Origin of the sequence: Streptomyces sp. NPDC001410, from assembly GCF_042895235.1 — a bacterium.
Lineage (GTDB): Bacteria > Actinomycetota > Actinomycetes > Streptomycetales > Streptomycetaceae > Streptomyces.
The window spans coordinates 115,344-169,453 of record NZ_JBIAWE010000012.1 but is presented as its reverse complement, the minus strand read 5'-3'; the positions used below and the strand labels follow the sequence as shown (position 1 = coordinate 169,453).

General features: G+C 70.2%; 61 protein-coding genes and 3 tRNA genes (2 of these 64 cut by a window edge). 27 read left to right on the top strand and 37 right to left on the bottom strand.

Annotated elements, in window-relative coordinates:
* Positions 1–380, bottom strand: the beginning of a protein-coding gene (locus tag ACFY3C_RS26670) for a PAS domain-containing protein (RefSeq protein WP_390772523.1). 4,273 nt of this gene lie to the left of the window's left edge; the window shows 380 of its 4,653 coding nt (coding positions 1–380); it begins with the start codon at positions 378–380; its stop codon lies off the left edge, out of view.
* A gap of 264 nt (positions 381–644) precedes the next feature.
* A complete protein-coding gene (locus ACFY3C_RS26665) occupies positions 645–1,205 on the bottom strand; it encodes an SSI family serine proteinase inhibitor (protein WP_390772522.1) in 561 nt (186 codons plus the stop codon).
* A 183-nt stretch (positions 1,206–1,388) separates the two neighbouring features.
* Here ACFY3C_RS26665 and ACFY3C_RS26660 point away from each other — a divergent pair.
* Positions 1,389–1,479 (top strand) — tRNA-Ser (locus ACFY3C_RS26660).
* Positions 1,480–1,715: 236 nt separating this feature from the next.
* Positions 1,716–1,788 (top strand) — tRNA-Arg (locus ACFY3C_RS26655).
* A gap of 901 nt (positions 1,789–2,689) precedes the next feature.
* On the opposite strand, the gene ACFY3C_RS26650 is transcribed toward ACFY3C_RS26655, so the two are convergent.
* From ACFY3C_RS26650 to ACFY3C_RS26625, 6 genes are all read right to left on the bottom strand, one after another.
* Positions 2,690–3,085 carry a hypothetical protein gene (locus ACFY3C_RS26650; protein ID WP_390772521.1) on the bottom strand — a complete coding sequence of 132 codons (396 nt, stop codon included), beginning with the start codon at positions 3,083–3,085 and terminating at the stop codon, positions 2,690–2,692.
* A 137-nt stretch (positions 3,086–3,222) separates the two neighbouring features.
* Complete coding sequence (locus tag ACFY3C_RS26645) at positions 3,223–3,576, bottom strand: hypothetical protein (RefSeq protein ID WP_390772598.1); 354 nt, start codon at positions 3,574–3,576, stop codon at positions 3,223–3,225.
* Positions 3,577–3,687: 111 nt separating this feature from the next.
* Positions 3,688–4,107: a hypothetical protein gene (locus ACFY3C_RS26640; RefSeq protein ID WP_390772520.1), complete on the bottom strand. Its 420-nt coding sequence runs from the start codon at positions 4,105–4,107 to the stop codon at positions 3,688–3,690.
* A 138-nt stretch (positions 4,108–4,245) separates the two neighbouring features.
* Positions 4,246–5,259: a helix-turn-helix domain-containing protein gene (locus tag ACFY3C_RS26635; RefSeq protein WP_390772519.1), complete on the bottom strand. Its 1,014-nt coding sequence runs from the start codon at positions 5,257–5,259 to the stop codon at positions 4,246–4,248.
* Between the two features lie 302 nt (positions 5,260–5,561).
* Positions 5,562–6,143, bottom strand: a complete 582-nt coding sequence (locus ACFY3C_RS26630; protein WP_390772518.1) for a hypothetical protein — start codon at positions 6,141–6,143, stop codon at positions 5,562–5,564.
* A 93-nt stretch (positions 6,144–6,236) separates the two neighbouring features.
* Positions 6,237–6,728, bottom strand: coding sequence for a MarR family transcriptional regulator (locus ACFY3C_RS26625; protein ID WP_390772517.1), 492 nt, complete (start codon positions 6,726–6,728; stop codon positions 6,237–6,239).
* Between the two features lie 80 nt (positions 6,729–6,808).
* Here ACFY3C_RS26625 and ACFY3C_RS26620 point away from each other — a divergent pair, with 80 nt between their 5' ends.
* The 9 genes from ACFY3C_RS26620 to ACFY3C_RS26580 all read left to right on the top strand — a co-directional run bounded on the left by ACFY3C_RS26620 (position 6,809) and on the right by ACFY3C_RS26580 (position 16,788).
* Positions 6,809–7,174, top strand: a complete 366-nt coding sequence (locus ACFY3C_RS26620) for an HGxxPAAW family protein (protein ID WP_390772516.1) — start codon at positions 6,809–6,811, stop codon at positions 7,172–7,174.
* Positions 7,175–7,240: 66 nt separating this feature from the next.
* The gene (locus tag ACFY3C_RS26615; RefSeq protein ID WP_390772515.1) at positions 7,241–8,239 is read left to right on the top strand and encodes a BRO family protein; all 999 of its coding nucleotides are present in this window, start codon (positions 7,241–7,243) and stop codon (positions 8,237–8,239) included.
* 136 nt (positions 8,240–8,375) lie between these two features.
* Complete coding sequence (locus ACFY3C_RS26610) at positions 8,376–9,248, top strand: DUF2797 domain-containing protein (RefSeq protein WP_390772514.1); 873 nt, start codon at positions 8,376–8,378, stop codon at positions 9,246–9,248.
* 94 nt (positions 9,249–9,342) lie between these two features.
* Positions 9,343–9,729 carry an antibiotic biosynthesis monooxygenase family protein gene (locus tag ACFY3C_RS26605; RefSeq protein ID WP_390772513.1) on the top strand — a complete coding sequence of 129 codons (387 nt, stop codon included), beginning with the start codon at positions 9,343–9,345 and terminating at the stop codon, positions 9,727–9,729.
* Positions 9,730–9,829: 100 nt separating this feature from the next.
* Positions 9,830–10,570 (top strand): response regulator transcription factor, encoded by a 741-nt coding sequence (locus ACFY3C_RS26600; RefSeq protein ID WP_351802716.1) that lies wholly within the window; start codon positions 9,830–9,832, stop codon positions 10,568–10,570.
* Positions 10,567–12,213 carry an ATP-binding protein gene (locus ACFY3C_RS26595; RefSeq protein WP_390772512.1) on the top strand — a complete coding sequence of 549 codons (1,647 nt, stop codon included), beginning with the start codon at positions 10,567–10,569 and terminating at the stop codon, positions 12,211–12,213. Before ACFY3C_RS26600 ends, ACFY3C_RS26595 begins: the two co-directional genes overlap by 4 nt.
* A 14-nt stretch (positions 12,214–12,227) precedes the next feature.
* Complete coding sequence (locus ACFY3C_RS26590; RefSeq protein ID WP_390772511.1) at positions 12,228–13,694, top strand: glycosyltransferase; 1,467 nt, start codon at positions 12,228–12,230, stop codon at positions 13,692–13,694.
* Positions 13,691–15,910, top strand: a complete 2,220-nt coding sequence (locus tag ACFY3C_RS26585) for an ArnT family glycosyltransferase (RefSeq protein ID WP_390772510.1) — start codon at positions 13,691–13,693, stop codon at positions 15,908–15,910. Before ACFY3C_RS26590 ends, ACFY3C_RS26585 begins: the two co-directional genes overlap by 4 nt.
* A 122-nt stretch (positions 15,911–16,032) precedes the next feature.
* A complete protein-coding gene (locus tag ACFY3C_RS26580) occupies positions 16,033–16,788 on the top strand; it encodes a TetR/AcrR family transcriptional regulator (protein ID WP_390772509.1) in 756 nt (251 codons plus the stop codon).
* On the opposite strand, the gene ACFY3C_RS26575 is transcribed toward ACFY3C_RS26580, so the two are convergent.
* From ACFY3C_RS26575 to ACFY3C_RS26565, 3 genes are all read right to left on the bottom strand, one after another.
* The gene (locus tag ACFY3C_RS26575) at positions 16,789–17,256 is read right to left on the bottom strand and encodes a PPOX class F420-dependent oxidoreductase (protein WP_390772508.1); all 468 of its coding nucleotides are present in this window, start codon (positions 17,254–17,256) and stop codon (positions 16,789–16,791) included. It abuts the gene before it with no gap.
* A 281-nt stretch (positions 17,257–17,537) separates the two neighbouring features.
* Positions 17,538–18,554 carry a hypothetical protein gene (locus ACFY3C_RS26570; RefSeq protein WP_390772507.1) on the bottom strand — a complete coding sequence of 339 codons (1,017 nt, stop codon included), beginning with the start codon at positions 18,552–18,554 and terminating at the stop codon, positions 17,538–17,540.
* Positions 18,555–18,701: 147 nt separating this feature from the next.
* Positions 18,702–18,959 (bottom strand): hypothetical protein, encoded by a 258-nt coding sequence (locus ACFY3C_RS26565; protein ID WP_390772506.1) that lies wholly within the window; start codon positions 18,957–18,959, stop codon positions 18,702–18,704.
* Between the two features lie 366 nt (positions 18,960–19,325).
* Here ACFY3C_RS26565 and ACFY3C_RS26560 point away from each other — a divergent pair, with 366 nt between their 5' ends.
* From ACFY3C_RS26560 to ACFY3C_RS26540, 5 genes are all read left to right on the top strand, one after another.
* Positions 19,326–20,900 (top strand): CocE/NonD family hydrolase, encoded by a 1,575-nt coding sequence (locus ACFY3C_RS26560; RefSeq protein WP_390772505.1) that lies wholly within the window; start codon positions 19,326–19,328, stop codon positions 20,898–20,900.
* A 143-nt stretch (positions 20,901–21,043) separates the two neighbouring features.
* Complete coding sequence (locus ACFY3C_RS26555; protein ID WP_390772504.1) at positions 21,044–22,240, top strand: macrolide family glycosyltransferase; 1,197 nt, start codon at positions 21,044–21,046, stop codon at positions 22,238–22,240.
* A 158-nt stretch (positions 22,241–22,398) separates the two neighbouring features.
* Positions 22,399–22,803 (top strand): acyl-CoA thioesterase, encoded by a 405-nt coding sequence (locus ACFY3C_RS26550; RefSeq protein ID WP_390772503.1) that lies wholly within the window; start codon positions 22,399–22,401, stop codon positions 22,801–22,803.
* 313 nt (positions 22,804–23,116) lie between these two features.
* On the top strand, positions 23,117–23,971 hold the full coding sequence (locus ACFY3C_RS26545; protein ID WP_390772502.1) for an IS5 family transposase: 855 nt from the start codon (positions 23,117–23,119) through the stop codon (positions 23,969–23,971).
* On the top strand, positions 23,968–24,366 hold the full coding sequence (locus ACFY3C_RS26540) for a type IV toxin-antitoxin system AbiEi family antitoxin domain-containing protein (protein ID WP_390772501.1): 399 nt from the start codon (positions 23,968–23,970) through the stop codon (positions 24,364–24,366). Before ACFY3C_RS26545 ends, ACFY3C_RS26540 begins: the two co-directional genes overlap by 4 nt.
* Before the next feature lie 179 nt (positions 24,367–24,545).
* Here the strand turns inward: ACFY3C_RS26540 and ACFY3C_RS26535 are convergent, their stop codons facing one another.
* The 5 genes from ACFY3C_RS26535 to ACFY3C_RS26515 all read right to left on the bottom strand — a co-directional run bounded on the left by ACFY3C_RS26535 (position 24,546) and on the right by ACFY3C_RS26515 (position 28,190).
* Positions 24,546–25,721, bottom strand: a complete 1,176-nt coding sequence (locus ACFY3C_RS26535; RefSeq protein ID WP_390772500.1) for a protein-L-isoaspartate(D-aspartate) O-methyltransferase — start codon at positions 25,719–25,721, stop codon at positions 24,546–24,548.
* Entirely contained in the window at positions 25,718–26,686 is a 969-nt protein-coding gene (gene tgmB / locus ACFY3C_RS26530; RefSeq protein ID WP_390772499.1) for an ATP-grasp ribosomal peptide maturase, read from the bottom strand. The genes ACFY3C_RS26535 and tgmB overlap by 4 nt, the downstream gene beginning before the upstream one ends.
* A complete protein-coding gene (locus ACFY3C_RS26525) occupies positions 26,686–27,063 on the bottom strand; it encodes a hypothetical protein (RefSeq protein ID WP_390772498.1) in 378 nt (125 codons plus the stop codon). The genes tgmB and ACFY3C_RS26525 overlap by 1 nt, the downstream gene beginning before the upstream one ends.
* 237 nt (positions 27,064–27,300) lie before the next feature.
* Entirely contained in the window at positions 27,301–27,642 is a 342-nt protein-coding gene (locus ACFY3C_RS26520) for a hypothetical protein (RefSeq protein WP_390772497.1), read from the bottom strand.
* 179 nt (positions 27,643–27,821) lie between these two features.
* Positions 27,822–28,190, bottom strand: a complete 369-nt coding sequence (locus ACFY3C_RS26515; RefSeq protein WP_390772496.1) for an ATP-binding protein — start codon at positions 28,188–28,190, stop codon at positions 27,822–27,824.
* A 267-nt stretch (positions 28,191–28,457) separates the two neighbouring features.
* Between ACFY3C_RS26515 and ACFY3C_RS26510 the strand changes: the two genes are divergently transcribed.
* The 3 genes from ACFY3C_RS26510 to ACFY3C_RS26500 all read left to right on the top strand — a co-directional run bounded on the left by ACFY3C_RS26510 (position 28,458) and on the right by ACFY3C_RS26500 (position 30,389).
* Positions 28,458–29,342 (top strand): helix-turn-helix transcriptional regulator, encoded by an 885-nt coding sequence (locus tag ACFY3C_RS26510; RefSeq protein WP_390772495.1) that lies wholly within the window; start codon positions 28,458–28,460, stop codon positions 29,340–29,342.
* Positions 29,343–29,446: 104 nt separating this feature from the next.
* Positions 29,447–29,620, top strand: coding sequence for a hypothetical protein (locus ACFY3C_RS26505; RefSeq protein ID WP_390772494.1), 174 nt, complete (start codon positions 29,447–29,449; stop codon positions 29,618–29,620).
* Between the two features lie 7 nt (positions 29,621–29,627).
* On the top strand, positions 29,628–30,389 hold the full coding sequence (locus tag ACFY3C_RS26500; protein WP_390772493.1) for a 5-formyltetrahydrofolate cyclo-ligase: 762 nt from the start codon (positions 29,628–29,630) through the stop codon (positions 30,387–30,389).
* Between the two features lie 9 nt (positions 30,390–30,398).
* Here the strand turns inward: ACFY3C_RS26500 and ACFY3C_RS26495 are convergent, their stop codons facing one another.
* The 3 genes from ACFY3C_RS26495 to ACFY3C_RS26485 form a co-directional block, all read right to left on the bottom strand.
* Positions 30,399–31,214 carry a YceI family protein gene (locus ACFY3C_RS26495; RefSeq protein WP_390772492.1) on the bottom strand — a complete coding sequence of 272 codons (816 nt, stop codon included), beginning with the start codon at positions 31,212–31,214 and terminating at the stop codon, positions 30,399–30,401.
* 102 nt (positions 31,215–31,316) lie between these two features.
* Positions 31,317–33,851 carry an MFS transporter gene (locus tag ACFY3C_RS26490; protein ID WP_390772491.1) on the bottom strand — a complete coding sequence of 845 codons (2,535 nt, stop codon included), beginning with the start codon at positions 33,849–33,851 and terminating at the stop codon, positions 31,317–31,319.
* 13 nt (positions 33,852–33,864) lie between these two features.
* Positions 33,865–34,359, bottom strand: a complete 495-nt coding sequence (locus ACFY3C_RS26485) for a MarR family winged helix-turn-helix transcriptional regulator (RefSeq protein ID WP_390772490.1) — start codon at positions 34,357–34,359, stop codon at positions 33,865–33,867.
* A 204-nt stretch (positions 34,360–34,563) separates the two neighbouring features.
* On the opposite strand from ACFY3C_RS26485, the gene ACFY3C_RS26480 reads away from it, so the two are divergent.
* Entirely contained in the window at positions 34,564–34,761 is a 198-nt protein-coding gene (locus tag ACFY3C_RS26480) for a hypothetical protein (RefSeq protein WP_386580333.1), read from the top strand.
* 21 nt (positions 34,762–34,782) lie between these two features.
* On the opposite strand, the gene ACFY3C_RS26475 is transcribed toward ACFY3C_RS26480, so the two are convergent.
* The 9 genes from ACFY3C_RS26475 to ACFY3C_RS26435 form a co-directional block, all read right to left on the bottom strand.
* Positions 34,783–35,319: a hypothetical protein gene (locus tag ACFY3C_RS26475; protein WP_390772489.1), complete on the bottom strand. Its 537-nt coding sequence runs from the start codon at positions 35,317–35,319 to the stop codon at positions 34,783–34,785.
* Positions 35,320–35,570: 251 nt separating this feature from the next.
* On the bottom strand, positions 35,571–36,497 hold the full coding sequence (locus tag ACFY3C_RS26470) for an RNA polymerase sigma factor SigF (protein WP_386580337.1): 927 nt from the start codon (positions 36,495–36,497) through the stop codon (positions 35,571–35,573).
* 312 nt (positions 36,498–36,809) lie between these two features.
* Positions 36,810–37,679 carry an RNA polymerase sigma factor SigF gene (locus tag ACFY3C_RS26465; protein WP_386580520.1) on the bottom strand — a complete coding sequence of 290 codons (870 nt, stop codon included), beginning with the start codon at positions 37,677–37,679 and terminating at the stop codon, positions 36,810–36,812.
* Positions 37,680–37,854: 175 nt separating this feature from the next.
* On the bottom strand, positions 37,855–38,148 hold the full coding sequence (locus tag ACFY3C_RS26460) for a Dabb family protein (protein ID WP_386580338.1): 294 nt from the start codon (positions 38,146–38,148) through the stop codon (positions 37,855–37,857).
* A gap of 31 nt (positions 38,149–38,179) precedes the next feature.
* Entirely contained in the window at positions 38,180–38,359 is a 180-nt protein-coding gene (locus tag ACFY3C_RS26455) for a hypothetical protein (protein WP_386580340.1), read from the bottom strand.
* Positions 38,360–38,525: 166 nt separating this feature from the next.
* Positions 38,526–38,610: transfer RNA gene (locus ACFY3C_RS26450), tRNA-Ser, on the bottom strand.
* Positions 38,611–38,655: 45 nt separating this feature from the next.
* On the bottom strand, positions 38,656–39,087 hold the full coding sequence (gene tadA, locus ACFY3C_RS26445) for a tRNA adenosine(34) deaminase TadA (protein ID WP_390772488.1): 432 nt from the start codon (positions 39,085–39,087) through the stop codon (positions 38,656–38,658).
* A 56-nt stretch (positions 39,088–39,143) separates the two neighbouring features.
* The gene (locus tag ACFY3C_RS26440) at positions 39,144–39,680 is read right to left on the bottom strand and encodes a hypothetical protein (RefSeq protein WP_386580522.1); all 537 of its coding nucleotides are present in this window, start codon (positions 39,678–39,680) and stop codon (positions 39,144–39,146) included.
* Between the two features lie 334 nt (positions 39,681–40,014).
* Positions 40,015–40,215 carry a hypothetical protein gene (locus tag ACFY3C_RS26435; protein WP_386580524.1) on the bottom strand — a complete coding sequence of 67 codons (201 nt, stop codon included), beginning with the start codon at positions 40,213–40,215 and terminating at the stop codon, positions 40,015–40,017.
* A 105-nt stretch (positions 40,216–40,320) separates the two neighbouring features.
* On the opposite strand from ACFY3C_RS26435, the gene upp reads away from it, so the two are divergent.
* Positions 40,321–40,956 carry a uracil phosphoribosyltransferase gene (gene upp, locus ACFY3C_RS26430; RefSeq protein WP_386580343.1) on the top strand — a complete coding sequence of 212 codons (636 nt, stop codon included), beginning with the start codon at positions 40,321–40,323 and terminating at the stop codon, positions 40,954–40,956.
* A gap of 36 nt (positions 40,957–40,992) precedes the next feature.
* Here upp and ACFY3C_RS26425 read toward each other — a convergent pair whose 3' ends face one another.
* The 7 genes from ACFY3C_RS26425 to ACFY3C_RS26395 all read right to left on the bottom strand — a co-directional run bounded on the left by ACFY3C_RS26425 (position 40,993) and on the right by ACFY3C_RS26395 (position 44,942).
* Positions 40,993–41,628 (bottom strand): LytR C-terminal domain-containing protein, encoded by a 636-nt coding sequence (locus ACFY3C_RS26425; protein WP_390772487.1) that lies wholly within the window; start codon positions 41,626–41,628, stop codon positions 40,993–40,995.
* A gap of 98 nt (positions 41,629–41,726) precedes the next feature.
* Positions 41,727–42,023 carry a type II toxin-antitoxin system VapB family antitoxin gene (locus ACFY3C_RS26420; RefSeq protein WP_003999914.1) on the bottom strand — a complete coding sequence of 99 codons (297 nt, stop codon included), beginning with the start codon at positions 42,021–42,023 and terminating at the stop codon, positions 41,727–41,729.
* Positions 42,024–42,272: 249 nt separating this feature from the next.
* A complete protein-coding gene (locus tag ACFY3C_RS26415) occupies positions 42,273–42,401 on the bottom strand; it encodes a hypothetical protein (protein ID WP_390772486.1) in 129 nt (42 codons plus the stop codon).
* Positions 42,402–42,447: 46 nt separating this feature from the next.
* Entirely contained in the window at positions 42,448–42,771 is a 324-nt protein-coding gene (locus tag ACFY3C_RS26410; RefSeq protein WP_390772485.1) for a hypothetical protein, read from the bottom strand.
* Positions 42,772–42,872: 101 nt separating this feature from the next.
* Complete coding sequence (locus ACFY3C_RS26405) at positions 42,873–43,541, bottom strand: HdeD family acid-resistance protein (RefSeq protein WP_390772484.1); 669 nt, start codon at positions 43,539–43,541, stop codon at positions 42,873–42,875.
* 60 nt (positions 43,542–43,601) lie between these two features.
* Positions 43,602–44,195, bottom strand: coding sequence for an HhH-GPD-type base excision DNA repair protein (locus ACFY3C_RS26400; protein ID WP_390772483.1), 594 nt, complete (start codon positions 44,193–44,195; stop codon positions 43,602–43,604).
* A gap of 24 nt (positions 44,196–44,219) precedes the next feature.
* Positions 44,220–44,942 (bottom strand): siderophore-interacting protein, encoded by a 723-nt coding sequence (locus ACFY3C_RS26395; protein WP_386580352.1) that lies wholly within the window; start codon positions 44,940–44,942, stop codon positions 44,220–44,222.
* A gap of 84 nt (positions 44,943–45,026) precedes the next feature.
* On the opposite strand from ACFY3C_RS26395, the gene ACFY3C_RS26390 reads away from it, so the two are divergent.
* The 6 genes from ACFY3C_RS26390 to ACFY3C_RS26365 are packed head-to-tail and all read left to right on the top strand — an operon-like array spanning position 45,027 to position 51,581.
* Entirely contained in the window at positions 45,027–47,288 is a 2,262-nt protein-coding gene (locus ACFY3C_RS26390) for a penicillin acylase family protein (protein WP_390772482.1), read from the top strand.
* Positions 47,281–47,883: a GNAT family N-acetyltransferase gene (locus tag ACFY3C_RS26385; RefSeq protein WP_390772481.1), complete on the top strand. Its 603-nt coding sequence runs from the start codon at positions 47,281–47,283 to the stop codon at positions 47,881–47,883. The genes ACFY3C_RS26390 and ACFY3C_RS26385 overlap by 8 nt, the downstream gene beginning before the upstream one ends.
* Positions 47,870–48,346: a cupin domain-containing protein gene (locus ACFY3C_RS26380; protein WP_390772480.1), complete on the top strand. Its 477-nt coding sequence runs from the start codon at positions 47,870–47,872 to the stop codon at positions 48,344–48,346. The genes ACFY3C_RS26385 and ACFY3C_RS26380 overlap by 14 nt, the downstream gene beginning before the upstream one ends.
* Positions 48,343–49,104, top strand: coding sequence for an SDR family NAD(P)-dependent oxidoreductase (locus tag ACFY3C_RS26375; protein WP_390772479.1), 762 nt, complete (start codon positions 48,343–48,345; stop codon positions 49,102–49,104). The genes ACFY3C_RS26380 and ACFY3C_RS26375 overlap by 4 nt, the downstream gene beginning before the upstream one ends.
* A 57-nt stretch (positions 49,105–49,161) precedes the next feature.
* A complete protein-coding gene (locus ACFY3C_RS26370; RefSeq protein WP_390772478.1) occupies positions 49,162–50,958 on the top strand; it encodes a copper resistance CopC/CopD family protein in 1,797 nt (598 codons plus the stop codon).
* 5 nt (positions 50,959–50,963) lie between these two features.
* On the top strand, positions 50,964–51,581 hold the full coding sequence (locus ACFY3C_RS26365) for a poly-gamma-glutamate hydrolase family protein (RefSeq protein ID WP_390772477.1): 618 nt from the start codon (positions 50,964–50,966) through the stop codon (positions 51,579–51,581).
* Here ACFY3C_RS26365 and ACFY3C_RS26360 read toward each other — a convergent pair.
* Positions 51,520–52,818: an MFS transporter gene (locus tag ACFY3C_RS26360; RefSeq protein ID WP_390772476.1), complete on the bottom strand. Its 1,299-nt coding sequence runs from the start codon at positions 52,816–52,818 to the stop codon at positions 51,520–51,522. The two genes, ACFY3C_RS26365 and ACFY3C_RS26360, sit on opposite strands and share 62 nt — an antisense overlap.
* Positions 52,815–54,110, bottom strand: partial view of a rhodanese-like domain-containing protein gene (locus ACFY3C_RS26355; RefSeq protein WP_390772475.1) — the 3' portion only. It continues 75 nt past the right edge of the window; 1,296 of the gene's 1,371 nt are visible here — the last part of the coding sequence; its start codon lies beyond the right edge, outside the window — the gene reads right to left on this strand; the stop codon is at positions 52,815–52,817. Before ACFY3C_RS26355 ends, ACFY3C_RS26360 begins: the two co-directional genes overlap by 4 nt.

Genomic DNA, 54,110 nt, shown 5'->3' with positions numbered 1-54,110 from the left:
ATCATGAGCAGCTCGTCGCCGGTGTAGCCGTAACCGTCGTACGCCTGCTGCCCGTTCTCCAGGTTCGCGCTCGTGACCTCGACCGGGAACTCGGTTCCGTCGGTCCGTCGCGCGATCATCCGGGTGGGCTTGGTCCGCCCCTGCGGATCCATGTGATCGGGGCGCCGCATGGAGCCGGGGATGAGCCGGGAGTCGAACTGCGGCAGCAGATCGAGCAGCCCGCGCCCGACGAGGGCGGTGCCCGGGGCCTCGAAGGCCTCCAGGGCGATGGTGTTGGCGTTGACGACGGTTCCGTTGGCGTTGACCAGTACCAACGCGTCGGGCAGCGCGTCGAGTATGGCTGCGAGGCGAGCAGCGCCTCGGGATGGCCTGCTGCTCACGAGACGCTTCCTCCCTGTTACCGCTTTCCGACCGCTCGGGCCATCTTGCCAACCGGCCCGCAGCGTGTCACGCGAGGGAGTCTAAGGGCACGGGTTGCGCTCGCGACGCCGGATGAGAGGGAGGTCGCACGAGGAAGTGACGGCGAACATGTGACCGTATGCCCGGCGGGCGCCCCGGTTCCGGCCCCGGCTCCCCAGGACCTTCGCGGGACCTTTACGAGGCCGGTGATTCCGCCAAGAAACACATGAGAAGCACCGAAGCCCCTACTGAAGCGAATCCGAGGGCGGACCCGAAGCGGAACCCGAAGCCGAACCGACCCTCGGCAGCAGGGGCACCATCCGGTCCCACCGCCCGATCTCGCACCCGTTGCTGCGGTCGTACGAGGCGTCCACCGGGCGTCCGGCCCAGGTGCCGGTGACGTGGGCGGTGGCCGGGCCGCCGTAGAGCATGGTGCAGCTGCCGCCGGAGGCCACCGGGGCGAAGGTGTCCCGCCCCCAGCGCGTGTTCGAGTCGAGCACCCGGCAGGCCCCCGCCACGTCCGGGTGATTCCCGGCCCCGGGGTGACAGGACACCTCGTACGTCCCGTCCAGCCCCGCGCCGGCGTGCTCCACGACGACGGTGAGGTGATCACCGCCCCGGTCCTCGGGCCGCACGGGCGGGGGCAGGGCGGGGGTGGCGGGCGCGGCAGCGGCGGCGGGTACGGCGGCCAGGCCGATCAGGCCGACCGATCCGACCAGTGACAGGACCGAGAGCGAGACCGAGGCGGCGGCAGTGCGGGGCACCGCCAGTGCGCCCCGCGGGACGACCGACAGGACAGAGACCATGCCCTGCCCAACGCTCACGCGCCCCGGACGTTGCGCCAGGCCCCGGACCTGCCGCCCCGCCGGGCGAAGCCCTTTGCCCTGCGGCCCCCGCGCCTAGTACCGTGGGAGCCGATTGGTGACACCCCGCTCGACTGTGTCATCATCTGCACGCACCAATCGCGCGCTCGCGCGAGTGGTTGTGCTGGAGGCGTCGCCTAGTCCGGTCTATGGCGCCGCACTGCTAATGCGGTTTGGGACTTACATCCCATCGAGGGTTCAAATCCCTCCGCCTCCGCACCGATCCCGAAGCCCCGGTCCCCAGGACCGGGGCTTCGGCGTTCCCGGGGTGTTCCTCGGCTGCTCCCCAACCACCCGAGGATCTTCCTCATCCCTGCCATCCCCGCCAGATCCGCGTTTCCGCAGGTCACAAGGGGTATTCGAATCGGATTTCACATGACGGCGGCAGTCATGTAATGTTCTTCCTGTCGCCGCGAGCGGGCCGAAAGGGCCGGGAGCGAAGACGAAAAACAAGCACTCGTAGCTTAACGGATAGAGCATCTGACTACGGATCAGAAGGTTGCAGGTTCGAATCCTGCCGAGTGCACACAGGTAAGAGGCCCCGGAGAGATCCGGGGCCTCTTGCGTTTGGGGTCGAGGCATTCGTGCGGCGCGGGAGGGGCACTCATGAAGATCAAGACCGGCAGAGCGGGACTCAGCGCCGTAGTGCTGCTTGCGCTGGTGGGATGTGGGGCCAGAGCGTCCGAGGGGTCAGAAGACGCGGCAGAGACGGAGCAGACGTCAGCTCCTGCTTCTGCGGTGCAGTCGTCGACCCAACCCCGACTCTCTTCTGAGGTGCTGCAGAGCCGGTGGTGGACATGGGCATTGTCGGAGCCTGAAGGCACAAACCCGGTCGCTGACGAGGATGGCAGTGAGTGCGGGCGCAACCAGCCGCAGGATGTGTGGTTCCTGGCGGGCACCTTCGGTACTCAGGCCAGGCGCAGTTGCAGCGTCCCTGACGGGGTACCTCTCGCGTTCCCTCTCGTGAACCTGATCGATGGCCCGGCGGACTGCACAGACTTCATGAGCGCGGCCAAGGGGTCCGCGGTCCTGGACGGTAAGCGGGTCGACTCGGAAACCATCCGAGGAGAGACAATCACTGCGCGGGGCGTCGCCGGGAATCCCGTCACAGGTACAGACGGGCGCATCAGGGCTACGGGGTGTGGGCTCTGGGTCCAGTTGCCTCCACTGCAACCCGGAAAGCACACGCTGACGATTCGGGGTCAGTCCGAGGATTTCGCGGTTGGTGTGGATTACTCCCTGACGGTTGGTGCCGCGTAGAGGAGCAGGGGTGAGTGTCCAACTGCGTGACAACGCCGACGGACAACGGCGGACGGGTGCGGACGTCTGCGGACCGTCGGCGCAGGTGAGGAGCGCACCGGCCCAAGGCCGGACACCCACTCAAGTTGCTTCGCAATGCTGTCTGCGCGAGTCCAACACTCCTGCAATCAGGCCAGCGCAGGCATGAAGCCACCACGCGCGGCGCCTGAGGACAGCAAGGCAGACCAGTCGAGTGCCTCGGGTAGCTGGTCCAACGACATAACGACTGCTCCGCCGGCCTGCTCTGCATCCGCGCACCAGTCGCCCATGCCGCTCGATGCCGTGCCACCGTCCGCCCCACCGACTACCGGCGCAGCGAGGGCGGGGACGACGAGTCCATGTTCGCCAGGCCCGTCTACGACGCACAGGGTGAGTCGAGGGACGATGCTCCATCCCTCACACAAGGGCACCGCTCCGTCCGGCGCGATCAAGGGCGGCAGGACATCGTGGACGGTCGCGCCAGCCAGCAGGAGCACGGGCGTGGCACCACGAATGAACAGAGTGTTCTCAGGATCCAGCAGCACGGGACCACTCTCGCAGGCTGGAGTATCGGGGCCGCAGGCGGGTGCCGAGAAGGGCCACGAGCACGACCCGGCCAGAGTCACCAACGCCTGACATCCATCGTTGACATCAACAGCCTTGTACAGGTCGGATCGAACTCCTAAAGCGGTGATCGCTCGACCCACCGCTGCAGGCGGGCGCAGGCCACCAGTGCGCTGCCGTCCTCGGTGAAGTAGAACAGGAAGGTCCATTTCTGATCGGCAGAATCGATCAGCCCTCCGCGCACCGGCCGGCGATGCTCGCGGAGGAGCTGCACCATTCGTTCCAGCCCGAGAGGTTCGACTCCGCGCAGCCGCATGCGCCGAAGGCGGTGTGCAAAGACCCCGGCATGCTGCTCTGCGGGATGCGCCGTATCCCACACGCTGTAGGTGGCGCCGCTGCGGAGGGCGGCCAGAGCAGCCACGGACGCCTCGTCGTCACCGGCCAACAGCTTCTCCAGCACATGCCGTTCCATGGTCACCCCCACCGGGATCCTGCGGTACAGCAGCCAGGTACCGCAACCCAGCAAGCAGAAGGGACCCCGGAGAGAACCGGGGCCCTTCGAGCTGCCGGTCTGCGTACCTGATCAGACGGTGACGGTCAGGACCTCGGAGCCGGTGAGTTGGTGGGTGGCGTTCTCGGCGTAGATCTTGACGTATGCGGGAGCGGTGTTGGGCGCCTTCTTGAAGGAGAAGGAGTTGCCCAGGATGACCTGGGGGGCGATGAAGCAGGGGTACTGCGGCGTCTCACCGCAGAGGCCCGGGCGGTAATTGCGGGTGATGGTGTCTGCCGGGTCCTTGGGGTCCCAGGTGACGGTCACGGTCTGGCTGGCGGCGTCGTACGTGTAGGCGAGTCCCGTCGGCGCGGGGGCGGCCGTGGTCTGCGTCTGGACGGTTGCCGTGGACCGCTGCGGCTGTGCCATGGCCGGTGCTGCTACCGCGCCCAGCGTCAGAGCCACCCCTACGCTCACCGCGCCGATGCGGATCGCTCGCATTCTGGAACCCATGAGCCCTCCCCGTTGGTGTGACGTCGACCGATTCGGCTCTGGTCGATCATCAGGTGTCAAATACCGGCACCGCTGACGGCGAAGGGGCCGGAGGGGAGCCTCCGGGCCCTTCGCCGCGCCAGGACGCCGTCGTGGAGGTCAGGGCTGGATCGAGCCCTCGGGCGAGCACTCCATCGCGTGGTACTTCGGGATCGTGCCGCAGATGGTGATCGTGGTGGGCGGCGCCTCGTCGGTCACGGCGAGCATGCTCGTGTACGTGTCGCGGTCCACGCGGATCGTGGCGGACTGCTGGAGGTCGTACTTGTCCTTGATGGTGACGGAGTCGCCCACCGCGCCGTTCTCGATGCGCCCCCAGACCGAACCGCAGGCCCGGCTGTAGCGCAGCTCTATGTGCATGCCGCGCAGCCAGGTCTCCCGGGCGGTCGTCGCGTCCCACTGGCAGTCCATGGCCTGGGGGTCGCGTCGCAGGCAGGTGTCATGGGAACAGCCGGCGCGCGGGGGCTTCGGGCTGTGCTGGGCGAGGTTCTCCCCGCTGGTGGCGGAGTCCGTGCCGTCCGAGCGGGAAGTGGCCTGCACTCCGGTGAACACGGCCACGGTGACCAGGCTGCCCGCGAGGGCCCCGGTGGCGACGAGCCCGGCCCGGTGGAGGTTGGCCCGCCAGGTGCGGGTGGTGGCTTTGCCGCCGTCCCGGTCGGCGGGCTCGGGCTCGGAGGTCGGTTCTGGTGGCGGACCGTCTGCCGTGGTGTCGTCCACCGGGGCCTTGTCGGCGGAGGTCCCGGAGGGCGAGGTCTCGTTGTCCGTGGTGGTGGTGGTGGTGGTGGAGATCGGCGGTGTCCCGGTCGGCGGGGCCCCTTCGGGGGGACTCTCGTCCACCGCGGTCTCGGCGCCGAAGTCTCCCGCTCCCGTGGCTTGTTCCAGCAGCCCCGTCAGGTACTCCGCGTCCGCCTCCATGACGGCCGCGAACTCCTGCAGGGCGACCGAGGTCGGCAATTGCTTCCCGTTCAGGAAGCGTTCCCAGGACGAACGGCTGTAGTGGGTCCGGTCGGCCAACCGCCCGAAGCTGAGCCCGGACTCCTGCTTCAGCCGCCGCATCTCGGCGGCGAGCCGTTCTCTGCCGGACGGCTCGCCGCCACCCCCCTGATCACCAGACATCAGTTGTCCCCCCTGTTTCGGTCACGATCAGTTTTTGGTCACTATCAGTGCAGTTGAGCGGGGAGATTATCGCGCGTAGGTGAAGGGGGACGATCAGCCGCGCGGGCGTGGCTCTCCCCTCTTCCCGTGTCCCTCCTCACCGCCGCGTTCGTGCGACGCGGGCCGCTCGTCCCCCACTCCTGGCCGGCTCCTGGCTGCGGCGGGCCAACTCCCCTTTGGTGGCGAACATGTCAGTGCAACAGGCCCTGCAGATCGGTACGCATCACAGGGCAGGTTCTAGGTCCTGCGCTGTTCGGGGCGCGTCAGTGCCGGCTGTTGCGGAAGCCGATCAGCACGGCGCCCCACCAGCAGGCCTGGGAGACCAGGGCGGTTGTGGCTGCCCGGGCGAGGAGGCGTGTGGTGAGGGTGGTGGTGTTTCGCTGCGTCATGCGTCTGTTGAGGAGTCCGGCCTGCAAGCCGTTGAGGGTGAGGGCGAGCACCAGTCCCAGCTTGATACGGGTGGGGGCGGAGCCGAGGTCCGGCTGGAGCATCACGCCGCTGACCACGAGCCCCGCCAGGCCGGTCCAGATCGGGACGTGGAGGCGGGCCGTGCTGGTGAGGGCGTCGTGCAGGGTGCACCGGCCGGTCAGCCACAGGAGTGCCCAGTAGTCGGCCACCAGGACGGCTCCGAAGCCGAGGACGAGCGAGGTCAGGTGGGCGAAGAGCGCCACGATGTGCAGGGCGGCGTCCACGTGCAGGTGCGCGGATATCCATGCGCAGGCCGCGAGGCCGAGGCAGGCGGCGAGTGCGGCGGCCGCGACCGTCCACCAGGTGTCGTACAGACCCAGTCGCCGCAGAGGCGCCGCCTGAGGGGACACGGAGGGCTCCGAGGGCAGCACGGACACAGACGACTCCTTGGGCATTCACAGCTCGACTTAGGTAAGGCTCACCTAAAGATGATTTCGAGTCAAGGCTGGAATGTGGGGGGGGAGTGGGTCTCAGCACTCCTCTTCCGGGTCGTTCCGGTTCAGCTTCCCCAGGTACTCGTGGGCCAGCGCCGTCGCCCGGGTGAACCAGTCCGTGATGACCGCCAGCTCCTCGGGGGAGTAGTCGGCGAACAGGGTCGTGAGGCGCTTGTAGTGGCCCGCGTACACGGCCTCGACGCGGGTCACGGCGGCCGGTACGGCGGCCACGCGCACCCGGCGGCGGTCCGCGGGGTCGGGGCGGCGGGTGACGTAGCCGGCGCGTTCGAGGCGGTTGAGGATGCCGGTCACCGCGCCCGTGGTCACGTGGGCGCGGGCCGCGAGGTCGCCGGCCGTGACCAGGTCCTCGCCGGCCTCCACGACGAAGGCGAAGCAGGTCAGGTCGGTGACGTTCAGTCCCAGCCGCCGGGCCAGTTCCTGTTGTCCGATCAGGTGGGCGGCGATGAGGTGGTCCATCGCCGACAGTGCCTGGGCCGGGGTGGCGGGCGGTCGGGGTGTGCCGTCCATCTTTCGCAATCCCTTAGCTCGTGAGATATTCGGTGATAAATGTCTTAGCCCGTGAGGGATCTTGCCCTGGAGGCGGTTCCATGAGTCTGTACGACGAGGGTCACACGATCGCCGGTTGGACCGGCTTCGGCATCGCTGCCGTCGGGAGTGGCGTGGTGGGGTTGGGGGTGTGCACGGCCTCCGCGCCGGCCGTCGTGGGCGGACTGGCGATCACGGCTGTGAGCGTCCTGGTCACCTGGCTCCTCCACCTGTCCGGCTGGGGCAAGCCGCCGGGCGTGCGGCCACGGGACGAGTGGGGGATGCGGGTCCGCGACACCCGGGCCCAGGAGGGGCACGTCGGGTGCGTGAGCTGCCGGCTGGCGGGGCGGGGGCGGAGCGCGGCGCCGGCGCCCGGGGCGTCGGGCGAGGTTCGCGCCGAATCGATACCTCTGTCACCTATCGAGTGAATGTACTTTCTGCGAACGGCAGTTGGTGATCGTCGCCCCTAGCTTCCGGGGTGGAGGTGATGCTCGATGTACGAGCACAAGGACACGCCGCCGGAGCAGTCGGCGGAGCGGAAGCAGGACGCGATCGACATCAACGACTTCGTGTTCGCGGCCACGGGGGCGCGGGTGCGGAGGCTGACTCTGCCGGATGGGGAGCATTGGTTTCCGGCGGCGGACGTGGCGGCCAAGCTGGGGTACTCCAACACGCGCCACGCCCTCAGGTTGCACGTTGACAGCAGTTTGCAGAGGAGCCTGGGTGAGATTGCACAAGGCGTCGCTACAGGCGACACCTTGAGCAAACTCGCAGCTCACAGGCTGCAGAGGTCGATGAAGATGGTCAACCTCAGGGGCCTCATCCAGCTCGTCAACGGCTGCACCAAGCCCGAGTGCGCACCCTTCAAGGCATGGGTTTGCGAGGTCATCGAAACCGTCCAGCGCGACGGCTCCTACACCCTCGACCCCGCTCCCGTGCAACCCGCCCCCGCCGGCGGCACCGCCTACCTCATGCCCCAGCAGGTCGCCGACGCGATCGTCCGGCTGGAGGAGCGGAACATCCGGGCGGACGAGGCGCTGGCGGTCGCGCAACTGGAGCGGCTCGAGCAGATGAGCCGCACCAACGAGCAGCTGGCGCGTACCAACGACCAGCTGGGCGTGCTCGGTGAGCGCGTCGGTGGGGTGCACGACGTGCTCGGTCGCATCGCCGACACCCTCGACCTGATCGCCGACCGGCTGCGGCCGCCCGTCGCCCAGGTCACCACCCCGCCCCCGACCATCACGCCCCAGCAGCTCCTCGCCGCCTGGCGGGCGAAGAACCTCGTCGTCACGGACGACGTGCACGCCGTGGCGGCCTACCTCGCTCCCGCGCTGGTGCACGGTGCGGTCCGCTGTCGGATGGAGGAGGTCGCCGAGCGCACCGGGCTGACCCTCGACCGGGTCCACGACTGTGTACGCATGCTGATCAAGCGGGGCTGCATGCGGCAGACGGGGAACGCGGCGGACGGGATGCTGGTGTACGTCCTGCCCTAGGACGTCGGCACACAGCCGGAACACGAAGACAGGCCCGAAGTCGCATCGCGAGGTTGCGGCTTCGGGCCTTCCGGCACCGTACCCCTCCCAGCCGCCCGCAGGGCGTTGTCAGTGCCCCCTTCTACCCTCAAGAGTGATGGCACACATGTGGAAATGCTCCGGCCTGCGCTGGACGCCGGACGGCCCCGTGCTGGTGTGGGACGGCGGGCGGCGCAGTGCGCTGCCGTGGGGGAAGCGGGTCGCGTTCGGTGTCGCCGAGGGCTCGGCGCGGCGGTGCGTGGGGGCTCGGGGGCATGTGTGTCCGGTGGGGGCCGTGGTGTCGGGGCGGAGTACGGGGGCCCGGTGCGAGGAGTGTGCGCGGCTGGACCGGGCGCACTCGGTGGCCGCCGACACCATGGCCGATGATCCGCGGCCGTACCACGTCTATCTGGCCTGGTTCGGGCCCGGCATGGTCAAGGTCGGCATCACCGCCGTCGAGCGCGGTTCGGCGCGGCTGCTCGAACAGGGTGCCGTCTGCTTCAGCTGGCTGGGCAGCGGTCCGCTGATGGCGGCCCGGCGCACCGAGGAGCTGCTGCGCGCCGCCCTCCAGGTCCCGGACCGGATTCCGTACGCCGAGAAGCGTGCGGTGCGGGCGGTGCTGCCGGAGACGGGGGAGGAGAGGGCTCAGGAGGTACGGGAGTTGCACGCGCGTGCTGTCGTACTCGGCGAGTGGCCCGAGTCGTTGACTCGCGAGCCGTGTCAACCCGTCGATCATGTCGGCCACTTTGGGCTCTCCCAGCTTCAGACCGCCGTCGGTGATGTCGTCGAGCTGGTTCCGGGCGGGGCCGTCAGTGGTGAGCTGGTCGCTGCCGCCGGGCCCGATCTGCATCTGGCGGTCGACGGGCGTGGGGTCGTCGTCCTCGACACGCGGCTCATGACCGGGTGGGAGCTGATGCCGCTGCCGAGCGAGGTCAGCGCTTTCACCGTCCCTGTAAGGGAGTTCAGGAGGGAACAGGACGGGCTCTTCTGACCCGCGGCTCGAAGGTCAAGACTTGGATCCCGTACGGATCCCTTTGGGCAAGGCCCATGGACCCCCGCCACCGCCCATGGGCATCGTGGCCGACATGAGCGAAAACCACCTTGCCCCTGTCACCGCTGTCACCCCTGTTGCCCCCGTCCCCAGCCCCACTCCGCCCGTCGAACCCCCTTACTACGCCGTCGTGTTCACCTCGGCCCGCACCGACCTCGACCCCGACGGCTACACCGACACCGCCCGTCACCTCTCCGACCTCGTCCGGAGCATCCCCGGTTTCCTCGGCGAGGACTTCGCCCACACCCCCGGCGGGCTCGCGATCTCCGTCGCCTACTTCCGGGATCTCGCCGGGATCGAGGAGTGGCGCCGGAACCCTGAGCACCTGGACGCCAAGCGGCGTGGGCGGGAGCGGTGGTACGAGCGGTACGTGATCCACATCGCCCGGGTCGAGAGCAGTCACGGGTTCGCGCGTGCGTGAGTGGTTCCCAGGCGTTGCCTGAGAGGCGCCTGTGCGTTTCTTAGGGAAATCACAGATTCGTGAAAGCGTGTTCTCAGAGGACCCCGACATGGTGTCCACCATGACCACGACCTCGCCCCAGGGGCGCACCGAACTGCTGAGGCCGGACGGGAGCCCCGTCCGAGTGCTTGTGGTGGACGACGAGCTGTCGATCACCGAACTGCTGAGCATGGCCCTTCGATACGAGGGCTGGCAGATCAGGAGTGCGGGGGACGGCCAGGGGGCCGTCCAGACGGCCCGTGAGTTCCGGCCCGACGCCGTCGTGCTGGACATGATGCTGCCGGACATGGACGGGCTGACCGTCCTCGGGCGGCTGCGCCGCGAACTGCCCGACGTGCCCGTCCTCTTCCTCACCGCCAAGGACGCCGTCGAGGACCGTATCGCCGGCCTCACCGCCGGCGGCGACGACTACGTCACCAAGCCCTTCAGCCTGGAAGAGGTCGTGGCACGGCTGCGGGGGCTCATCCGCAGGTCCGGGGCCGCCGACCGGCGCTCCGACTCCGTGCTCGTCGTGGGGGACCTGACCCTGGACGAGGACAGCCACGAGGTCTCGCGGGCCGGGGACTCCATACACCTCACCGCCACCGAGTTCGAGCTGCTCCGCTTCCTCATGCGCAATCCGCGGCGGGTGCTCAGCAAGGCGCAGATCCTGGACCGCGTGTGGTCGTACGACTTCGGCGGACAGGCCAACGTGGTCGAGCTGTACATCTCGTACCTGCGGCGGAAGATCGACGCCGGGCGCGAGCCCATGATCCACACCCGGCGTGGGGCCGGTTACCTGATCAAGCCCGCCGTGTCATGAGCGGGCGACGACGGCCGCGTCCGCAGAAACAACGAGCGGGACAACCGCGCACCCTGCGGACGCGGCTCGTCGTCGCGTCCGTGGTGCTGATCGCCGTGGTCTGCGCGGTGATCGGCACCGTGACCACGCTCGCCCTGCGCACCCATCTGTACGACCAGCTGAACGGCAAGGTCCACGAGATCGCCGGCCGTGCGGCGGGCGGCCGGCTGCCGGGCGGTACGGAACCGGGCGACCCGACGGCACCCGCCTCACCGTCCAAGACCAGCACCACGCCGAGCGATCGGATCGAGCACCTCCTGACCTTCGGCCCGACGCAGCCCAACACCGTCGCGGCGTACGTACAGAACGGCTCGATCGTCAGCGCCGGCAAGGCCGTGCAGCTGAACGACAGTTACAACCGGTTCCGCAAGATGAGCGCCGTCGATCTCACCGCCGCGCAGAAGCGGGCGCTGGCCACGGTGCCGAAGGACGGCAAAGCGCACACGGTGGAGCTGCCCGGGCTCGGGGACTACCAGGCCGAGTACAAGGTGAGCCCCGACGGCGGCGACGCCTACTACGTCGCCCTGCCCACCAAGGACGTCGACGACAACATCGACACCCTGATCGTCGTCGAGGTCTGCGTCACCGTGGCGGGGCTGCTCGCCGCCTCCCTCGCCGGCTTCGTCATCGTCGGCGTGGCCACCCGCCCGCTGCGCAGGGTCGCCGCCACCGCCACCCGTGTCTCCGAACTCCCCCTGCACACCGGCGAGGTGAACCTCAGCGAGCGGGTCCCCGAGTCGGAGTGCGACCCGCACACCGAGGTCGGCCAGGTCGGCGCCGCCCTCAACCGGATGCTCGACCATGTGCACGGCGCCCTGCACTCCCGCCAGCAGAGCGAGACGCGGGTACGGCAGTTCGTCGCCGACGCCAGCCACGAGCTGCGGACTCCGCTCGCCTCCATCCGCGGCTATGCCGAACTGACCCGGCGCGGACGGGAGCAGGTCGGGCCCGACACCCGGCACGCGCTGGGGCGGATCGAGTCCGAGGCCGGACGGATGACCCTCCTCGTGGAGGATCTGCTGCTCCTCGCCCGGCTGGACGCCGGCCGGCCGCTGCAGTTCGAGCAGACCGACCTCATCCCGCTCGTCGTGGACACCATCAGCGACGCCCGCGCGGCCGGCATGGACCACAACTGGCGGCTCGACCTGCCCGACGAGCCCGCGCTCGTGTCCGCGGACGCGGCCCGGCTGCAACAGGTGCTCGTCAATCTGCTGGGCAACGCCCGCAACCACACCCCGCCGGGTACGACCGTCACCGCGCGCGTGCAGCGGCGCGGGCCCTGGATGTGCATCGACGTCGAGGACAACGGGCAGGGGATTCCGCCCGAACTGCTCCCGCACGTCTTCGAGCGGTTCGCGCGCGGGGACTCCGCACGCTCCCGTGCCACCGGCTCCACGGGGCTCGGCCTCGCCATCGTGCAGGCCGTCGCGGCCGCGCACGGCGGTGCCGTGACCGTGGACAGCGTGCCCGGACGGACCGTGTTCACGGTGCATCTGCCGGCGCTCGCCCCGCAGCCGCAGCCGCAGCCGCAGCCGGAAATGAGCTGGCAACAGCACTCACAGGCACGGCACAGCGCCACCACATGGGTGCAACAGGGCGCCTGACGAGAGTCGGTTCCATGCGAACCGACTCTTCTCCCGGCACCCTGCCGGCGCGGGAGCACCTCCCGGCCGGAAACGCCGGTACGCCTGTCCTGGACGTAGTGATCCCCGTCTACAACGAGGAGAAGGACCTCCAGCCGTGCGTGCTCAGACTGCACGATCACCTCACGCGCACCTTCCCGTACGCCTTCCGCATCACGATCGCGGACAACGCGTCCACGGACAGCACCCCGCTGGTGGCGGCGCGGCTGGCGGCGGAGGTCCCCGAGGTCGCGGGCTTCCGGCTGGAGCAGAAGGGCCGCGGACGCGCCCTGAGGACCGTGTGGTCCGCGTCCGACGCGCCGATCCTCGCCTACATGGACGTCGACCTGTCCACCGACCTCAACGCCCTGCTGCCGCTGGTGGCGCCGCTGATCTCGGGCCACTCGGACCTCGCGATCGGCTCCCGGCTCGCCCGTACCTCCCGGGTCGTGCGCGGCCCCAAGCGTGAGTTCATCAGCCGGGCCTACAACATGATCCTGCGCGGCTCGCTGCAGGCCCGCTTCTCGGACGCGCAGTGCGGTTTCAAGGCCATCCGGCGTGATGTGGCTCAAGTGCTGCTGCCCCTTGTGGAGGACACCGGCTGGTTCTTCGACACCGAGATGCTGGTGCTCGCCGAGCGGGCGGGGCTCAGGATCCACGAGGTGCCGGTCGACTGGGTCGACGACCCCGACTCGACCGTGCACATCGTCAAGACGGCCACCGACGACCTCAAGGGCGTGTGGCGCATCGGCAAGGCGCTGGCCGGCGGTTCGCTGCCGCTGGACCGGCTCACCCGGCCCTTCGGCGACGACCCGCGCGACCGCGACATCCAGGACGTGCCCAAGGGGCTGGCCCGCCAGCTCGTCGGCTTCTGTGTGGTCGGCGGCCTGTCGACCCTCTTCTACCTCGTGCTCTACAGCGTCTTCCGGCAGTTCTCCGGCTCGCAGGTCGCCAACGCGCTCGCCCTGCTGGTCTCGGCGATCGCCAACACGGCCGCCAACCGCCGGCTGACCTTCGGGGTGCGCGGCCGGGGCTGCGCCGTCCGGCACCAGGCACAGGGCCTGGTCGTCTTCGGCATCGGACTCGCCCTGACCAGTGGCTCCCTGGCCGCCCTGAACGCGGCCACCGGCGACCCGGCGCACTCCACCGAGCTGGCGGTGCTCATCGCCGCCAACCTCGCGGCGACCGTCCTGCGTTTCCTGCTCTTCCGCGCCTGGGTGTTCCCGGACCGCCGGGAGTCCGGCGGGGAATCGACGGTGGTGGCGACGCACCACCCGTCCTCGCCCACCTACAGCACGACGGCTCCGTACGCACCGCTCCCGCAGCGCCCGGTGCCGTACCAGCAGCCGTACCAGACCACCCAGGTCCGCGCCGGTGAAGCCGCGGACGGCAGCTGGAGGGACGCCACCATGCGGCTGCAGCCGGTGCGCCCTCACGACACCGACCCGGGGGACCCCCGATGACCACCCACTACGACCAGCCGACGACCGAGCAGGACAGCCCCGGCGCCTGGGGCCCGCCACCGACCGCTCCCCCGCAGGCCGGCGAGCCGCGGCAGCCCCTTATACGGAGACTGTGGCGCGGTCGCCCCGAGGACCCGCGCTGGGCACGCCCGGCCTTCCTCGGCCTGCTGGCCCTCACCCTCGTCACCTACCTGTACAACCTGAGCGCCTCCGGCTACGCCAACTCCTTCTACTCGGCGGCCGTCCAGGCGGGCAGCAAGTCCTGGAAGGCGTTCTTCTTCGGCTCGCTGGACGCGGGCAACGCCATCACCGTCGACAAGCCCTCGGCCTTCATGTGGCCGATGGAGCTGTCGGTGCGGATCTTCGGCCTGAACTCGTGGGCGATCCTCACCCCCGAGGTCCTCATGGGCGTCGGCACGGTGGCGGTCGTGTACGCGGGTGTACGGCGCCGGTTCAGCCCCGCGGCCGGACTGATCGCGGGCGCGGTGCTCGCGCTCACCCCCGTCGCGGCGCTGATGTTCCGGTTCAACAACCCGGACGCGCTGCTGGCTCTGCTGATGGCGCTGGCCTGCTACTTCGTCGTCCGCGCCGTCGAGGACGGGCGGACCAGGTGGCTGGTGTGGGCGGGGGCCGCGATCGGCTTCGCGTTCCTCGCCAAGACCCTGCAGGCCTTCCTGATCCTGCCGCCGCTGGCCGTCGTCTACGCGGTCTGTGGTCCGGTGAGGCTGCGCAAGCGGCTGGTGCAGCTGGGCCTGGCGACCGTCGCGCTCGTCGTGGCCGGCGGCTGGTGGGTCGCGATCGTCGAGCTGTGGCCGGCCGCCTCCCGCCCCTACATCGGCGGTTCGCAGAACAACAGCTTCCTGGAGCTGACCTTCGGCTACAACGGCCTCGGCCGGATCAACGGCGACGAGACCGGCAGCGTCGGCGGCGGTGGCGGCAACGGTTCCGGCCGCTGGGGCGCGACCGGCTGGGACCGGATGTTCAGCTCCGAGATCGGCAGCCAGATCTCCTGGCTGCTCCCAGCCGCGCTGATCCTGCTTGTCGCGGGCCTGTGGGCGACCCGCAAGGCACGGCGTACGTCCGTCACGCGCGCCTCGTTCCTGGTGTGGGGCGGCTCGCTGCTGATCACCATGGTGGTCTTCAGCTACATGGCGGGCATCTTCCACCAGTACTACACGGTGGCCCTCGCCCCCTACATCGCGGCCGTCACCGGCATGGGCGCCGGGCTGCTGTGGGAGAAGCGGAAGGAGACCTGGGCGTCGCTCACGCTCGCCGCCGCCGTGGTGGCCGCGGCCGCCTGGGGCTACGTCCTGCTCAACCGCACCTCCAGTTACCTGCCCTGGCTGAAGTGGCTGGTCCTGGTCGGCGGGCTCGCGGCCGCGTTCGGACTGATCTTCGCGGGCCGCATCTCGCGCCGGCTCGCCCTTGGTGCGGCGGCGGTGGGTCTGGTGGCCGCGCTCGCCGGTCCGACGGCGTACACCCTCAGCACGGTGAACTCCGCACACACCGGCTCCATCCCGACGGCCGGTCCGGCTGGCGCGAGCATGATGGGCTTCGGCGGCGGTGGTGGTCGTCCCGGCGGAATGGGCGGCGGCTTCGGTGGCGGAACGCCGGGCCAGCAGAACCAGCAAGGCCAGCAGGGTCAGCAGAACGGCAACGGGAACATGCCCGGCGGCCAGGGCCAGGGCTTCCCCGGCGGTGGCATGCCCGGCCAGAACGGCAACAGCCAGGGGCAGGGCCAGAGTCAGGGCCAGGGCCAGAACCAGCAGAACGGCAACGGCTTCCCGGGCGGCGGCCAGCTGGGCGAAGGCGGCCGTATGGGCGGCGGCGGTGGCGCCGGCGGCCTGCTGAACGGCGCGAACGTCAGCTCCGCGGCCAAGAAGCTGCTGGAGAAGGACGCGGACAAGTACACCTGGGTCGCCGCCTCCATCGGCTCCCAGAACGCCGCGAGCTACCAGCTGGCCACCGGTGACCCGGTGATGGCGATCGGCGGCTTCAACGGCACCGACCCGTCCCCGACGCTGGCCCAGTTCAAGAAGTACGTGGCGGACGGAAAGATCCACTACTTCATCGCCGGCGGCGGTATGGGCGGTGGCATGGGCGGCAGCAACAGCGGTACGTCGTCCCGGATCACCTCGTGGGTCCAGAGCAACTTCAAGAAGGTGACGGTCGGTTCGGCCACCTTCTACGACCTCACCCAGAAGGCCGGTGACTGAGCGGGCCGGCCGCGGACGGAAACTTGCTGTACACCGCATGGCGACGACTATGCGGTGTACAGCATGTCCGTTTGCACATCTAGCATCCTTGAAAGTGGCCGTAGTGCGAGAAAGGTGCGTCGATGGCGAAGGGTGATGCGCGGTCGGTGCGGGCCAGTGTGTGGTTGGAGGGGAAGACGCGGCGTGGCGGGCGCAGCGCGCAGCCCTCGGGGCTCGACCGGGAGCGGATCACCGCCGTGAGCGTGCGGCTGCTGGACGCCGAGGGGCTGGCGAAGTTCTCCATGCGGCGGCTCGCCGGTGAGCTGAACGTCACCGCGATGTCCCTGTACTGGTACGTCGACACCAAGGACGACCTGCTCGAACTCGCCCTGGACGCGGCCTACGGCGAGCTGCGGCTGCCCGTGTCGGAGGACAGCGCGGACTGGCGGGAGCAACTGCGGGCGCTGGCCGCCGAGTACCGGGCGCTGCTGGTGCGCCACCCCTGGATGTCGCCGCTGGCCGGCCGGTACCTCAACATCGGCCCCGAGTCGCTCGCCTTCTCGCGCAGCGTGCAGCGGGTCATCCGGCGCGCCGGGCTGCCCGCGCGCCGGGTGACGAGCGCCATCTCGGCCGTGTTCCAGTTCGTGTACGGCTACGGGACGCTGGAGGGCCACTTCCTGTCCCGGATCGCGGACTCCGGGCTGCCCCCGGACGACTACTTCCGGCAGGCCATGAGCTCGGCCCGGCAGGATCCCGAGGCCGCGGACTACCTCCAGGAGACCAAGGAGATCATGGACGCCCGAGGCGGCGACACGGTCGCCGAGATGATGGACCGTGACTTCACCTTCGCCCTGGACCTGCTGGTGGCCGGGATCGAGGCGATGGTCGAGCGCGGCTGACTACTCCGAGACCAGCCGCGCCGGGAAACCGCCGGTCGCCACCGGCCCCCACCGTTCCGGTGTGACCCGGATGATCGACTTGCCCTGCTTGACCATGGCCTCCCTGTACTCGTCCCAGTCGGGGTGCTCGCCGGCGATGTTGCGGTAGTACTCGACCAGGGGCTCGACCGAGTCGGGGGCGTCGACGACCTCGGCGGTGCCGTCGATCTGGACCCAGGGGCCGTTCCACTCGTCACTCAGGACGATCAGGCTGACCCGAGGGTCGCGCTTGGCGTTGCGGGTCTTGGCGCGCTCGGGGTAGGTGGAGACCACGATCCGGCCCGAGTCGTCCACCCCGCAGGTCAGCGGGGAGCCCTGGGGGCTGCCGTCGGTGCGGCGGGTGAGCAGGATGGCGCGGTGGCGGGGGCGTACGAAGTCCAGCAGTTCGGCCGGCGAGACGCGGGTGTTCGTCGCGATGTTGGGTGCCATGGGCGCAGCCTAGGGGCTGTGAGGCTCGCTGTGGCTGACCCTGGTGTGCTCACCCATTGGGGCAGGGCGGAGGCGCCATTCCGTGGACCGGCCCGCGCTTCGCCCCTCTTAGCTCGGACCAGGGTGCGGTGAGCTTGGGGTTGGCGCCCTGGAACGCTTTGGCCTGGTGTTTCATGCGTTTCAGGGCGTTGACCAGGGTGCGGGCTTTATCGGGCTCGCACTCCCCGAGGGCTCCTCAGACTCCCCAGGAAACGGGGGAAACGGGGGCTGTGCGGCATGGGCTACCGGGGGATGACCAAGTCAGTCAGTTGCGAGGCGGTAGGTCCCTTCTCCCGGTAGAAAAGGATGACCGCCACAAGCACCACGACTGGAAGCAGGGCGGTGAGCGCGGCTTCAGGCAGTCCTGCCAGAGCTGCGCCTGTCATGGCCAGCACGACGGCGCCACCGACTGCCGCCACCCGAACGTGCTCCCTGTGGACTACCTGCTCGGCATCACCGATCTGGTCCTCATCGAGCAGCTGGCTGACTTTCCCTTCCGCGTACCGCTCTGCGATCGTCAGCAATAGGACGGTGAGGTCCTGCAACGCCTTCTTCGGATCTGAGTCCTGCTGAGCCTCAGCCGCTCGCAAGGCTCCGACTACCCGGGCGATGTGCACTTTGGTGACACGCTCTTGATGGACACGTGCCTTGCCTCGCCTTGTTCGGGGCGCCTGCCAAAGGACGCACTCAACAGGGCGCAGAGAGACTCTGGGTACGTCGTCCCCGGGGTCCGCGGTGTCCAGTTGCTTGAGCTCTCGGGCGCACTCGACGGCTGTCAACACCAGCACCACCACGGGCCAGCAGCGCCAGTAGTCGTTTGCGAACTTCTCTCGACTTCTCCGCATTTGCGCCTTGCGTTCCCGCTGCTCCGGCCGTTGAGAGACCACCGCCGTGATCCTGACAGCCAGCGGAATTAGACGTACCGCCACCAAGATCACCAGAAGGCTGCGCAGCCCCTTGAACGCGTCTTCCGGCCCTTTCCACGCCTCCACGGCCCCCGGGAGAGCGACCACCCGCTCCCCCAAAGATCGCCAAGGGTTGGGCGCCACCTGTTCCGAGTTGGCAGGCTGGGGGTGTGCCGTGAAGAGAGCATCTGCGTTCCACACGAAGACCGCGATGAGAGCGAACACGAGCACGGCTACGGGAATTGAGATCTGTGCCGCGTACCACCACCTCACCACCCACTCGGGCGTGAGGCCGCTCCCGGGCGGCACTCTGTCCGCCGCGGCGCGCGGAAGCACGTCCTCTGCTTCGGTCAAGAGCGGCGCAGCGTGCCGCAGCGCTAGGTTGCGTCGGCGCCGCCTGACTTCGCGCACGATCCAACGTTTGACGGCTCGCAGTCGCGCACGCGTCCAGTTCCGAAATGGCACATAGCTCCACAAGAAGAGTGCGGCTATGAGTGGACGTTAAGTCCGTTTCTGGTAGCGACCTCGTCCGGGTTGGGTGAGGAAGCCTTGTCGGACGAGGCGTCCCAGGCGGCTGCGGGTGACGTTGACGGTCGCCTCGTCGGTGGGCATGCCGAGAAGTTCGTGCATCTCGCGGGCTCGGAATGCCCGGCCGGGGTGCTGGTTGAAGGCGACCTCGACGTCGATGTCCAGCAGGGCGCCGTGGATGAGAACCTCGTCCTTGAAGCCCTGGTCCACCAGGGCCTTCTCCAGACGCATCCCGCACCGCTCGGCCGCCTGATCGAGCAGGGCAGTGCCGGCTGCGTTGTCATGGGCGGAGGCGGCCGGCCTGTGGCCCCTTCGCCCCCCGCCGACCACCCGGACACCGCCGGCGCCCTGAGGCGATGCGCGATTCACGGTCCCGTCTGTCGCCGCGTTGGTGGTGCACTCGTTACTGCCGGAGGTGAGGCGTGACAGTTTTGGGTCTGACGTCGTTGAAGTGCCTGCTTGTGTTGGCGCCGGAGGGGTGTTGCGTACGGGTCCTGAGCACTACGTCACCTCTTTCGTCAGGCAGAAGGGTGGTACCGCCGTGGTGAGGCTGTGAGCGGTGTAAGGAAGTCGGGTGGGTGGCGGGGCACAGTCTCCGTGGCGTTGTTGGCTTCAGTCCTGGCCGGTCAGGGAACCGTGGTGTCGGCGGCGGAGCCCGGTGGCGAGCAAGCGGTGGGCAACGCTTCGTTGGACGGCGGTGCGACGTCGGTGTCAGTGTCGGGCACGACGGTCATCATGCGTGACGGCACACGTATCGCCGCCACTGTCTACATGCCGGCGGGGACTGGACCTCACCCGTTGATCGTCATGCCGGGCGCATGGTGGACCATGCCGCAGGATGTGCTGCTCGACGAGAAAAGGGAACTGGCAGAAGCTGGCTACGTGGTGGTCTTCTATGACCCGCGAGGCTTGCGGAGTTCGGGCGGGCAGATCGATATGGCGGGCCCGTCGGACGTGGCGGACGTCTCGGAGATGATCACATGGGCACTCGGCCACACACCTGCGGACAAACGGCGTGTGGGGCTGTACTCCTCCTCGTACGGGGCGGCGGTGGCATTGAATGCGGCGGCCCATGATCCGCGTGTGGCGGCTGTCGCGGCTCTGTGTCCCTGGACTGACTTGTTCGATGCGTTCGTGCGCAATGGCACCGATGCGGGGACTATCGCCACCTATCAGGCCGTGCTGGGCTCGCTCAACGGCCGGATGAGTCCGCAGACGCGTCAGGCATTCGCGAGGTTGACGAGCAACCGGGACACAGCAGGCGTGCGGACCTGGGCGCGGCAACGGTCCCCTCGTACCTTCGCCGCGGGGCTCAACGCGCGACACACGCCGGTGTTCATGGCCGGCGAGTGGAGTGACCCCCTTGTGCCGGCTGGTCAGACGGGCCGGTTCCTGGACCAGCTGACCGGTCCGAAGCAGCTGTGGATGAACCCTGGGGGCCATGGGGATTCCAGTTCGCGCGAAGCGGCACTGCTGCAGCCGAAGGCTTCCATCCGCGAGCATGCCCGGCTCTGGCTCGACCGGTTCCTCCTGGGCCGGTTCAACGGTGCGGATCGTCGTGCACCGTTGATGGTGCGCCCCCGCAACGGTGAGCGGGTGGAGACCTATCCGAGCTGGTCGGCCTTGGAGCGCTCTCCCTCGCAGGTACCGTTGCTGGCAGAGCAGAACTCCGGACAGGACGGCGTGCGCCTGCTCACGGGCCTGGACTCACCAGCCGACTCGGGCGCCTTCCCTGTCGCCGGCCTGGCGGACTCGGCTGGTGTGGCGCCCACGACCCTGCTCCCCCTGCTGGTCTCCCCGATCGCGGCCGTCTGGCGCAGCGAACCGCTTGAGAGGCCTCGGAAGTTGCGGGGCTCACCCCTCGTGCGCACCCGCCTGACGTCCACGGCGCCTGAAGGCACGTTCGTGGCCTATCTCTACGATGTGGACCCGCTGGGCGTGGCGCGGCTGATCAGCCATGCCCCCTACAGCTTCAGCCACGCCACGCCTGGTACCCGTTTCGCGGCCGAGGTGGCGATGCCCGCCGCTGCGTGGAACGTCCCGTCCGGGCACCGCCTGGCGCTGGTCTTTGACGGCAGCGACCACCGTTACACGGGCGTCGGCCCGATCGCCTCAACGCTGACGTTCTCCGCAGCCGAGACTCGCCTGAGCATTCCCCTGCGCCCCGCGTGACACCGGTGGCCATGAGCCACTGATCACAAACGGATGATATTGCGGGGCCGGGGGTGTCCTGGCGACGGCCGCTGCGTTGGGGAGGACACAGTATCGATCTCCGGTGGCGGCCTGGCCGCGCCGTGAAGTGGGGAGTGGTGGTCATGCTGAGTGGTCCGTCCTGCGGTGCAGAGCGAGTACGCCATGTGGCCGTGTTCAACGTGCCCATGCCGGGGCACGTGATCCCGACGCTGGCCGTCGTGCGTGAACTGGTGGCGCGCGGTCACCGGGTGAGTTACGCGGTGACCGCGCAGTTCGCCGACGACGTCCGCGCAGCGGGCGCGACTCCCGTTCTCTACGAGGCACCCGATGCCGGCGAGGCCCCTGAGGACATGGTCGTCGGGGTGACCGGCGCTGTCGTCGTGAACGTTGCTGCACTGCCGCAGCTGGAAGCCGGATTCGGTGCCGACGTGCCCGATGTAGTGCTCTCGGACGTGTACGCGTGGGCCGGGCCGCTGCTGGCGGCCCGCTGGGGGGTTCCCACCGTCCAGCTGGCCCCCACGCACATCCCGTACGACGGTGTGGTGCAGGACTTCTACGGGCTTGAGGACATCGCGCAGATCCCCGGCTTCCCCCAGCTCGCACAGGCGCTGGAGGAGTTCGGCGTCCCAGGAGGAGTCCACGCGCTGACGCTGGCGCCGCCGAAGACGATCGCGTTCTTCCCCCGTTCCTTCCAGCGTCGTGCGCAGACGGTGAGGGCAGGCGAGGCGCACTGGGTGGGCCCGGCGATCGGCGACCGGTCCTTCCAGGGCCGCTGGCTCAGGCCCGAGGGCGACAAGCCGGTGCTATACGTCTCGCTGGGCTCCCAGTTCAACCGGCGCCCGGACTTCTACCGGTCGTGTATCGAGGCGTTCCGGGGCCTGGGGTGGCATGTGGTGATGAGCGTGGGAGCCGAGGTGGCCGCCACCGGGCTGGGCCCGCTGGAAGACGGCTTCGAAGTGCACGCGCGTGTGCCGCAGTTGGATGTCCTGGCCGCCGCGTCGGTGTTCGTCACCCACGGCGGCATGGGCAGCCTGATGGAAGCCTTCTCACTCGGGGTGCCCGTCGTCGTGGTGCCGCAGATGGCCGAGCAGAGGGTCAATGCCGGCCAAGTCGAGGAACTGGGTGTCGGACGCCACCTACCCCGGGAACAAGCCACCGCCGAGACGCTGCGCGACGCAGTGCGCACGGTCATGGACGACCCGCAGATCACCGATGCAGTGGCCAGGCTGCGCCGCGACATCAGCACGGCCGGCGGCGCGCCAGCCGCGGCCGACATCATCGAGAAGACCCTGACGGACACCCCCATGACCACGCGCTGACCTGGTCACCGTCACATCTGCGCCGCCCCGCCTGGCAGCCCAGGAGCAATACCCCCTCCCCGTCATGGCCAACGGCGCACGGACCACCACCGTCTCGAACACCACTCTTCCCGGAGCAGAACACCATGGAATTCTTCACGACCCGTCGACACATCAGGATGAGCGACGCCGACATCTACGGCAACGTGCACAACCTGTCGATGATCCGGTACGCCGAGGACACCGCCGTCGAACTGGCACGAATGCTCCAGCATGAGCACGGCATCGAGAGCTACTGGGGTGTCGCGGACATCCAGGCCAGCTTCACCATGCCCCTGCCCTGGACGACAGCCGAAGTCGAGCTGTCTCTGCAAGCCGAAAAGGTCGGCCGGGCCAGCCTGACGCTCATCACCCAGATCACCTCCGAACATGGCACCCACGCCACGGTGAGAACACGCGTCATCCGTTTCGACTCCACCGGCAACCGCGCCGCGATCACGCCGGAAGAACGCGCCCACTACTCCCGCTACCTGGCAGACGGCAGCCAACCCGCAGGCAGGGTCCTGGCCCAGTCCCGAGCCTGAACACCCACACCCCCGCCGGATTCGTCGCGCTCGTCCTGCTGCCGCTGTCCGGGACCCACAGGAGCAGCGCGGCCCGGACGGCAGCTTCCTCCAGGGTGTGGTGGGAAAAGCGGTGTCCCACAGTGACGGAGGCAAGCAGTGCACGTGGGAAGACGGGGGGCGGGTCGCTTGATGGGGTGGTTTGAGGAATCTACGTCGCTTTCGGCACTCAGAGGGCGTTAAGTCCCATTGCAGATGGTCTGGTGTCGCTCGTTCGTGGGTGACGCGACGGTTCCGACGAGTCGCATGTCGTGTGCATGATGGAGTCGGGTCCGTGGAACGGATGCGGTACTCAACCGACTTGTCCGACGAGCAGTGGGAGTTGATCGAGCCGCTGGTCACCGCGTGGAAGCAGGAGCGGGTAGCGCGGTCGGCGACCGGGGATCCGGGCTCCTGCGACCTGCGCGAGGTCGTGAACGCGTTGCTGTATCAGAACCGGACGGGCTGTCAGTGGCGGCTGTTGCCGCACGATCTTCCGGCCTGGTCGGCAGTGTTCTACTACTTCACCCTGTGGCGCGAGGACGGCCTTGACCAGCGGATCCAGGAGATTCTGCGCTGCCAGGTGCGGGAGCGGGCCAGACGCTTAGAGGACCCGTCCCTGATCATCATCGACACCCAGTCCGTCCGCGTGGCGGCCGGGGTGCCGAAGAAGACCACGGGACTGGACGCGAACAAGAAGACGCCGGGCCGGAAGCGGGGACTCGCCGTCGACGTCCTCGGCCTGATCATCGGTGTGGTGGTCCTGCCCGCCAGCGCGCACGACAACGAGGCCGGTATCGCCCTGCTGGACCAGGCGGCCGAGCGATGCGGGATGCGCCTGGAGAAGGCCCTGGTCGACCAGGGCTTCAAGGACGCCGTGATCATCCACGGCGCACTCAACGACATCACCGTCGAGGTCATCCGGCGCAACCCCGGCGATCAGGGCAAGGGCTTCGTCCCGCAGCCGAAACGCTGGGTGGTCGAGCAGGTCAACGGCACCCTCACGCTGCACCGGCGCCTCGCCCGCGACTACGACCACCGGCCCGACAACGCCACCTCCCGCGTCTACTGGGCCTCGACCGCCGGCATGCTCCGCCGCCTCACCACCCCCGCACCCGCCTGGCGCAACGAGCTGGAGCTGGCCGCGTGAACGTCTCCGAACTCCTGCGGCTACTGCAGGCCGAACACGACGAGACCGCCGCCCGTGCCGACCAACTACGCGGAAAGATCGAGCAGTTCACTGCCGCCCTCACCGAGACCGAGGCCCGCCTGGCCGAACTCACCGCCACCCGCAAGGTGATCGACAGCCTCGCCCTACCCGACCAGGAATCGGCCCCGGCAGCGACCGCCACCGTCTACCAGCGCATCGTGACCGCGTTCAACGAGCACCCCGACAAAGTGTTCCGCGTCCGCGAACTGCACGAGCACCTCGGCCTGTCCACCGGCGAGCCCTCGATCAACGTAAACCGCTCCCGCCTGGGACGACTCGTCCGCCAAGGACTCCTCGAACAACCCGGACGCGGTCAATACCGGAAACGGACTTAACGCCCTCTGAGAACGACGAGCACTTGTAACGCCAGAAGCACACTCACGTTGGGCAGTCTCGCCCACGGCACTGACACTCGACCCCAAACGGTCCATGGCCGCCCGGGGCGGGGCCTGCCTCTCGTCCCCGGCCGCGGGCCAGGGACCGATCGGTGCTCTTCGACCCGTGGTTGTCGGCGCTACAGCGTCCAGCGGTAGACGTGTCCGTCCGGGGCGGTGTACCTCACGATCTGCTCGGTGGTCGTGGCCTCGATGGTGAACCACTCGCGGCGGGGCCGGTTGAGCTGCTGCCACAGCTGGTGTGCGGCTTCGACCGGCTGCCACAGATCGCGCGGTCCGATAGAGGTCACCATCGGCGGCCCCTCGGGCATGTCATCGATGCGGGTCGCTGAGCCGTCGGCGGGGTCGTACAGGGTGGTGACGTGTAGCCCGTCGGAGTTCTTCCCGTAGGTGCGGACGAGGTCTGGGGGCATGTGGAGCTGGGCGAAGAACGAGAACGTCCAGTCGTCGAGGATGCGGGCCGAGAGTTCGGCGTTCCCACAGGGACCGTCCGGGACGGCGGGCACGTGTGCGGATGTCTTCGTATCGCTCTTGAGCGGCATGAACGCGGCGGGCGTGTGCAGGATGTGGCCGACCGCAGCCCCGTCCGGCAGCTTCGTAAGCCGGGCGACCATCCCGCCGGCGAGCGTGCCCTTGATGGGGACGACCATGATGCCGCCGGAGCGCAGCCGTCGCAGCCACTCGGGCGGGATGCGGCGTACGGACGCGGTGGCGATGAGCCGGTCATACATGCCGTCTGTGGGGAAGTCCCGCGCGCCGTCGCCGTGGATGACGAGCGGGTCGAAGCCCACGGCGTTCAGCCGCAGGCGCGCCTTGTCCGTTAGGGATTCGGTGTGGTCCACGGTCGTGACGTGCTTGTCCCCGGCGAGGAAGCACAGCGCACCGGCGTTGTAGCCCGTGCCGGTACCGGCTTCGTAGACCTCGTCGCCCTCGTTCACGTCGAGGGCGTCGAGCATGTCCGCCATGAGGCTCGGCGCCGTCGAGGACGACGTAGGGACGCCGGTCAGCCCTGCGGGGACCGCGTCCTCGGCGTGGACGCCGTCCACTTCGGTGATGAGGGAGCCGTCCGTATAGACGGCGTCGAGCCACGTATCCGGGTCGCCGTCGGTGATGCGCCACGGGATGAACCGTTCGCCGTCGCGGCGGTAGAAGACTGGCACGAAGGGATGCCGGGGGACGTTGAGGAAGGCGCCCGCCAGGCGCGAGGACAGCACCACGTTTCCGCGGTCGATCCGTTGTGTGAGGGCGACACGGGCGGCGAGGAGGCGCTGTTCGTCGTCGAGGAGGTTCGTCACGGGCCGTTTCCTTCCAAGTAGTCACAGATCGCGGCCGTGATCGGCAGTCCGGTCGCCTGCTCGATGAACCCGTACTGTCCGCTCGGGTTCACCTCCAAGAATCGCCAGTCCCCCTCCGGGGTTACCACGAAATCGAAGGCACCGTACGGCAGTCCGAGCCGGTCGAGCATCCGCAGGACTCCGGCCGCAACCTCGGGTGGCGGCTCGCAGGTCTCGTATGAGTGGCTGACGTAGTCGCTGCGCCAGTCGATGCGGCCTGCGTCCGAATCGGCGTGGATCTTGGCCGCGAAGATCCGGCCGCCTACGGCGGTCAGCCGCACTTCGTATGCCTTGGGTACCCACTCCTGGAACAGGTGGGCGGTGGTGGCGATGTCCGGATGCGGCAGGTCGTTGGGGTTGACGATGCTCGCGTACACAGCGGCGGTCTGCCCATGCAAGGTGCCGCGCACGTGAAAGAACGGCTTGTACAGGAGCGGTTCGCCGATCGAGTCCGCAAAGTCCCGTGCTGCGTTGGGGTCGTTGGTGATCAGGGTTCGGGGCACGCTGAGCCCTGCTTCGGCGGCGATGCGCAGTTGCAGTGGCTTGTATTCGGCATCGGCCGCCTTCCCCGGCGGAGGGAGCCAGCGACACGACAGGGCCGACAGCAGACCGCCGAAGCCCCAGCGGGCTTCGGTCTCGGCGACCTTGCGGGCCTCGGGGGTCATCTGCTCGGGGAACTTCGGGCGGGTGGGGCGGCGGTAGTAGACGGAGCGGACCGACGCGAGGTCGAGGGTGCGGCGGTCGTTGTTCAGCGTGCCGTGCCAGCGGTTCCCGCTGAGGCTCGCGACGAGCGTGAGCCTCAGCGGGAACTCGGCCATGTCAGCCCGGAAGACGGGCACGGCACGCCGGTTCAGTTCCTCAACCACCAGATCACAGGTGGGATCGAAGCGACCCGCCAGGATGAGAACCTGTCCGGCGCCTGTCATCAGTCGTCGCTCGGTCCGGGGTCGTCCGGGGCGTCCATCTGGCCGCTCGGCTGCGTCGGACCGTAGGTCTTCGGCGGATTCTTGGTCATGTAGACGCCCGGCGGCAGACCTTCATACGTCCCGGTCTGCGTGTCCTCGTCGTACTCGACATCGCTCGGCAGGATGCCACCCGTGGCCGAAACCGGCACGAGGAAACGGAACGCGAACGGCGACGGACCATCACCCTCGGACAGCTCCGGCATGGCCGCGGGGCCCTCGGTGCTCAGCGGCAACCGCAGCTCCGGCACGTCGAGCGCCAGGCCGCTGGGGCGGCGCTCTTCTACTTGCATGGTGGGCATTGCTTCCCCTTTCTCGATGGACGAGAAGTGCTCGTACATCCCCGCCCGTACCGGGCGGGGAAACCTCGGGTGGTGGGAGTCATCGCGGGGGCCGCGGAGGGATGCGCCGGTACATGGCCTGACGGGACGGACCGCCTGCACCGCGCGCCGCTCGTGCGCGAGAACGTGGGGACGCACAAGCGCGCAGCCAGGCTTTGCTCCGGCGTGAGACGGCTTGCAGCCAGCGCCGGAGGCCGGGGGCTAACCAGATGATGAGGCAATCGACAAGCTCACGCATCACGTCGTGAGCCCCCGACCAGCCCTGGCATCTTCCGCCAGGCGTTCAGCATGCACTCGGCCGACCATGAGATCGCCGTTGTGCAGGCAGCGATCGATGTAGCGGTCGGCCTCCTCGGCAGCGGCCTGCACATCCAGGGGAGCCAGGCCGATGACGAGCGCAACTTCAGGGCGTGTGCGCAGCAGCCGCTTCCAGTGCTCGTGCGCGGGAAGCGAGAGGCCCTTGCTGATGCGTACGAGCCGAAGGTGCACAGCACCATGACGCACCGTCAGGCATGTGCCCAGATCGGCGAGCGGTTGTTCAGGGGTGCGAAGTCCAGAGGCGAAGGCCAGGGCTCTCATGCGCCGGTGGATGCCCGCGGGAGTAGCGTCACGCCAGGGCATAGGCGGATGAGCCAGGAGGACAAAGCCGATCTCTTGGCCGTGTGGGTCGGCACCGATCCATGTACGGATGGTCAGAGGGGTCTTGACCTCGGCCCTCGGCGCCTCGGGTACCCAGCGGCCGCTCGGGCGAGCAGGCGTCAGCACTCCGTCACCTTCATCGTGTCCGCAGTATCAATCTTGAAATCGGCCCACACGACCTTGTGGTCCACGTACCTGTCGACGCCCCAGTCATCGGCGCACGCAGCTACCAGCAGCAGACCACGGCCGGCGTCGCTCTCGGCGTCCGGGAAGCGCTGTTCGGGGAGGGCAGAGCTGCTGTCGAGCACCTCGACACGCAGGAGATGGTCGGCAGCTCTGAGCCGTACGAGGATGCCGTCGTTGCCGGACGTACCGTGAAGCAGGGCGTTGGTGGCGACCTCCGATACGCAGAGCCGGACATCGTCGATGCGGTCGGTGATTCCCCAGTCGTCCAGGGTTCGCTCGGCGAACTTCCGCGCCTCGCTCACGGACGACGTGTCATGGCCGAACGCTCTTTGCCGTGGCGGTTGTTCCCAGAGGCTGGGTGGGGATGGTGCCATGACGTTCTCCGTCCCGGATGCGGTGGCGCGTAGGGTGCCTAACCCGTTCGGTGGAGCTCCACGGAACCGCGCCCAGCGGCCGCGATCCAGAGCAGAATTGGCGCATGGATGAGGCATTCATGGCGCATCGCCGGGCATGACCAGGGCAGTTTCGGCTTCGGGAATCGCGAGGAACTACACGGGGAGATTCGCTCCATGGCTCTGAAACGGCACGGGTTGGTCCGCCGCCGCCGGGCGGTAGGCCTTACGCAGGAAGGCCTCGCCGAGACGCTGCGAGTTGAGCGGTCCACCGTCGCGCGCTGGGAGTCGGGGAAGGTAGCGCCCCAGCCGTGGATTCGGCCGCAGCTCGCGGCGGTTCTTCAGGTCACCCCCGACGAGTTGAGCGAACTCCTCGCAGTCTCGTCCACCGAGCAGCCCATTGCGGAGCGCACGGAGTACGCGATGCGCCATCCGTCCCGTGTGGATCTCTCGACCGTTGCTGAACTCCGAGACAGCATGAATTCCCTGGGCGAGCACTACGACCGCGTGCCCTCCGCGACGCTGCTGGCCCGCGCCGGTGAGCACGCGAGCAAGGTTGCCTTCCTCGCCGGCGAAGCTCCGCCCGGACGCGTTCAGCGCGAGATGCGAATCCTCCAAGCGGATGCGGCGAGCTTCATGGGGCAGCTCGTCTGGGATGCCTCACAGCGGAGGGACCACGTCACAGCCCGCTCGTACTACGCGCAAAGTGTCGACGTTGCTCGCCATCTGGGCGACCCGAACGCGGAAGGGCACGCCCTCTTACGGACCTGTTACGTAGCCCTGTACGGCGCCAGTGACTACCGGGAGGGTCTGGACTTGGCACTCCAGGCAGCCCGTACGGCTCGACACACCAGCCACGTCCTTACAGGGCTGGCCATGCTGCACGCAGCGGAGGCGTATGCCTATCTGGGTCAGGCGAGCGAGTGCGAACGTGCCCTGACGGGCGCCGAGCGGTACCTGGGCCAGGCCCACGGTGCGGACGTGGCCCACGATCTGTTCTCGCCCACGCACTTCGGCCGCCTGGCCGGCTCGTGCTACCTCTCGCTCGGCGACTACGCATAGCCGAGCAGCTTCTGGCTCAGACCGCCGTCGATCTGAACGACAGGCGCAAGTCCCGGGCGATCGTCCTCGGCGACCTCACGCTGGCTCGGCTTCGGGACGGGAATTTGGACGCCGCGCTCGCCGTGTTCAACGACGCTGTGAGCGAACTGCACGGCACACGCGGAGGTGGTGGGATGAACATCGTCTTCCGAGCCGCCCGAGAGATGCGCCCGTGGCGCAGCGAACCTGCCGTGCAGGACGCGCAGGACCGGCTGATGGCGTTGATGGAAGCGACGTGACCACGGCATGAAGGAGCCCGACGTGCGCACATATGTGGACGAAGCCAAGCAGCGAGTACGCGAGCGCGTCTGGGATCTGCTCGACGCAGAGGGGGCCGTCATGGACTCGACGGCCCACGGCCGCATCCCGAATTTCAATGGCTCAGATGCCGCTGCGGACCGGCTCGCCGACCTGAAGCCCTGGCGCGACGCACGCGTCATCAAGGCTGTGCCGGACAAGGCGCAGCTGCCGGTACGCGCTCGCGCGCTCGTCGAGGGGAAGACGGTGTTCATGGCGGTGCCGAAGCTCGCCGATCCGCGGCCCTTCTACCTGCTCGATCCCGCGGTGCTCCCCGTCCCGCCGCAGGAGGCGGCCTCCAGCAAGATCGCGGCAACTGTGGCTCCGCGGGTTGATGTGGCCGACCTCCAGCCGGTCGACATGGTGGTCGTCGGCAGTGTCGCCGTGAACCGGGACGGCGTCCGCATCGGCAAGGGGGCCGGGTATTCGGACCTTGAGTTCGCGTTCCTGATGGAGGCCGGACTGATCAGCGACCGGACGGTGGTCGTGTCCACGGTCCACTCGTTCCAGGTGCTGGACGAGGATCTTCCGGCGACCGATCACGACTTCTGCGTGGATCTGATCGTCACTCCCGACGAGGTCATCTCCTGTGAGTCCCCTCACCGGCCGACTGGGCTGGTGTGGGAGCACCTGGACGCGGCGAAGATCGCTTCCATTCCGGTTCTGGCAGCCCGCGCGCCAGCGCACGGGCGCCAGGACTCCTGCCCGTGATCTTCATGCCTACGGGAGTTCTTCTCCTTGAAACGCTTGGATGTCCAGCTCCACCTTGAGCGTCGTACCGATCGCTGTAATGCCCGCTGCAACAACCTGGTTGTAGTTCATCGCGAAGTCCTCGCGGTGGAGTTCGGCGGTGGCGCGGAAGGCGGCGCGGGTGCCGCCCCACGGGTCGGCGCCGGTGCCGAGGTAGGCCAGGTCCAGGTCGGCCGGCCGTACGACTCCGTGCATCGCCAGTTCGCCGTGGACCGTCCAGCGGTCCGGGCCGGCCTGGGCCAGGCCGGTGGAGCGGAAGGTGATCTCCGGGTGCCGCTCGACGTCGAGGAAGTCGGCGGACCGCAGGTGCGTGTCGCGCATCCCGTTGCCGGTGTCGACGGAGGCCGCCCGGATCACCGCTTCCACGCGGGACTTGGTGACGTCGTCGGGGGCGATCTCGATGGATCCGCCGAACTCCGTGAACCGGCCGTGCACGCTGGAGATGCCCAGGTGCTGGGCGACGGCGGCGACGGAGGAGTGCACCGGGTCGATGGTCCAGGGGCCGGGCGGCGGTAGTTCGGTGCCGCCCTGCCGGGCCAGGGTCACCGTGCCGACCTCGGCCCGCCCGCTCGCGGTGACGATCGCGCTGGAGGCGGCGGGCGCGTATCCGACGGCGGTCACGATCACCGTGTACGCCCCCGGCGCCAGCCCGGTGGCGTCCCGTACGGCACCCTCGGCGTCCGCCTCGGCCCGCAGCACCTGCGTACCGGTCATGTCGGTCACCGTGACGACCGCGTGCGACACGGCCCATCCGTCCCGGGTGCGGATCCTCGCGGTCAGTCCCATCCCGTTTTCTCCCCAAGGAATTACAGAGGCTTACAAATTGGTCGTATGAAACCGGCCCGTGGTGCGCGCATGGCGGTGCGCGCACCACGGGCCGGGGCCGAACTACTCGCCGGAGTGGGCGAGTTCGATGTCGTGGCCGTCGACTCCGGTGCCGGAGACGGTCAGGGCGGTGGCCGCCGGCGGGTAGCCCGTCGCGATGACGGTGTACTCGCCGTTGTCCAGGTCGGCGAAGGCGTACGCCCCGTCCGTCCCGGTGGTGGCGGTGCCGACCACGTTGCCCGCCGCGTCCACGAGGGTCACCCGGGCGTCGGCCAGCGGACCGTGCGGGGCTCGTACGACACCCTGCAGCTGGGCGCCGGCGTCCAGGTCCAGCTCGATCCGGGTGACGCCGGTGGCGCCGATCTCGACCGGCAGGGCGCGCGGACGGAACCCGGCCGCGTTCACCGCGACGGTCACCACGCCCGGCACCAGCTCGGTGAAGGCGAACTCGCCCTGCTCACCGCTGGCCGCGGTGGCCAGCAGGTCCCCGCGCACATCGGTGACGATCACCATCGCGTCCTTGACCGGCAGCGCGCTCCCGGCCGCCCGGACCACGCCGCTCAGCCCGCTGGTGCCGCTGAGCAGGATGTCGTACGACAGCGGCTCCTCGCCCACTACGATCGTGGAGGCCTGCGGCTGGTAGCCGTCGGCGGAGGCGATGAGCACGTACGAGCCCGTGCCCGGTGCGCTCAGCCCGTAGGAGCCGTCGGCCTGGGCGACCGCGCGGCCCAGCTGGCGGCCGCCGAGGGAGATCAGCGTGACTGCGGCCTGCGGGACCGGGGTGCTCTCGGCGCCGCGCACGAAGCCGTGGACCGGGGTGCCGCCGGAGGCCGGCTCGTCGGGGGCGGGCAGGGTGGCGACAGCGGTGAACTGATCGGTGGGGGTGGCCTCCGTACCGTCCTGCGGGTCCACGACCGGGACGGCCCAGCTGGGCACCTTCTCCTCGGCGGGGGCGGTCTGCGCGACAGTGACGGCCGGGGTCTCGGCCTTGTCGGCCTCGGCGGCCTGGGCCAGGGCGCCGGTCGTGCGCAGCGGGACCTCCTTGATGAACAGGGTGACCAGGAAGGCGAGGAAGGCGATCGGCGCGACGTACAGGAAGATGTCGGCGATGCCGTGCCCGTAGGCGCCCTCCAGCCAGGTGCGGATGTGCGCGGGCAGCAGGTCCATGTCCGGCAGCTGACCGGAGCCGCTGGCCTTGGCGGCCGCCAGCTGCTCCTTGGGGCTCAGCTGGCCGATCGTGTCCTTGGCGTAGTGGGTGATCCGGGTCGACATCACGGAGCCGAGCGCCGAGACGCCCACCGCGCCGCCGAGGGAGCGGAAGAAGGTGACGACCGAGCTGGCGGCGCCGAGTTCGTGCGGGGCGACCTGGTTCTGGGTGGACAGGACCAGGTTCTGCATCATCATGCCGATGCCGAGGCCCATGACCGCCATGAAGATCGCGATCTTCCAGTAGTCGGTGTCGTACCGCATGGTGCCGAGCAGACCCAGACCGGCCGTCAGCAGCACACCGCCGGTGACCAGCCAGGCCTTCCACTTGCCGGTCTTGGTGATGACCTGGCCGGAGACGGTGGAGGAGACGAACAGGCCGGCGATCATCGGGATCGTCATGACACCGGACATCGTCGGGGACTTGTCGCGCGCCAGCTGGAAGTACTGGCTGAAGAACACCGTGCCGGCGAACATCGCGATGCCGACGAAGAGGGAGGCGACCGAGGCCAGCGCGATGGTGCGGTTCTTGAAGAGGCGCAGCGGGATGATCGGCTCGGCGGCCTTCGTCTCGACGAAGAGGAAGATCAGCGCGAGCAGGAGCGCGCCGCCGACCATCGTGTAGGTCTGCCAGGACAGCCAGTCGTACTTGTCGTCGGCGAAGGTGACCCAGACCAGCAGCAGGCTGACGGCGGCGGTGATGAAGAAGGCGCCGGCCCAGTCGACCTTGACCTTGCGCTTGGTCTCCGGCAGGTGCAGCGTCTTCTGCAGCACGAGCAGGGCGATCAGCGCGAAGGGAATGCCGACGAACAGGCAGTAGCGCCAGCCGAGCCAGTCGGCGTCGGTGATGACACCGCCGACCAGCGGGCCGCCGACGGTGGCGACGGCGAAGGTCGCGCCGAGGTAGCCGGAGTACCGGCCGCGCTCACGCGGGGAGATCATTGCGGCCATGATGATCTGGGCCAGCGCGGTCAGACCGCCGGCGCCGAGGCCCTGGATGACCCGGGCGCCGATCAGCATGCCCGGGTTCTGCGCCAGACCGGCGACGACCGAGCCCGCGATGTAGATGACCAGGGCTATCTGGACGAGCGCCTTCTTGCTGACCAGGTCGGCGAGCTTGCCCCAGAGCGGGGTCGAGGCGGTCATCGCCAGCAGCGCGGCCGTGACGACCCAGGTGTAGGCGCTCTGTCCGCCGCCGAGGTCCTGGATGATCTCGGGCAGGGCGTTGGAGACGATGGTGGACGACAGGATGGCGGCGAACATGCCGAGCAGCAGCCCGGAGAGCGCCTCCATGATCTGCCGGTGGGACATCGGGGCGTGCCCGGAGGCGCCTTGGGAGCCTCCCCCATGCTTGGCGTGAGCCCGCACACCGGCTGGTGTGGTCGTTGCCATGGGCTTCCTTTGCTTACGTGCTTGCGGGTGTACGGGTGGTCTCTTCGAGTACGGGCGCGGGCGGCCGTGGCGGGGCGGACCGGCAGTCGCCGAAGCTGGCGCGCAGGCGCGTCATCAGCCGGATGAGCTGGCCGACCTCCTCGTCGGTCCAGTCGCTCAGCCGGTCGGCGAGCAGATGGGTGGTCCGCCGGGACAGCTCGTCGAGCTGCTCCAGGCCCGTGGGCGTCAGGCGCAGGATGCGCGAGCGCTTGTCCGCGGGGTCCGGTGACCGCTCGATCCAGCCGCGCGCGGCGACGTGCGCGACATGCCGGCTGGTGACCGACATGTCCACGGCGAGCAGCTCGGCGAGCTTGCTCATGCGCATGTCGCCGTGGCGACCGAGCAGGGTCAGCACGGCGGCCGAGCCTGCCGGGCAATCGGGCGGCAGGATCCGCCCCATGTCCCGTTTCACGGCTCCGACGGCACTGAGCTGACGCGCCAGCTCCTCGTACTGCGCCTGCTCGGCCATCACACCTCCCGTATTCGTTGCTTGGGGCAACCATAGATCTGTTGGTTGCTGCAGGCAAACAATTTGGGGCGGGTTGGCGCAAAAACTTGGCAAAGGCAAGTATTGCAACCGTAAATACGCAGGTGGCGGCGGGTGGCCTGCCCCCCTCTGTACCGGTGGCCCCGCACTTGGGCCGGTCACCTGGATTCGCTAGTGTCTCGGGCCATGGCTAACACCCAGGGCCCCCAGGGCAACTACGACCCCGCCGGCAGCACCCAGATGTTCCGCGCGTTCGTCGACGAGGCTCCCCAGGGAGGTCGACAGCAGGCGGCCGCCTCCTCCGGCCCGCGCATCGGCCTGATCATCGGCGTCGTCGTCGCCGTGGCGGTCGTCGCCGCGGTGGCCTGGCTGGCGATCAAGTAAGGGCGCGCCCCCCGGCGGGGGTCATTCGCTCCACTGGACGGACATGTCCCGCGTCTCGATGTGCATGCCCAGCGGGACGCGCCAGGCGTCGACGCACACCGTCCAGGTGTGGTCCGTGCGCGCCTTCGGTCCGATCGGCACCGGGAGGTCCACGGTCGACTCGACCGTCCCCCAGTCGATGCCGAGCGCGCCGATGATGTGCGTCCCGAACGTCACCGTGCCCGAACGCACCGCCGTACCGCCGGAGTTGTGAAAGCCGACGGTCACCTTCTCGCACCACCGCTCGTCCGTGTCCTTTTGCGAGGGGTCGCCCCAGCTGAGGTCGGCGGGTGCGGGAGGCCTGGTGCGGCTGGGAGTTGGGGTGGGGGGCGGCGGCTGCCCCGGGGCGGTCGTGCCCTCGCCGGTGCTGCTCGGTGAGGTGTCCGCGGGATCGGGTGTGGTGCTCCCGTCGGTCGACGGGGTGCTTGGCGGAGTCGCATCCGAGGGCGGACCCGAAGGCGCCGTGCTCGACGGTGAGTTGGAGACCGCGGCCGCGGTCGGCTCGTCCAGCGGGACCATCCGTACCGCTCCCGTCGGTGCCCCTGGCGAACCTGCCGGGCTCGGTACGCCGCCCACCGCCACGTATCCGTCCCGGCCCCCGCCCCCGCACGCGGCCAGGGCCACGCCCAGACACACGACGGCCGCCGACGCTGCCGTGACGGCGCCTCGGCGGCCCTGTGTCCATGTCGTCGTGCGAAGCGTCCGGGGACGAATCATCCGGGTACGAAGCATCCGGCCATGGTGGCTGACGCTTCGTCAGATAGGAAGCCTCAGTCCGAGATGAGCCCCTCGCGCAGCTGGGCCAGGGTGCGGGTCAGCAGGCGGGAGACGTGCATCTGGGAGATGCCGACCTCCTCGCCGATCTGGGACTGGGTCATGTTGGCGAAGAAGCGCAGCATGATGATCCGGCGCTCCCGGGGCGGCAGCTTGGCCAGCAGGGGCTTGAGGGACTCGCGGTACTCCACGCCCTCCAGCGCGGTGTCCTCGTAGCCGAGCCGGTCCGCCAGGGAGCCCTCGCCGCCGTCGTCCTCGGGGGCCGGGGAGTCGAGCGAGGAGGCGGTGTAGGCGTTGCCGACCGCGAGGCCGTCGACCACGTCCTCCTCGGAGACGCCGAGGACCGCGGCCAGTTCGGTCACCGTCGGGGAGCGGTCCAGCTTCTGGGACAGCTCGTCGCTGGCCTTGGTGAGGGCCAGGCGCAGCTCCTGGAGCCGGCGCGGGACCCGCACCGACCACGAGGTGTCGCGGAAGAAGCGCTTGATCTCGCCCACGACCGTCGGCATCGCGAACGTCGGGAACTCCACGCCCCGTTCGCAGTCGAAGCGGTCGATCGCCTTGATCAGGCCGATGGTGCCGACCTGGACGATGTCCTCCATCGGCTCGTTGCGCGAGCGGAAGCGGGCCGCCGCGTAGCGCACGAGCGGGAGGTTCAGCTCGATCAGGGTGTCCCGGACGTAGGCGCGCTCGGGGCTGTTCTCGTCGAGTGCGGCGAGCCGCAGGAACAGGGAGCGGGACAGGGTGCGGGTGTCGATGTCCGCCGTGGCCGGGACGGCCGGTGCGGCATCGGGGGCCTGGACGGGCGGGGCCGGCACGGTCTCGAGTGACGTGACGTCGTCGAGCACGTCGATGGCGTCGAGCTGCTTGGGCGCTGCCTCGCTCGTGGGCGTGAGCACCTTCGAGCTGCCCTGGTCTGCGGACATGCCACCCCCTTTGGGTCGCGGGACGGTCGCGGCGGCGATGCCTTTCGAGCAACGCAGCCTTCACCTGAATACCGGAGCAGGAGGTCCGGCAAACGCGCTTCCCGCAGAATGTCACATGTCGGCAACACGCTGTAGTGACATGTCGACATGCGAGATGCGAATCGGCCCTGGAAAGAAGGGGTCTGACGGTTTTTCGGCGCACAACTGTCGGGAACCGCCCTGGTGAGCGATTCGCTCTCACCGGTTACCGATCGATCCTGCTTGCGAACCGCTGCGAGCTGGTGTGTTCCGAGCTGTGCCCCCGTGCGCCTGTTATGCCTCGATCCGATTCGCGGAACGCAGCCGCTGGAAGCTACGTGCGAGTAGTCGGGAGACGTGCATCTGGGACACACCGAGTTCCGCGCTGATCTGAGACTGAGTGAGATTGCTGTAGTAGCGCAGAAGAAGGATTCTCTGTTCGCGTTCGGGGAGTTGGACGAGGAGATGGCGGACCAGGTCGCGGTGTTCCACGCCGTCCAGGGCGGGGTCCTCGTAGCCGATGCGGTCCAGCAGGCCCGGCAGCCCGTCGCCCTCCTGTGCGGCCTCCAGGGAGGTCGCGTGGTACGACCGCCCGGCCTCGATGCAGGAGAGCACCTCGTCCTCGCTGATCCGCAGGCGCTCGGCGATCTCGGCGGTCGACGGCTGGCGCCCGAAGGCCGTCGTGAGGTCCTCGGTGGCGCTGTTGACCTGCACCCACAGCTCGTGCAGCCGGCGCGGTACGTGGACCGTGCGGACGTTGTCCCGGAAGTACCGCTTGATCTCGCCCACGACGGTCGGCATCGCGAAGGTCGGGAACTGCACGCCCCGGTCGGGGTCGAAGCGGTCGATGGCGTTGATCAGGCCGATGGTGCCGACCTGGATGACGTCCTCCATCGGCTCGTTGCGCGAGCGGAAGCGGGCCGCCGCGTAGCGCACGAGCGGGAGGTTGGCCTCGATGAGCGCTCCCCGTACGCGGTTGTGCTCCGGGGTGCCCGGCCTGAGGTCCTTCAGCTCGCCGAAGAGCACCTGGGTCAGGGCGCGGGTGTCGGCGCCGCGGCGCTTCTCGGGGGCGGGAGGGGCTGTGGCGGGGCCGGGAGGAACGGAGGCGGGGGCTGGGGCGGGCGCCTCGTCCTGGGGCGGCGCAGTACTGGCCGACACGGTCAACGCCACCTCTTCATCGGTCAATCATCCGTCAAAAGCGGTCATAGCATCACAAGACATGTGCACTGTGTGCAAGCACCGGATAGCACCGTGTTGTGGTCAGACGGCGCCAAGTTGGGTCTCAAGACGCACGAAAGCCCCCCGCCGTTCCCGGCGGAGGGCTCCCGGAGCGAGGGACTCAGAACTCGTAGTCGGCGATCACCCACGTGGCGAACTCCCGCCACAGTGCGACACCCGCCTGATGGGCCGGATGCTCCAGGTAGCGCTTGAGGGCGTCCGTGTCCTCGACCGCCGAGTTGATCGCGAAGTCGTAGGCGATCGGCCGGTCGCTGATGTTCCAGGCGCACTCCCAGAAGCGCAGCTCCTCGATCTGGCCGCCGAGCGCCCGGAAGGCGGCGACGCCCTCGACGACCCGCGGATCGTCGCGCTCGACGCCCTCGTTGAGCTTGAAGAGGACCAGGTGGCGGATCATGGGGCGTACCTCAGCTCTCTCGGCTTTCCGCTCAGCTCTTTGCTCCGTTGGCGAGCCAGGTCATGAAGTCACCTATGGCCTTGGCCGCGTCCGATATGCCCTCGAAGGCTATCTGGACGTAGTCGGCCGCCCTGGCCGGATCCGTGATGATCACGTACAGCGCGAAGACCACGAGCACGTACACGGCGATCTTCTTGGCGTTCACCGTCACCGCGGCCTCCCCTGTGCCTGTGTGCCCCGTGGGACCCCTGTTGCCGGCGGCGAGTGTAACCTTCACGCCCCCTGTGGGGACCAACGGCCCGCCCGCCGAGGTTCTTTGCCGGGCCCTGCCCGGTCATGCACGAAGGGCCCCGTCTCGCGACGGGGCCCTTCTACAGCGGTAGCGGAGGGATTTGAACCCTCGGTGACTTGCGCCACACTCGCTTTCGAGGCGAGCTCCTTCGGCCGCTCGGACACGCTACCGAGGGAGACCTTACAGCAAGGTGGGGCATGGTTTGAAATCGGTATTCAGCGGCCTCGGAAAAACTCCGTGAGTATCCGGGCGCAGTCCTCGGCCAGGACGCCCTCGATCACCTCGGGCCGGTGATTGAGCCGCCGGTCGCGTACGACGTCCCAGAGGGAGCCGGCCGCCCCCGCCTTGTCGTCGCGGGCGCCGTAGACCACCCGGTCCACGCGGGACTGCACGAGCGCGCCCGCGCACATCGTGCAGGGCTCCAGGGTGACCACCAGCGTGCAGCCGGTCAGCCGCCACTCGCCGAGCCTGGCCGCGGCCTGCCGGATCGCAAGGATCTCGGCGTGGGCCGTGGGGTCGCCGGTGGCCTCGCGCTCGTTGTGCCCGGCCCCGAGCACCGTCGCACCGTCCGGGGACAGCACGACGGCGCCGACGGGGACGTCCCCGCCCCGGACGGCCAGCTCGGCCTCGTCCAGGGCGAGCCGCATCGCGGCCCGCCAGCGGTCGCGTACCGGGTCCGGCGCGCCTTCCGTGTGCGAAGCGGTCAGCGGACGGTCTCCAGCACCTCCGAGGCGCCCAGGGCCTCGGCGATCTCGGCCAGCGCCTCGTTCGGGTCCAGGCCGCGCAGTTCCTTCTCGCTGACGCCCAGGTCGTCGAGGATGCTGCCGTCGCCCACCGGGCCGTGCGGCACCGCGCCGGCGGCGGCGGTCTCCTCGTCGTCGTCCTCGTCCTCGGACTCGCCGTCCTCGGTGCCGTCGAGGTCCAGGGAGTCCACGTCGGTGCCGTCGTCGGCACCGGGATCCCGGCCGAGCAGCTCGTCGGTGAGCAGCAGCTCACCGTAGGCGCTGCGGGCGGCGGCGGCCGCGTCGGAGACGAAGATGCGAGGGTCCTCCTCGCCGTCCACGCGGACGAGACCGAACCAGGAGTCCTCCTGTTCGATCAGGACGAACACCGTGTCCTCGTCGGGAGAGGCTTCCCGGGCCAGGTCGGCCAGATCCGACAGGGTCTCCACATCGTCCAGCTCTGTGTCGCTCGCTTCCCACCCGTCTTCGGTGCGCGCGAGCAGTGCGGCGAAGTACACCGTGACTCTCCCACTGGTCATAGGCGTGCCGGTTGGGGGTCCCCCCGGCGGAGGTTCTGGGCGGGGAGAGCTGTGCTCCGAGCCCCACCCACTCGGAATCGTGGCAGAAACAAGGCGTTCAGGGGACGTCTTCGGCTCCCTGTGTCTGGCTGTTTTGATCGTGTGTCCGCATCCCGGGGGAAAAGGACTCACCAGCGCACTCGTTGCCGCCACCTGCGGATCGTACGCGGCTTTTCCAAACGCCCACGCACGGCCCACCGCCCAAACGCCGGAGCCGGCACGGATCTTCCTCACCCGGATCTCACCTTGACGTCGCCCGTTCACCGGGCTTCGCCTACCAGCGGAAGGTCCGCATGCGCATGGCGTGGCGCAGTCGGGCGGCCTTGGCGCGTCGGGGCTGAACGCGTTCACGCAGCGCGCGGGCCTCGGCGAGTTCGCGCAGGAACTGGGCGCGGCGGCGCCGGCGCTCGGCGTCGGTCTCGGGCTGTTCCGGCCCTACGGCGTTCTCGGCGGCGTCGGTCTTACGGTCAGGCAGGTCAGGCACAGTCACACCACCCCCGGTCCGTCCCTCCCACTTTCCCTCGGACGGGCGGTTTGATGCCAGAGCGAGGCGCCACCGAGCGCGGCTACTGTTAGGGGCATGCGTCTCCACGTCGTCGACCACCCCCTGGTCGCCCACAAGCTCACCACGCTGCGCGACCAGCGCACCGACTCCGCGACCTTCCGGCGGCTCGCCGACGAACTGGTCACCCTGCTCGCCTACGAGGCCACGCGGGACGTGCGCACCGAGCAGGTCGACGTCCGGACGCCGGTCGCGCAGACCACCGGCGTCAAGCTCGCTCGCCCGCGTCCGCTGGTCGTGCCGATCCTGCGCGCCGGTCTCGGCATGCTGGACGGCATGGTCCGGCTGCTGCCGACCGCCGAGGTGGGCTTCCTGGGCATGATCCGCAACGAGGAGACGCTGCAGGCCTCCACGTACGCCTCGCGCATGCCTGAGGACCTCTCGGGCCGCCAGGTGTACGTGCTGGACCCGATGCTGGCCACCGGCGGCACGCTGGTCGCGGCCATCCAGGAGCTGATCAAGCGCGGTGCGGACGATGTGACCGCGGTGGTCCTGCTCGCCGCGCCCGAGGGCGTCGAGGTCATGGAGCGCGAGCTGGCGGGGACGCCGGTGACGGTCGTCACGGCGGCCGTCGACGATCACCTCAACGAGCACGGGTACATCGTGCCCGGGCTCGGGGACGCGGGGGACCGGCTGTACGGCGCGGCCGAGTAGGCGCTCGCCGCGGGGCGCCGCAGGGGAGGTCGGCCCTCAGCAGCCCTTCTTCGTCGAAGCCGCCGGCTCGGGGTTGGTCAGCACGGCCAGGGCCTGGTCGGCGGCCGTTCGCTGGGTGAGGGTCTTGAAGCCGTCACCGATGATCAGGTCGAGGTCGGTGCCCTTGCGGGCCGCGTCGGTGCGGTGTTCGGCGGCGGGCAGTTGGGTGGCGAGCACCGGCAGCGAGGTGTTCAGCGCGGCGGCGGGGCCGAGGAGTATCCCGGCGCCCTTGACCTTCTTGTCGAACTCCTTGGACGCGTTGCCCACGTCGCCGATCTTGAAGCCGCGCTTCTTCAGCTCGTCCGCGGTGCTCTTGGCGAGCCCGGTGCGCGCGGTGGCGTTGTAGACGTTCACGGTGATCTCGCCGGGCTGGGGCAGCGCCTTCACCTGGGCGGTGGTGGTCGCCTTCGTGCGGCAGTGCGCCTTGGTGCCGGACGCCGAGGTCTTCTTGTCGCCGCCGGTGAAGACGTCGATGAGCTGCAGCGTGCCCCAGCCGATCAGGCCGAGCACGGCGACGGACGCCACTACGGCGAACACGAGCCTGCCGCGTCGCCGGGGAGGGCGCATCCGAGGGTATTTGTCCCCCGTGATCCGGTACTGGCCGCCCATGCCGGGGGGAGTCAGCATGCTCATGGGCGCAGCGTAGTGCGCCTGGGCGGCGATGCCTATTAGATGATCAGTAGACGCCGCTCAGCGGAACCCGAAAGGGTCAACGCCGTGTCGTGCCGCGGTCAGTCGAGTTCGAGCACGCGCGCGTGCAGCACCTGGCGCTGCTGGAGGGCTGCGCGGACCGCGCGGTGGAGGCCGTCCTCCAGGTACAGGTCGCCCTGCCACTTCACGACGTGCGCGAAGAGGTCGCCGTAGAACGTCGAGTCCTCGGCCAGCAGGGTCTCCAGGTCGAGCTGCCCCTTGGTCGTCACGAGCTGATCGAGGCGGACCGGGCGCGGCGCGACGTCCGCCCACTGCCGGGTGCTTTCCCGGCCGTGGTCGGGGTACGGCCGGCCGTTTCCGATGCGCTTGAAGATCACACGGAAAGCCTACCGGTCAAGACGTTCCGGGCGCAGCCAAGGCGACGGAGTGCGGCGCTGGAAAAGCCGTGTCGAAACGGATCATAGCGGGGTCTATCGGGAACAGGGGCCGGAGATGAGCGACAGCGAAACGCTCCCCGCCCGTGCGCCTGATTCGCTCGAAAGGGGTGGGCTGAACGGACGTTGTGCACAGGCTGTGGATCGCGAGTCGGCGTACCGGCGGAGGCGGTGGCCGCCCCCGCCGGGGGCTCAGTGGCCGTCGTCCTTCGCCGCCGGCTGCTGTGGTTGCGGGCTCTTCCGCTCCGGCTGGGGCGGTGCGCTGCGTCTGGCCTCCGCGCGCAGCAGGGCGCGCAGGACCGCGTACGGGTCTGTGGGCATGGTCGGTTCCTTGCGTCGAGCTGACTGTCCTGGGGGCAGGGCACGGTCAGCAGCGCAGGACCACCGTCCGGAGCAGCGGTACGGCGTACGGCGGCCGGGGTGCGGCGGGGCACGGGCGCAGGGCCGGACGGACGGGCGCCGGCGGGTCGGGCAGGGGTGCGGTGCGCTCGGGCGCGTCGGTCTGGTGGAGGGCGCGCGCGGGCGGCCGTAGCAGCGTGTCGAGGACGTCGTGCTCGGCGGTCTCGGCGGACAGGGCCGGGGTGGGCGCCGCCTGGGCCTGCAGATGGGCGCCGGGCACCCACAGGGCGAGGAGCAGCACGAGCACCCGCAGCCAGGTACGGCTCCGGGTGGGGCTCGGGGTCCTGCTCACGGCGGTTCTGTGCCCGCCCAACAGCCGTACCGCATCGCGCGGCCCGCGAGATTCGCCCGCTCGGCGTACCGAGGGGGTCGCACCGTGCCGTACCACGGGGATCACACCGTGTGCGGAACCTGCTGGGCGCGGCCGCGGACGCGGAACGCGGTGACGATCTCCACGACGCCGACGACCACCAGCCACCAGCCGCCGACCAGGGTCAGCACGGCGACCGACCTGAACGGCGAGTCGATCAGCACGATCCCGGCGATGAAGGTGACGATCCCGAGGAAGATCTGCCAGCCCCGGGCGGGCATGCGGTTGTCGGAGGCGGCGGCCACGGTCTGGGTGATCCCGCGGATCACCCAGCTGATGCCGATCCACAGGGCGAGCAGCAGGATCGACTGCATCGGCCCGCGGAAGCAGAACAGGCCCAGCACGATCGACAGGGCGCCGCTGATGAAGGCGAGCACGCGCAGCGAGGTCGTCCGGTGGGTGCCGAAGGCGGAGACCAGCTGGAAGATGCCGCTGACGAGGAGGTAGACGCCGAACAGGACACCCACGACGACCAGGGAGGGGCCCGGCCAGATCAGTACGAGGATGCCCAGGACCAGCGAGGCGATGCCGGTGAGCAGGACGACCTGCCAGGCGGCCCGGGACAGGGCGTGCAGGGGGCCCTCGAAGGGCGGCTCGGGCTCGTGGTGCGTCTGCGGGGCCCCACCCGCGTGGATGTTGCGGTCGTCGTACTCGCGACCCCAGGAGGGGTCACCGCCGGGTGCCTCGGTCATGCTCCATGCTTGGACCGCCCGGGCTCGTCCGGCCACCTGGGTGGGCCAGGTGGCTGAGCCCTACTTCCCTGCGCTCTTCGCGGCCTTGGCCGCCGCCTTCATCTCCTGCTTGTGGGCGCGCACCTTGGCCAGTGACTCGGGCCCGGTGATGTCGGCGACGGACCGGAAGGACTTCGCCTCGCCGTAGGCCCCGGCGGCCTCCCGCCACCCCGTGGGTGCGACGCCCAGCTGCTTGCCGAGCAGTGCGAGGAAGATCTGCGCCTTCTGCTTGCCGAACCCGGGCAGGTCCTGGAGCCGCTTCAGCAGCTCCTTCCCGTCCGCGACGCCCTTCCAGACCAGCTCGGCGTCTCCGTCGTAGTGGTCGACGAGGTACTGGCACAGCTGCTGGATCCGCTTGGCCATCGAGCCCGGGTAGCGGTGCACGGCGGGCTTCTCGGAGAGCAGCGCGGCGAACGCCTCCGGATCCATGACGGCGATCTCGTGCGCGTCCAGGTCCTCGGCGCCCATCCGCCCGGCGATGGTCGCCGGCCCCTTGAACGCCCACTCCATCGGAACCTGCTGGTCGAGCAGCATGCCGGTCAGCGCGGCGAGCGGACTGCGCCCGAGCAGCGCGTCGGCCTCGGGGTCCTGGGCGAGGTGCAGAGTGACGTCCATGGGTCGATGATCGCGCCTGCGGCGTCAGGACGCGCGCCAGTACCCGAGGGCGTGCACCCGGGTCTTCTGCAGGCCCAGTTCCTTGCGTACGTAAGCGGCCAGCGTGCGGGTGGTGGCCGTGTCGCAGGCGATCCAGACGTACGGGTCGGGGGTGCCGTCGAGTACGACGGGCAGCTCGGCGCGGACCCGTTCGGCGAGGTGGGCGCCCGCGTCGCGGCGGGGCACCTCGCGGATCTCGTGGCGGGCCGGGTCGGCGTGGCAGGGGAGGCCGTCCAGGGTGCCCTCGAACCAGATCGTCGCCGGGGCGGAAGCCAGGGCGCCGAGCAGGGAGTTGATCGCGGGCAGCGAGGCCGGGTCGCCGATGGCGACGACGTGCGAGGGGGCGGGATCCGGATGCTGGAACCCGGTGCCCTGGACGGTCGCCTCGATGGTGTCCCCGGGCCGCGCGGCCCGCGCCCAGTCGGCGGCGCACCCGTCATGAAGGGCGAACTCCAGGCCGAAGGTGCCGGTCGCGGGGTCCGGGTCGACCAGGGTGTAGGCCCGCTGGTGCGGGCGGCCGGCGTCGGAGAACCACAGGCGTATCCACATCGTGGGGTGGACGCCGGTCGCGGCGAGCAGCCCGCCGTCGGTCAGCCGCAGCCGCCGGTAGTGCGGGGTGACGTCCTCGGTCTCGGTGACCGTGCACACGAAGTCCTTGGCGCGCAGCAGTCGTAGGACCGCTCCCTCCCAGCCCCGCCCCTGCCCCATCGCGTCTCCACCCCTCGCGTACGATTCCCGCACCAGATACAGATACTTAGGCAAGGCTAACCTAAAACAAAGGGGTGTCCCAGGGTGACCACCGAGACCTACCGCGACGCCTGGGGCATCCCCCACCTACGCGCTGCCGACGTCCGTGCCCTCTCCCACGCCCAGGGCCGTGTCACCGCCCTGGACCGCGCCTGGCAACTGGAGGTCGAACGGCACCGCTCCCAGGGCACCTCGGCCGCCTTCCTCGGCGCGGCCGCCCTGCCCTGGGACGTCTTCGCCCGCCGCGCCCGCCTCGACGACACCGCGAGGCGCTGCTTCGCCGCGCTGGACAGCCGGGACCCGGAGACGGCGGACTGGGTCCGGGCGTACGTGGACGGCGTCAACGAGGGCCTGGCGGAAGGCGCCCGCCGAGCCCCCGAGTTCACCCGGACCGGCCTCACCCCCACCCCCTGGCACCCCTGGACCCCCCTCGGCATCTGGCTCGGCACGCACATCCTCTTCGCGGGCTTCCCGGCCAAGCTGTGGCGCGAGGAGGCGATACGGCACCTCGGCCCGGAAGCGGTCGGCCTGTTCGCCACCGACGGCCCCGGCACGGCGGGCAGCAACGGCTGGCTCCTCTCGGGCGACCGCACGGTCACCGGCCTGCCTCTTCTCGCCGGCGACCCCCACCGCTTCATCGAGGACCCCGGCGTCTACCAGCAGATCCGCCTCTCCTGCCCCGAGTTCGACGTCGTCGGCCTGGCCGTACCCGGAGTCCCGGGCATCGCCCACTTCGGCCACACCGGCACGGTCGCCTGGTCCATCACCAACGCCATGGCCGACTACCAGGACCTCTACCGCGAACGCCTCCGCCGCACCGGTGCGGGCGTCGAGGCCCTCGGCCCCGACGGCACCTGGCACCGCGCCCAACGCCACACGGAGACCGTGGAGATCGCGGGGGAGGCCCCCCTGGAGATCGAGATCATCGAGACGGCCCGGGGCCCGGTGATCGTCGGGGGCCCGGAGGGCTTGGAAACCACGGAACCGCGGCGAGCCGCCGACGGCGAAGCCGAGGTGAAACCCGCGAACGACGATCCGCGAGCCGCCGACGACGAGGACGCCCCACAGGGGCCACCCGCACCCGACGACGAAGTCTGCACGGGTGGTGCGGGTGGGAACCGGATCTCCGCCGATGGCGAAGCCGAGGCGGACCCGCGGCCACAGCCGGAGGCAACCGCGGCCTTGGCCCTCCGCTACCCACCCCGCGTCACGGAAGACCTCGGCTTCGGCAGCCTCCTCCCCCTCCTCCGAGCCCGCCGAGTCGCCGACATCGACGCCGCCTTCGACACCTGGGCCGAGCCCGTCAACGTCGTACAGGCAGCCGACACCGAGGGCGCCACCCTGCACCGAGTCGCGGGCCGCGTCCCCGTCCGCTCGGAGGCCAACCGCACCCGCCTGGTCCCCGCCTGGCGGCCCGGCCACGAGTGGCACGGCTGGCACGAGATGCCCCGAGCCGGCCTCACCGACGGGATCGCGGTGATGGCCAACCAGCGCGGCCCGGCCACCCCCCTCGGCACCGAGTTCGCCCCACCGCACCGAGCCACCCGCATCCGCACCCTCCTCGAAGCGCGCCCCACCTGGTCCGCCGCCGACCAGCCCGCGATCCACATGGACACCCACCTCGCCTCCGCCACGCCCCTCCTGGACCACCTGGCCGGCCTCGACGACCTCACCCCCGAGGCCGCCCGGCTCAAGGACCGCCTCCTGGCCTGGAACCGCCGCATGGACGCGGACAGCGCCGACGCGGCGGCGTACTCGGCGGTGCGCGGCGCGGTCGTACGACAGCTCGCCGCACACCCGGCGTTCGAAGCGCTCACCGAGGTGCCCGCCTACCCGGAGGTCCTCCTCCCCTGGCTCGCCCTCCTCCCGCGCATCGGCTTCGCCCTCGAACACCTGCTGAGCGCCGAGGAGTTGTACGGAATCGACCGGCCCGCCGCCGTACGCGCCGCCGTCGAGGAGGTCGCCGCCGGGACGCCGACGGGCCCGTGGGGCGCCGGCCACCGCCTCGCCCCCTGGCGGGCGCTGCCCGACGAGTCGTACGACGAACCGGGCCTGTCCGGCGACCACGACTGTGTGCTGTGCACCTCCGCCGTGCCCGGCCTGACCGACCTCGCGGCCCGCGGCCCGGCAGCCCGTTTCGTCTGGGACCTGGCCCGCCGTGAGGACAGCCGGTGGGTGGTGCCCTTCGGCGCCTCCGGAGTCCCCGGCTCACCGCACCACCGTGACCAACTCCCCCTGTGGCTCGGGGGGCAGCTCGTTCCCGTCGTCACCGACTGGGACCGCCTCGAGAAGGAGACCGATGTCTGACCCGCGCGTCCATGAACAGGTGATCGACGGCTTCGGCACCGTCCGCATCCGCCCCCTCGACCCGGCGGCCGACGCGGAGGTGGTCCACGCCTGGGTGAGCGACGAACGCGCCGCGTTCTGGGGCATGACCGGCCTCACCCGGGCCCAAGTGGCCGAGATCTACGCCCACATGGCCGGCCTCGACACGCACCACGCCCACCTCGTCATCAAGGACGGCGAACCGGCCGCCCTGCTCCAGACCTACGAGCCCGACGCCGACCGGGTCGGCGAGTGCTACGAGGTCCGCCCCGGCGACATCGGCGTCCACCTCCTTCTCGCGCCCGCCGCCGCGGGCGGCCCGCGACCCGGCTGGACCGCGGCCCTGTTGACCGCGATGACGTCGTACGTCCTGCTGGACCTGGACCGCCGCCGGGTCGTGGTCGACCCGGACGTGCGCAACACCAAGGCGATCGCCCGCTTCGAACGCCAGGGATTTCGGCGCGGCCCCGAGGTGGTCCTCCCCGAGATCGACATCCCGGACGTGTACCTGCCCGAGAAGCGTGCCCAACTGGCCTTTCTGGAGCGGGAGGTAGCCTTCCCGGGTGACCACGCCTGACGAGCTGATCGCCCACTACGACCTGGAGCCGATCCCCCGCGAGGGCGGCCTGTTCCGGCGCACCTGGGCCGGACCCGAGCGCCCGGACGGCCGCCCCGAGGGCTCCGCCATAGTGGCCCTGCTGACCGCGGACGACTTCTGCGCCCTGCACCGCCTCCCCAGCGACGAGGTCTGGCACCACTACCTGGGCGACCCGCTCCACCTGCTGCTGCTCGCCCCCGACGGCACGACCCGTAGCGCCGTCCTGGGCCCCGGACTGCGGGACGGCCAGCACCTCCAGCTCACCGTGCCCGCCGGCACCTGGATGGGCGCCCGGGTGGCCCCCGGCGGCGCCTGGACCTTCTTCGGCTGCACGATGGCACCCGGATTCACCTACGAGGGCTACGAACACGGCGACCCGGAGGACCTCACGGCGCGTTACCCGGCCGAGGCCGCCCGGATCGCGCAACTGTGCCGCCCATGAGCCTCCTCGACGGACAGACCGCCCTGGTGACCGGCGCGGGCGGCGGCATCGGCTCCGCCCTCGCCCTGCGCTTCGCGGAGGAGGGCGCGGCGGTGGCCCTGCACTGCCGTACGTCGGTGCAGACGGCCGGTGAAGTCGCCGCGCGCATCCGGGAGCTGGGCGGCGAGGCGGTCGTCCTGCGGGCGGACCTGACGGACGAGGCGGCATGCCACAGGCTGGTCCGCGAGACGACCGATTGGTCCGGCGGCCGCCTCACGGCCCTCGTCAACAACGCGGCCGTCCAGCCCGTCCAGCCGCTGGCCGGGATGACGGCGGTTCAGTGGCGCACGGTGGTCGACACCAACCTCGGCAGCGTCTTCGCCTGCACCCAGGCCGCCGCCGCCCACATGGGCGAGCACGGCGGCGGCACCATCATCCACATCGCCTCCGTCGAGGCCGGCCGGCCCGCCCCCGGCCACGCCCACTACAGCGCCGCCAAGGCCGCCGTCGTCATGCACGCCCGCGCGGCCGCCCTGGAGTACGGTCCCCACGGCATCCGCGTCAACTCGGTCTCGCCGGGCCTCATCGACCGGGAGGGCCTGGCCCAGGCCTGGCCGGACGGCGTACGCCGCTGGCTCGACGCCGTCCCCACCGGCCGCCTGGGCCGTGCGCGGGACGTGGCCGACGCCTGCGTGTTCCTCGCCTCGCCCCTCGCCTCCTGGATCACCGGCCACGATCTGGTGGTGGACGGCGGGGTGTCGGCGCGGCCGACGTGGTGAGCGCGGCGGCCGATCCTTGCGTACCTGTACGGAGGGGCAGTGGGACGGAGGGGTGAGGTGCGCGACGAACACCGGTGGCTGCGACGGCTGACCGTCCTCGGCGCGGGCCTGCTCCTGCTCCTCCTCGGCGCGACCGCCCCCGCCTCGGCCCACGCGGCCCTGCGCGGGACGGACCCCGCCGACGGGACCGTCCTCAAGTCGGCGCCCCGCGAGGTCACCCTCACCTTCACGGAATCGGTCGGCCTGCTGACCGACTCCCTGCGCGTCTACGACCCCGACAACCAACGCGTCCGCACCGGCGAGGCCGACCACGCCGCCGGCCGCTCCGACACCGTCCGGGTCTCCCTGCCCGCCAAGCTCGGCACCGGCACCTACACGGTGGCCTGGCGGGTGGTGTCGGCCGACAGCCACCCGGTGTCCGGCGCGCTCACCTTCTCGGTCGGCAAACGCACGGCGACGGCGACGAGCGTGCTCCCGGACCGTGCGGAGAACCCGGCGACGACCAGCCTCTACAACATCGCGCGCTACCTCGCCTACCTCGCCGTGGCGCTCCTGCTGGGCCCCGCGGCGTTCGTGGCGTACTGCCGCCCGCCGAGGCCGGCCCACCTGCGCACACCGGTGGCGGCCGCCTGGGGCACCCTGTTCGCCTCGACGATCGCCCTCTTCCTCCTGAGGGCCCCGTACGAGGAGGGCACCGCCCCGACGACGGCCTTCGCCCTCTCCTCCCTCACCCGTACGGCCTCGACCCGCCCCGGCGAACTCCTCCTCACCCGTCTGGCCCTGCTGCTCCTGGCCGGAGCCTGTGCACTGGCCGTGCGCAGATGGCGCCGCCGGATCCCCCGCCGAGCCGCCCTCGCGACCGCCGCGACCCTCGCCGTCGCCCTCGCCCTGACCTGGGCGGCCTCGGAACACGCCTCGGCGGGCCTCCAGGTCCCGCTCGCGATCACGTCCGCCACGCTCCACCTGCTGGCGACGGCGGCCTGGCTGGGCGGCCTGACGGCCCTGGCGCTGACGCTGCGCCGCGCCTCACCGGACCCGGCCGCACCGCTGGTCCAGGCCGTCGCCCGCTTCTCCCGCCTGGCCTTCGCCTCCGTGACGGTCCTGGTGGCGACCGGTGTCTACCAGTCCTGGCGGGGCCTCGGCTCCTGGCAGGCGCTCACCGACACGACGTACGGCCGCCTCCTGCTGGCGAAGCTCGCAGCGGTCACCCTCCTGCTCGCGGCCGCGTCCCGCTCCCGCCGCTGGACGACCCGCCTGGCGACCCGGCCTGCGGCACGTGAACGGACCCGGGTCCCGCAACCGGCCGGCGGCCCCCCGCTCCCCCCGGACCCGAACCCCACCGCCACCCCCGCCCCCGCCCCGCACCACCCCCACGACCTCCGCCGCTGGGTGCTGACCGAGATGGCGGTGGGCACCCTCGTCCTCGTCCTGACAACCCTCCTGACGAGCACGCTGCCGGGCCGGGCGGCGGCCGAGGCGGCTCAGGCGGCACCGGCTCCGGCGGGCATCCAGGCGGCCTCGGTCACCACGATCCCCTTCGACGTCGGCACCCCCGGCGGCCACGGCAGGGTGCAGATCACCCTGGACCCCGGCCGGGTCGGCACGAACTCCGTCCAGGCGGTGGTCTACGGCCCCGACGGCGGCCTCTCCGCGGTCCCCGAACTGCGCATCACCTTCACCCTCCCGGTCCAGCGGATCGGTCCCCTGGACACCAAGGTCACCGACCGGGGCGGCTACTGGGCCGCCGACGCCTTCAACCTGCCGATCCCGGGAACATGGACGATGAAGGTGACGGTGCGGGTGTCGGAGGTGGACCAGGTGACGGTGTCGAAGACCGTGCGGGTGGTGCGCTGACGGTGGTGACCGAGCGCGTCGTGATCGAGGGCGTGGAGTTCGCCGCCGCCCTGACCATCCGGTCGGACATCGGCCTGCTGGCCCTGCACGGCAGCAGGGAGGGCGGCACGGCGGAACTGGCCCACGAGGTCGCGGCCCGCACGGGCGCCAGCTGCCTGGTCTTCACCCAGCCCACCGGCGACCCGGTCCACATCCCCTCGCACCGCATGTCCGTCCCCACCTGCGCGGCCCTGCGGCAGTTCCTGTCCCACGTGACCCTGACGATCTCCCTGCACGGCCACCTGAGACCCGAGACCCCCCGCGCGATCTTCCTGGGCGGCGCCAACCGCGCAGCGGCCGACACCCTGGCCCACAGCCTCACCCTCCTCGCCCCGGCCTTCGAGCCCGTCACCGACCTGAACCACATCCCACCCGGCCTGCGCGGCCTCGGCCCCCGCAACCCGGTGAACCTGACCCCGGCCGGCGGAGTCCAACTCGAACTCCCCCTGAGCGCCCGGACCCAGGGACCCCGAAGAACCCTCGGAGCCCCTGACGTGCCTCCGCCGATGGTGACGGCGGCGCTCACGGCCGGGGTGCAGCGGCTGATGGAGACTTCGGCCGGTCCTCAGCGGGGTGTTCGGTGATCCAGCGGGCCGCGAGCAGTCCGGAAGCCGCGGTGAGTGCGGCGGCCGCGACGACCGTGGCGTTCAGGCCGAGGGCGTCGGCGAGGATGCCGGCCACCAGGGCGCCGGCGGCGTAGCCGATGTCGCGCCAGAAGCGGTAGGCGCCGAGGGCGCCCACCCGCCAGGCGGGGTGGGCGTGGTCGGAGACCGAGGCGATCAGGGCCGGGTAGACCATGGCGGTGCCGATACCGAGGAACACCGCGGAGAGGACCCCGGCCAGCAGCGGGCGGTCGAGCAGGGCGAGGGCGAGGACGAAGCCGACGGACTGGACGAGCATGCCGTGGACGATGAGGGGTTTGCGGCCGATGCGGTCGGCGAGGTGGCCGGTGGGGATCTGGCCGAGGCCCCACAGGATCGGGTAGAGGCCCTTGATCAGGCCGACGGCGGCCAGGCCGAGGCCGTGGTCGGTGAAGAGCAGGGGGAAGACGCCCCAGGTCAGGCCGTCGTTGAGGTTGTTGACCAAGCCGGCCTGGCTGGCGCCGCGCAGGGAGCGGTCGTGCCAGGAGGTGCGGGCGAAGGTGGCGGCCAGGGTCGTGTCCTCGCCGGAGGGCAACGGCCTGGGGTGCTGGGCGAGTTCGAGGGCGACGTGGTCGGCGGTGTCGTGGACCACGAGGGACAGGGCGAGGCCGGCGGCGACGAAGACGACCCCGATGAGTTCGGGGACGGGGCGCAGGCCGTGGGTGGTGGCGAGGTAGCCGGTGAGCAGGGCGGTGGCGCCGACGGCGGTGTAACCGGCGGCCTCGTTCAGACCGGTGGCCAGGCCGCGGCGGGCGGGGCCGACCAGGTCGATCTTCATGTTGACGGTCATCGACCAGGTCAGACCCTGGTTGACACCGAGCAGGACGTTCGCGGCGACGATCCAGCCCCAGGACGGCGCCCAGGCCAGCGCGAAGGGCACGGGCACGCCGATCAGCCAGCCGGTGACGAGGAGTTGCTTGCGGCGGAAGTGGGCCGTCAGGGCACCTGCGGCGAGGTTGGTCATCGCCTTCGTGACGCCGAAGGCGATGATGAAGGAGAAGACGGCCAGGTCGCTGGTGAGGCCGAAGACGTGGCTGCCGACGAGCGGGACGGTGGTGCGTTCCAGGCCCACCAGGCCGCCGACGCAGACGTTGACGACGACCAGCAGGGTGAACTGCAGCCAGTTCTCCCGCAGACCCAGGCGGACGGGCCGGGCCGCGGCCCCGGTTGCGTCGCTCACCTGGTGCCGCCTTCGGTGAGCTGCCGGCCGTGGGCCGCCGCGTACTCGGCCGGTCCGCCGTCGAGGACGGCGAGGTCGGTGCGGCCCGCGCGTTCGAGCAGGCTCGCGGCGGTCATGGCGCGCTCGCCGTGGCCGCAGGCCACCACCGGCCCCTCGGGCGCGTCCCCGGCGTGCGCGGCGAGGCCGCCCAGCTCGATGTGCACGGCTCCGGGCACATGCCCGGCGGCGAACTCCGCTTCCTGCCGTACGTCGACGTAGGGGCGGTCGCCCGCGCGGTCGGCGGTGACGAACGCGGTGCCGGCCTGCCGGTTGCCGGCGGCCGCCCAGGCGGGCATGCCGCCGTCGAGGCGTCCGGCGAGGCGCTCGTAACCGATCTTGGCCGCCTGCCAGACGATCTCGTCCAGATCCTGGCCGTCGCCCGTGACGAAGACGAGCGGGACGGTGTCGGGCAGCAGCCAGCCCAGCCAGGTGGCGAACTGGCCGCGCAGCGGGATGGACAGCGCGCCGGGGATGTGGCCGGCCGCGTAGTCGGCGGCCGGGCGCACGTCGACCACCTGGCCGCCCTCCGCGAGCAGGGACCTGACCTGTCCGGCGTCGAGGGCGGGCAGCGGCGGGGCGGAGCCGAGGACGGCGGGGCCGCGCCGGTTGGCCTCGGCGAGCCGGGCGAAGTAGGCCGGGTAGCTACCGAGGCCGGCCACGAGGCGTCGTACGAAGGTGTCCTCGTCCGGGGCCGCCAGCAGCGGGTTGGTCCGCTTCTGCGTGCCGATCGTGGAGGTGCGCTCGGCGCCGGGCGGGGCCGAGCAGAAGGACCCGGCGCCGTGCGTGGGCCAGACCGCGACCTCGTCCGGCAGCGCGGCGAGGCGCCGGAGCGAGTGGTACTGAGCGCGGGCGAGTTCCTCGGTGCGGTCGGCGCCGAGGAGGTCGGTGCGGGCGGCGGAGTCCACGATCAGCGATCCGCCGGTGAAGACGCCGAGCGCGCGGTCGCCGTCCAGGAGCAGGAAGGACAGGTGCTCGTCCGTGTGGCCGGGGGTGGCCAGGGCCCGCAGCGTCAGGCCGCCCAGGTCGACCTCGTCGCCGTCGGCCAGGCCGCGGTGCGCGAACGCACGGTGTCCGGCGGCGGAGGCCAGCACGGTGGCCCCGGCGTCGTGACCGAGCTGGACGGCGCCGGACAGGAAGTCCGCGTGCAGGTGCGTGTCCGCCGCGTACGCCACGGCCAGGCCGCGCCGCTCGGCGGCCGCCCGCAGCGCACGCAGGTCGCGGCTCGCGTCCACGGCCAGGGCACGGCCGTCGCC

Coding starts and splice junctions, on each gene's coding strand:
- ACFY3C_RS26665 (WP_390772522.1), bottom strand. CDS start 1,205: ATGGTCTCTGTCCTGTCGGTCGTCCCGCGGGGCGCACTGGCGGTGCCC.
- ACFY3C_RS26645 (WP_390772598.1), bottom strand. CDS start 3,576: ATGGAACGGCATGTGCTGGAGAAGCTGTTGGCCGGTGACGACGAGGCG.
- ACFY3C_RS26640 (WP_390772520.1), bottom strand. CDS start 4,107: ATGGGTTCCAGAATGCGAGCGATCCGCATCGGCGCGGTGAGCGTAGGG.
- ACFY3C_RS26635 (WP_390772519.1), bottom strand. CDS start 5,259: ATGTCTGGTGATCAGGGGGGTGGCGGCGAGCCGTCCGGCAGAGAACGG.
- ACFY3C_RS26625 (WP_390772517.1), bottom strand. CDS start 6,728: ATGGACGGCACACCCCGACCGCCCGCCACCCCGGCCCAGGCACTGTCG.
- ACFY3C_RS26620 (WP_390772516.1), top strand. CDS start 6,809: ATGAGTCTGTACGACGAGGGTCACACGATCGCCGGTTGGACCGGCTTC.
- ACFY3C_RS26615 (WP_390772515.1), top strand. CDS start 7,241: ATGTACGAGCACAAGGACACGCCGCCGGAGCAGTCGGCGGAGCGGAAG.
- ACFY3C_RS26610 (WP_390772514.1), top strand. CDS start 8,376: ATGGCACACATGTGGAAATGCTCCGGCCTGCGCTGGACGCCGGACGGC.
- ACFY3C_RS26605 (WP_390772513.1), top strand. CDS start 9,343: ATGAGCGAAAACCACCTTGCCCCTGTCACCGCTGTCACCCCTGTTGCC.
- ACFY3C_RS26600 (WP_351802716.1), top strand. CDS start 9,830: ATGACCACGACCTCGCCCCAGGGGCGCACCGAACTGCTGAGGCCGGAC.
- ACFY3C_RS26595 (WP_390772512.1), top strand. CDS start 10,567: ATGAGCGGGCGACGACGGCCGCGTCCGCAGAAACAACGAGCGGGACAA.
- ACFY3C_RS26590 (WP_390772511.1), top strand. CDS start 12,228: ATGCGAACCGACTCTTCTCCCGGCACCCTGCCGGCGCGGGAGCACCTC.
- ACFY3C_RS26585 (WP_390772510.1), top strand. CDS start 13,691: ATGACCACCCACTACGACCAGCCGACGACCGAGCAGGACAGCCCCGGC.
- ACFY3C_RS26580 (WP_390772509.1), top strand. CDS start 16,033: ATGGCGAAGGGTGATGCGCGGTCGGTGCGGGCCAGTGTGTGGTTGGAG.
- ACFY3C_RS26575 (WP_390772508.1), bottom strand. CDS start 17,256: ATGGCACCCAACATCGCGACGAACACCCGCGTCTCGCCGGCCGAACTG.
- ACFY3C_RS26565 (WP_390772506.1), bottom strand. CDS start 18,959: ATGCGTCTGGAGAAGGCCCTGGTGGACCAGGGCTTCAAGGACGAGGTT.
- ACFY3C_RS26555 (WP_390772504.1), top strand. CDS start 21,044: ATGCTGAGTGGTCCGTCCTGCGGTGCAGAGCGAGTACGCCATGTGGCC.
- ACFY3C_RS26550 (WP_390772503.1), top strand. CDS start 22,399: ATGAGCGACGCCGACATCTACGGCAACGTGCACAACCTGTCGATGATC.
- tgmB (WP_390772499.1), bottom strand. CDS start 26,686: ATGACAGGCGCCGGACAGGTTCTCATCCTGGCGGGTCGCTTCGATCCC.
- ACFY3C_RS26525 (WP_390772498.1), bottom strand. CDS start 27,063: ATGTACGAGCACTTCTCGTCCATCGAGAAAGGGGAAGCAATGCCCACC.
- ACFY3C_RS26520 (WP_390772497.1), bottom strand. CDS start 27,642: ATGAGAGCCCTGGCCTTCGCCTCTGGACTTCGCACCCCTGAACAACCG.
- ACFY3C_RS26510 (WP_390772495.1), top strand. CDS start 28,458: ATGGCTCTGAAACGGCACGGGTTGGTCCGCCGCCGCCGGGCGGTAGGC.
- ACFY3C_RS26500 (WP_390772493.1), top strand. CDS start 29,628: ATGAAGGAGCCCGACGTGCGCACATATGTGGACGAAGCCAAGCAGCGA.
- ACFY3C_RS26495 (WP_390772492.1), bottom strand. CDS start 31,214: ATGGGACTGACCGCGAGGATCCGCACCCGGGACGGATGGGCCGTGTCG.
- ACFY3C_RS26490 (WP_390772491.1), bottom strand. CDS start 33,851: ATGGCAACGACCACACCAGCCGGTGTGCGGGCTCACGCCAAGCATGGG.
- ACFY3C_RS26485 (WP_390772490.1), bottom strand. CDS start 34,359: ATGGCCGAGCAGGCGCAGTACGAGGAGCTGGCGCGTCAGCTCAGTGCC.
- ACFY3C_RS26480 (WP_386580333.1), top strand. CDS start 34,564: ATGGCTAACACCCAGGGCCCCCAGGGCAACTACGACCCCGCCGGCAGC.
- ACFY3C_RS26475 (WP_390772489.1), bottom strand. CDS start 35,319: ATGGTCCCGCTGGACGAGCCGACCGCGGCCGCGGTCTCCAACTCACCG.
- ACFY3C_RS26470 (WP_386580337.1), bottom strand. CDS start 36,497: ATGTCCGCAGACCAGGGCAGCTCGAAGGTGCTCACGCCCACGAGCGAG.
- ACFY3C_RS26460 (WP_386580338.1), bottom strand. CDS start 38,148: ATGATCCGCCACCTGGTCCTCTTCAAGCTCAACGAGGGCGTCGAGCGC.
- tadA (WP_390772488.1), bottom strand. CDS start 39,087: ATGCGGCTCGCCCTGGACGAGGCCGAGCTGGCCGTCCGGGGCGGGGAC.
- upp (WP_386580343.1), top strand. CDS start 40,321: ATGCGTCTCCACGTCGTCGACCACCCCCTGGTCGCCCACAAGCTCACC.
- ACFY3C_RS26425 (WP_390772487.1), bottom strand. CDS start 41,628: ATGAGCATGCTGACTCCCCCCGGCATGGGCGGCCAGTACCGGATCACG.
- ACFY3C_RS26415 (WP_390772486.1), bottom strand. CDS start 42,401: ATGCCCACAGACCCGTACGCGGTCCTGCGCGCCCTGCTGCGCGCGGAG.
- ACFY3C_RS26405 (WP_390772484.1), bottom strand. CDS start 43,541: ATGACCGAGGCACCCGGCGGTGACCCCTCCTGGGGTCGCGAGTACGAC.
- ACFY3C_RS26400 (WP_390772483.1), bottom strand. CDS start 44,195: ATGGACGTCACTCTGCACCTCGCCCAGGACCCCGAGGCCGACGCGCTG.
- ACFY3C_RS26395 (WP_386580352.1), bottom strand. CDS start 44,942: ATGGGGCAGGGGCGGGGCTGGGAGGGAGCGGTCCTACGACTGCTGCGC.
- ACFY3C_RS26385 (WP_390772481.1), top strand. CDS start 47,281: ATGTCTGACCCGCGCGTCCATGAACAGGTGATCGACGGCTTCGGCACC.
- ACFY3C_RS26375 (WP_390772479.1), top strand. CDS start 48,343: ATGAGCCTCCTCGACGGACAGACCGCCCTGGTGACCGGCGCGGGCGGC.